The organism is Agrobacterium sp. 5Ca50, assembly GCF_055381905.1.
In genome coordinates this window covers 1-56,855 of record NZ_AP026440.1, presented here as the reverse complement: position 1 = coordinate 56,855, position 56,855 = coordinate 1, and the positions used below count along the sequence as shown (strand labels likewise).

The 56,855-nt window shown below is 53.1% G+C and carries 50 protein-coding genes and 5 pseudogenes; 30 read left to right on the top strand and 25 right to left on the bottom strand.

Features of this window, described 5'->3' with window-relative positions:
* Positions 1-311: 311 nt before the first annotated feature.
* Entirely contained in the window at positions 312-2,423 is a 2,112-nt protein-coding gene (gene katE, locus ACZ5FM_RS22395) for a catalase (RefSeq protein WP_312949417.1), read from the bottom strand.
* A gap of 165 nt (positions 2,424-2,588) precedes the next feature.
* Positions 2,589-3,089: a YciE/YciF ferroxidase family protein gene (locus ACZ5FM_RS22390; protein ID WP_312949419.1), complete on the bottom strand. Its 501-nt coding sequence runs from the start codon at positions 3,087-3,089 to the stop codon at positions 2,589-2,591.
* Between the two features lie 436 nt (positions 3,090-3,525).
* On the opposite strand from ACZ5FM_RS22390, the gene ku (ACZ5FM_RS22385) reads away from it, so the two are divergent.
* Genes ku (ACZ5FM_RS22385) through ACZ5FM_RS22375 form a run of 3 tightly spaced genes read left to right on the top strand, consistent with a single transcriptional unit; the run spans position 3,526 to position 5,502 of the window.
* The gene (gene ku / locus ACZ5FM_RS22385) at positions 3,526-4,425 is read left to right on the top strand and encodes a non-homologous end joining protein Ku (protein ID WP_464041295.1); all 900 of its coding nucleotides are present in this window, start codon (positions 3,526-3,528) and stop codon (positions 4,423-4,425) included.
* The gene (gene ku, locus ACZ5FM_RS22380; protein WP_464041539.1) at positions 4,425-5,237 is read left to right on the top strand and encodes a non-homologous end joining protein Ku; all 813 of its coding nucleotides are present in this window, start codon (positions 4,425-4,427) and stop codon (positions 5,235-5,237) included. Before ku (ACZ5FM_RS22385) ends, ku (ACZ5FM_RS22380) begins: the two co-directional genes overlap by 1 nt.
* A 1-nt stretch (position 5,238) precedes the next feature.
* Positions 5,239-5,502 carry a hypothetical protein gene (locus ACZ5FM_RS22375; RefSeq protein WP_464041294.1) on the top strand — a complete coding sequence of 88 codons (264 nt, stop codon included), beginning with the start codon at positions 5,239-5,241 and terminating at the stop codon, positions 5,500-5,502.
* Positions 5,503-5,564: 62 nt separating this feature from the next.
* Here ACZ5FM_RS22375 and ACZ5FM_RS22370 read toward each other — a convergent pair whose 3' ends face one another.
* Positions 5,565-6,077 carry a ferritin-like domain-containing protein gene (locus ACZ5FM_RS22370; RefSeq protein ID WP_312949045.1) on the bottom strand — a complete coding sequence of 171 codons (513 nt, stop codon included), beginning with the start codon at positions 6,075-6,077 and terminating at the stop codon, positions 5,565-5,567.
* Between the two features lie 410 nt (positions 6,078-6,487).
* Between ACZ5FM_RS22370 and ACZ5FM_RS22365 the strand changes: the two genes are divergently transcribed.
* From ACZ5FM_RS22365 to ACZ5FM_RS22340, 6 genes are all read left to right on the top strand, one after another.
* Positions 6,488-7,351 (top strand): SDR family oxidoreductase, encoded by an 864-nt coding sequence (locus tag ACZ5FM_RS22365; RefSeq protein ID WP_312949047.1) that lies wholly within the window; start codon positions 6,488-6,490, stop codon positions 7,349-7,351.
* A gap of 112 nt (positions 7,352-7,463) precedes the next feature.
* A complete protein-coding gene (nadE, locus tag ACZ5FM_RS22360) occupies positions 7,464-8,291 on the top strand; it encodes an ammonia-dependent NAD(+) synthetase (RefSeq protein ID WP_464041293.1) in 828 nt (275 codons plus the stop codon).
* A gap of 52 nt (positions 8,292-8,343) precedes the next feature.
* Entirely contained in the window at positions 8,344-8,937 is a 594-nt protein-coding gene (locus ACZ5FM_RS22355) for a cysteine hydrolase family protein (protein WP_312949051.1), read from the top strand.
* 101 nt (positions 8,938-9,038) lie between these two features.
* Positions 9,039-9,218, top strand: coding sequence for a hypothetical protein (locus ACZ5FM_RS22350; protein ID WP_250984805.1), 180 nt, complete (start codon positions 9,039-9,041; stop codon positions 9,216-9,218).
* Positions 9,215-10,012, top strand: a complete 798-nt coding sequence (gene xth, locus ACZ5FM_RS22345; protein ID WP_464041292.1) for an exodeoxyribonuclease III — start codon at positions 9,215-9,217, stop codon at positions 10,010-10,012. Before ACZ5FM_RS22350 ends, xth begins: the two co-directional genes overlap by 4 nt.
* Positions 10,009-10,218, top strand: a complete 210-nt coding sequence (locus ACZ5FM_RS22340; protein ID WP_312948306.1) for a hypothetical protein — start codon at positions 10,009-10,011, stop codon at positions 10,216-10,218. Before xth ends, ACZ5FM_RS22340 begins: the two co-directional genes overlap by 4 nt.
* 129 nt (positions 10,219-10,347) lie before the next feature.
* Here ACZ5FM_RS22340 and ACZ5FM_RS22335 read toward each other — a convergent pair whose 3' ends face one another.
* From ACZ5FM_RS22335 to ligD, 6 genes are all read right to left on the bottom strand, one after another.
* The gene (locus tag ACZ5FM_RS22335; RefSeq protein WP_464041291.1) at positions 10,348-10,707 is read right to left on the bottom strand and encodes a hypothetical protein; all 360 of its coding nucleotides are present in this window, start codon (positions 10,705-10,707) and stop codon (positions 10,348-10,350) included.
* Positions 10,708-10,713: 6 nt separating this feature from the next.
* Positions 10,714-11,223, bottom strand: a complete 510-nt coding sequence (locus ACZ5FM_RS22330) for a DUF4113 domain-containing protein (RefSeq protein ID WP_464041290.1) — start codon at positions 11,221-11,223, stop codon at positions 10,714-10,716.
* Entirely contained in the window at positions 11,220-11,990 is a 771-nt protein-coding gene (locus tag ACZ5FM_RS22325) for a Y-family DNA polymerase (RefSeq protein ID WP_464041289.1), read from the bottom strand. Before ACZ5FM_RS22325 ends, ACZ5FM_RS22330 begins: the two co-directional genes overlap by 4 nt.
* 1 nt (position 11,991) lies before the next feature.
* Positions 11,992-12,432 (bottom strand): LexA family protein, encoded by a 441-nt coding sequence (locus tag ACZ5FM_RS22320; protein ID WP_464041288.1) that lies wholly within the window; start codon positions 12,430-12,432, stop codon positions 11,992-11,994.
* A gap of 277 nt (positions 12,433-12,709) precedes the next feature.
* Entirely contained in the window at positions 12,710-13,813 is a 1,104-nt protein-coding gene (locus ACZ5FM_RS22315) for a DUF4037 domain-containing protein (RefSeq protein ID WP_464041287.1), read from the bottom strand.
* Between the two features lie 110 nt (positions 13,814-13,923).
* Positions 13,924-14,961, bottom strand: a complete 1,038-nt coding sequence (ligD, locus tag ACZ5FM_RS22310; protein WP_312949060.1) for a non-homologous end-joining DNA ligase — start codon at positions 14,959-14,961, stop codon at positions 13,924-13,926.
* Between the two features lie 151 nt (positions 14,962-15,112).
* Between ligD and ACZ5FM_RS22305 the strand changes: the two genes are divergently transcribed.
* On the top strand, positions 15,113-15,316 hold the full coding sequence (locus ACZ5FM_RS22305) for a cold-shock protein (protein WP_312949062.1): 204 nt from the start codon (positions 15,113-15,115) through the stop codon (positions 15,314-15,316).
* 127 nt (positions 15,317-15,443) lie between these two features.
* Here the strand turns inward: ACZ5FM_RS22305 and lpxK are convergent, their stop codons facing one another.
* Positions 15,444-16,481 (bottom strand): tetraacyldisaccharide 4'-kinase, encoded by a 1,038-nt coding sequence (gene lpxK / locus ACZ5FM_RS22300; protein ID WP_464041286.1) that lies wholly within the window; start codon positions 16,479-16,481, stop codon positions 15,444-15,446.
* A 708-nt stretch (positions 16,482-17,189) separates the two neighbouring features.
* Here lpxK and ACZ5FM_RS22295 point away from each other — a divergent pair.
* Complete coding sequence (locus ACZ5FM_RS22295; RefSeq protein WP_312949066.1) at positions 17,190-17,663, top strand: DUF932 domain-containing protein; 474 nt, start codon at positions 17,190-17,192, stop codon at positions 17,661-17,663.
* Complete coding sequence (locus tag ACZ5FM_RS22290; RefSeq protein WP_312949067.1) at positions 17,660-18,037, top strand: DUF932 domain-containing protein; 378 nt, start codon at positions 17,660-17,662, stop codon at positions 18,035-18,037. The genes ACZ5FM_RS22295 and ACZ5FM_RS22290 overlap by 4 nt, the downstream gene beginning before the upstream one ends.
* 276 nt (positions 18,038-18,313) lie before the next feature.
* On the opposite strand, the gene ACZ5FM_RS22285 is transcribed toward ACZ5FM_RS22290, so the two are convergent.
* Entirely contained in the window at positions 18,314-19,483 is a 1,170-nt protein-coding gene (locus ACZ5FM_RS22285) for a zinc-dependent alcohol dehydrogenase (RefSeq protein WP_312949068.1), read from the bottom strand.
* A gap of 22 nt (positions 19,484-19,505) precedes the next feature.
* On the bottom strand, positions 19,506-21,296 hold the full coding sequence (locus ACZ5FM_RS22280; protein ID WP_312949069.1) for a YbhB/YbcL family Raf kinase inhibitor-like protein: 1,791 nt from the start codon (positions 21,294-21,296) through the stop codon (positions 19,506-19,508).
* Between the two features lie 507 nt (positions 21,297-21,803).
* On the opposite strand from ACZ5FM_RS22280, the gene ACZ5FM_RS22275 reads away from it, so the two are divergent.
* Together ACZ5FM_RS22275 and ACZ5FM_RS22270 are read left to right on the top strand one after the other, a co-directional pair.
* On the top strand, positions 21,804-22,460 hold the full coding sequence (locus tag ACZ5FM_RS22275) for a class I SAM-dependent methyltransferase (RefSeq protein ID WP_312949070.1): 657 nt from the start codon (positions 21,804-21,806) through the stop codon (positions 22,458-22,460).
* Between the two features lie 96 nt (positions 22,461-22,556).
* A complete protein-coding gene (locus ACZ5FM_RS22270) occupies positions 22,557-23,078 on the top strand; it encodes an RNA polymerase sigma factor (protein WP_312949071.1) in 522 nt (173 codons plus the stop codon).
* Positions 23,079-23,543: 465 nt separating this feature from the next.
* Here ACZ5FM_RS22270 and ACZ5FM_RS22265 read toward each other — a convergent pair whose 3' ends face one another.
* Complete coding sequence (locus ACZ5FM_RS22265) at positions 23,544-23,750, bottom strand: hypothetical protein (protein ID WP_312949073.1); 207 nt, start codon at positions 23,748-23,750, stop codon at positions 23,544-23,546.
* Positions 23,751-23,954: 204 nt separating this feature from the next.
* Here ACZ5FM_RS22265 and ACZ5FM_RS22260 point away from each other — a divergent pair, with 204 nt between their 5' ends.
* Positions 23,955-24,647, top strand: a complete 693-nt coding sequence (locus ACZ5FM_RS22260) for a DUF1173 family protein (protein ID WP_464041538.1) — start codon at positions 23,955-23,957, stop codon at positions 24,645-24,647.
* A gap of 664 nt (positions 24,648-25,311) precedes the next feature.
* Here the strand turns inward: ACZ5FM_RS22260 and ACZ5FM_RS22255 are convergent.
* The 3 genes and pseudogenes from ACZ5FM_RS22255 to ACZ5FM_RS22245 all read right to left on the bottom strand — a co-directional run.
* On the bottom strand, positions 25,312-25,617 hold the full coding sequence (locus ACZ5FM_RS22255; protein WP_312949074.1) for a hypothetical protein: 306 nt from the start codon (positions 25,615-25,617) through the stop codon (positions 25,312-25,314).
* A 1,020-nt stretch (positions 25,618-26,637) separates the two neighbouring features.
* Positions 26,638-27,021 (bottom strand): annotated as a pseudogene (locus ACZ5FM_RS22250) (S24 family peptidase); the annotation flags it as partial.
* A 62-nt stretch (positions 27,022-27,083) separates the two neighbouring features.
* A pseudogene (locus tag ACZ5FM_RS22245) lies at positions 27,084-27,288 on the bottom strand (helix-turn-helix domain-containing protein); the annotation flags it as partial.
* 41 nt (positions 27,289-27,329) lie between these two features.
* Here ACZ5FM_RS22245 and ACZ5FM_RS22240 point away from each other — a divergent pair.
* Positions 27,330-27,692 (top strand): hypothetical protein, encoded by a 363-nt coding sequence (locus ACZ5FM_RS22240; protein WP_464041285.1) that lies wholly within the window; start codon positions 27,330-27,332, stop codon positions 27,690-27,692.
* 197 nt (positions 27,693-27,889) lie between these two features.
* Here ACZ5FM_RS22240 and ACZ5FM_RS22235 read toward each other — a convergent pair whose 3' ends face one another.
* The gene (locus ACZ5FM_RS22235; RefSeq protein ID WP_312949076.1) at positions 27,890-28,201 is read right to left on the bottom strand and encodes a hypothetical protein; all 312 of its coding nucleotides are present in this window, start codon (positions 28,199-28,201) and stop codon (positions 27,890-27,892) included.
* A gap of 721 nt (positions 28,202-28,922) precedes the next feature.
* On the opposite strand from ACZ5FM_RS22235, the gene ACZ5FM_RS22230 reads away from it, so the two are divergent.
* The 4 genes from ACZ5FM_RS22230 (at position 28,923) to ACZ5FM_RS22215 (ending at position 31,292) form a co-directional block, all read left to right on the top strand.
* Positions 28,923-29,126 carry a CsbD family protein gene (locus ACZ5FM_RS22230; protein WP_312949077.1) on the top strand — a complete coding sequence of 68 codons (204 nt, stop codon included), beginning with the start codon at positions 28,923-28,925 and terminating at the stop codon, positions 29,124-29,126.
* A 101-nt stretch (positions 29,127-29,227) separates the two neighbouring features.
* Positions 29,228-29,695, top strand: coding sequence for a DUF3597 domain-containing protein (locus ACZ5FM_RS22225; protein ID WP_312949078.1), 468 nt, complete (start codon positions 29,228-29,230; stop codon positions 29,693-29,695).
* Positions 29,696-29,926: 231 nt separating this feature from the next.
* On the top strand, positions 29,927-30,181 hold the full coding sequence (locus ACZ5FM_RS22220) for a hypothetical protein (RefSeq protein WP_464041284.1): 255 nt from the start codon (positions 29,927-29,929) through the stop codon (positions 30,179-30,181).
* Positions 30,182-30,764: 583 nt separating this feature from the next.
* Positions 30,765-31,292, top strand: a complete 528-nt coding sequence (locus ACZ5FM_RS22215; RefSeq protein WP_312949079.1) for a DUF932 domain-containing protein — start codon at positions 30,765-30,767, stop codon at positions 31,290-31,292.
* Here ACZ5FM_RS22215 and ACZ5FM_RS22210 read toward each other — a convergent pair.
* Complete coding sequence (locus ACZ5FM_RS22210; protein ID WP_312949081.1) at positions 31,219-31,704, bottom strand: ABZJ_00895 family protein; 486 nt, start codon at positions 31,702-31,704, stop codon at positions 31,219-31,221. The genes ACZ5FM_RS22215 and ACZ5FM_RS22210 overlap by 74 nt on opposite strands.
* A 465-nt stretch (positions 31,705-32,169) precedes the next feature.
* Between ACZ5FM_RS22210 and ACZ5FM_RS22205 the strand changes: the two genes are divergently transcribed.
* A complete protein-coding gene (locus ACZ5FM_RS22205; RefSeq protein WP_312949083.1) occupies positions 32,170-33,243 on the top strand; it encodes a catalase family protein in 1,074 nt (357 codons plus the stop codon).
* 309 nt (positions 33,244-33,552) lie between these two features.
* Here ACZ5FM_RS22205 and ACZ5FM_RS22200 read toward each other — a convergent pair.
* Positions 33,553-33,813, bottom strand: a pseudogene (locus tag ACZ5FM_RS22200) (DUF982 domain-containing protein).
* A gap of 199 nt (positions 33,814-34,012) precedes the next feature.
* Between ACZ5FM_RS22200 and ACZ5FM_RS22195 the strand changes: the two are divergent.
* The 5 genes from ACZ5FM_RS22195 to ACZ5FM_RS22175 all read left to right on the top strand — a co-directional run bounded on the left by ACZ5FM_RS22195 (position 34,013) and on the right by ACZ5FM_RS22175 (position 39,180).
* Positions 34,013-34,615: an HD domain-containing protein gene (locus ACZ5FM_RS22195; RefSeq protein ID WP_464041283.1), complete on the top strand. Its 603-nt coding sequence runs from the start codon at positions 34,013-34,015 to the stop codon at positions 34,613-34,615.
* Complete coding sequence (locus tag ACZ5FM_RS22190) at positions 34,612-35,310, top strand: glutathione S-transferase (RefSeq protein ID WP_464041282.1); 699 nt, start codon at positions 34,612-34,614, stop codon at positions 35,308-35,310. The genes ACZ5FM_RS22195 and ACZ5FM_RS22190 overlap by 4 nt, the downstream gene beginning before the upstream one ends.
* A 100-nt stretch (positions 35,311-35,410) precedes the next feature.
* Positions 35,411-36,130, top strand: coding sequence for an exonuclease domain-containing protein (locus tag ACZ5FM_RS22185; RefSeq protein WP_312949089.1), 720 nt, complete (start codon positions 35,411-35,413; stop codon positions 36,128-36,130).
* Between the two features lie 25 nt (positions 36,131-36,155).
* Positions 36,156-36,506, top strand: coding sequence for a hypothetical protein (locus tag ACZ5FM_RS22180; protein WP_464041281.1), 351 nt, complete (start codon positions 36,156-36,158; stop codon positions 36,504-36,506).
* A gap of 175 nt (positions 36,507-36,681) precedes the next feature.
* Positions 36,682-39,180: a membrane-bound PQQ-dependent dehydrogenase, glucose/quinate/shikimate family gene (locus tag ACZ5FM_RS22175; protein ID WP_312949093.1), complete on the top strand. Its 2,499-nt coding sequence runs from the start codon at positions 36,682-36,684 to the stop codon at positions 39,178-39,180.
* Between the two features lie 170 nt (positions 39,181-39,350).
* Here the strand turns inward: ACZ5FM_RS22175 and ACZ5FM_RS22170 are convergent.
* A pseudogene (locus ACZ5FM_RS22170) lies at positions 39,351-41,278 on the bottom strand (response regulator); the annotation flags it as partial.
* Between ACZ5FM_RS22170 and ACZ5FM_RS22165 the strand changes: the two are divergent.
* Positions 41,273-42,856: a S8 family peptidase gene (locus tag ACZ5FM_RS22165; protein ID WP_312949095.1), complete on the top strand. Its 1,584-nt coding sequence runs from the start codon at positions 41,273-41,275 to the stop codon at positions 42,854-42,856. The pseudogene ACZ5FM_RS22170 and the gene ACZ5FM_RS22165 sit on opposite strands and share 6 nt — an antisense overlap.
* A 123-nt stretch (positions 42,857-42,979) precedes the next feature.
* On the opposite strand, the gene ACZ5FM_RS22160 is transcribed toward ACZ5FM_RS22165, so the two are convergent.
* Positions 42,980-44,119, bottom strand: coding sequence for an RHE_PE00001 family protein (locus ACZ5FM_RS22160; RefSeq protein ID WP_312949097.1), 1,140 nt, complete (start codon positions 44,117-44,119; stop codon positions 42,980-42,982).
* Positions 44,120-45,463: 1,344 nt separating this feature from the next.
* Between ACZ5FM_RS22160 and ACZ5FM_RS22155 the strand changes: the two genes are divergently transcribed.
* From ACZ5FM_RS22155 to ACZ5FM_RS22145, 3 genes and pseudogenes are all read left to right on the top strand, one after another.
* On the top strand, positions 45,464-46,336 hold the full coding sequence (locus ACZ5FM_RS22155; protein WP_312949430.1) for a D-alanyl-D-alanine carboxypeptidase family protein: 873 nt from the start codon (positions 45,464-45,466) through the stop codon (positions 46,334-46,336).
* Positions 46,337-46,788: 452 nt separating this feature from the next.
* Positions 46,789-47,931 (top strand): site-specific integrase, encoded by a 1,143-nt coding sequence (locus ACZ5FM_RS22150; RefSeq protein WP_464041280.1) that lies wholly within the window; start codon positions 46,789-46,791, stop codon positions 47,929-47,931.
* Positions 47,932-48,374: 443 nt separating this feature from the next.
* Positions 48,375-48,925: pseudogene (locus ACZ5FM_RS22145) on the top strand (NADPH-dependent FMN reductase).
* A 143-nt stretch (positions 48,926-49,068) separates the two neighbouring features.
* Here the strand turns inward: ACZ5FM_RS22145 and ACZ5FM_RS22140 are convergent.
* From ACZ5FM_RS22140 to repA, 4 genes are all read right to left on the bottom strand, one after another.
* The gene (locus tag ACZ5FM_RS22140; RefSeq protein ID WP_464041279.1) at positions 49,069-51,921 is read right to left on the bottom strand and encodes a M16 family metallopeptidase; all 2,853 of its coding nucleotides are present in this window, start codon (positions 51,919-51,921) and stop codon (positions 49,069-49,071) included.
* Between the two features lie 1,120 nt (positions 51,922-53,041).
* The gene (gene repC, locus ACZ5FM_RS22135) at positions 53,042-54,310 is read right to left on the bottom strand and encodes a plasmid replication protein RepC (RefSeq protein ID WP_312949101.1); all 1,269 of its coding nucleotides are present in this window, start codon (positions 54,308-54,310) and stop codon (positions 53,042-53,044) included.
* Positions 54,311-54,542: 232 nt separating this feature from the next.
* Complete coding sequence (gene repB, locus ACZ5FM_RS22130) at positions 54,543-55,589, bottom strand: plasmid partitioning protein RepB (RefSeq protein ID WP_192490683.1); 1,047 nt, start codon at positions 55,587-55,589, stop codon at positions 54,543-54,545.
* Positions 55,589-56,800 carry a plasmid partitioning protein RepA gene (gene repA, locus ACZ5FM_RS22125; RefSeq protein ID WP_250983855.1) on the bottom strand — a complete coding sequence of 404 codons (1,212 nt, stop codon included), beginning with the start codon at positions 56,798-56,800 and terminating at the stop codon, positions 55,589-55,591. Before repA ends, repB begins: the two co-directional genes overlap by 1 nt.
* Positions 56,801-56,855: the final 55 nt, after the last annotated feature.

Sequence of the window (56,855 nt, the reverse complement as noted above, 5' to 3'; positions counted from 1 at the left end):
TAAAACTATGGATGTTGCAGCCATCAGCAAGGGCCTTTCAAGGGCTGCTGTGCTAAGCAGTATGGTTTGCCAACAGACACAATCAAGGATTGGGAGCAGAAACGCTGGAAACCGGATCGAACGGCAATCCTACTGCTTAAAATGATCGAGCAAGCGCCGGGCATGGTTGCGCGAGCTCTCCCAAAATGACCATGTTTCGCTTCGTGTACAGGTGGCATTCTATATGTGTCTTCTTCTTGGGACACCTTGGATAATTGTTTGCCGAAATTTCACGATGCTTGATTGGGCGCGGATAACCGCGCCCATCTAGGCTACTTGATTGGCAGAGATGCCTTACCAAGCTTTACTGACGGCTCACGGCCCCAGACACGAAGTTTGCCAAGTTCCGAAACGAAAGCCGACAGGCCCCCTTCTCCGGGCAAAGCCAGAACGCCTTCATCGAGATCACCTGCAATTCCCGCTTTTTCAAGCAGTGGCAGAGCTGTTTGATCATAACCGATGAACTTGCAGTGCTGAAAAGCGTCGGACACAAAGTCTCTGGCAGTCGCCTCTTTCACCAGATCGTCAATCGCATCGGTCGACGTGAGAATGGCCACGGCATCAAACAGAACCGACGGCCCGCCGTCAATCATGTGGTGTGCTTCGACCCGCGAACCATCGGACGCCGTCACGCCACCGACCTTCGGAGCGATCAGCTCAAAAACGGCTTTCTCTTTAGTGATTGCCGTAGTCAGGCCTTTCAAAAGCTTGGCATCGACACCATCAGTAACCAGAATTCCAAGTTTGCGCCCTTCGAAACGCTTGGGACCGCGTTCCACGATGCTAAGCGCTGGCGATGGCTCGAGGTCCTGGCGCGTCGGAATGGCCGCATCCGCGGGCTGGGGCATGGATTTGAAGCCGAGCTTTTGCGCAACGGTCGTTGCCAGTGTCTCATCGATGTTCAGCAGATGCGATACCATGCGTTCGCGAATGACTGGCGCTTCTACCTTGCTGAGCTCAAAGGTTAGCGCCATGGCGATGTGGCGCTGCTCGGGCGCGGTCTGGCTAATATAGAACTGGCGAGCCTGGCTGTAATGATCGGCAAAACTCTCCGGACGAAGCCGCACTTTCGCCCCCTGCTCTTCTGATGGAAAATGCCTGTAGCCTTTCACCGGCGATTCTCGGGGGCCTTCGTTACGCGAATTTGGCTGATAGTTCGTTCGGCCAACCGGATTGCGCATAGCCATGTGGCCATCCTGCTGAAAATTGTGGAAGGGACACTTAGGCGCATTGATGGGTAGATGCGTGAAATTCGGTCCACCAAGTCGCTTCAATTGCGTATCTAGATAGGAGAAATTGCGACCCTGCAGCAGCGGATCGTTGCTGAAATCGATGCCCGGCGGCACGTTCTGGGTCATGAACGCAACCTGCTCGGTTTCGGCAAAAAAGTTGTCCGGCATTCGATCAAGGACCAGTCGTCCGATCGGCTGAACCGGCAAGATTTCTTCGGGAATGATCTTCGTCGGGTCGAGGATGTCGAAGTCGAAGCTGTCAGCGAATTCCTGGTCAAACAGCTGAACGCACAGTTCCCACTCAGGGAAATTGCCGGACTGGATCGCTTGCCAAAGGTCGCGACGGTGGAAGTCTGGATCAGCGCCATTGATTTTGACTGCTTCATTCCAGGCGACCGACTGCAGCCCGAGCTTTGGTTTCCAGTGAAACTTGACGAAAGTGGACTCGTCCTTCGCATTGACAAACCGGAAGGTGTGTACGCCGAACCCTTCCATGAAGCGGAAGGAGCGTGGAATAGTACGGTCCGACATGATCCACATGACCATGTGCATGCTTTCAGGCGTCAGCGAAATAAAGTCCCAAAAATTGTCATGGGCAGTCTGCGCTTGCGGGAACGCACGGTCTGGCTCCTGTTTTGCGGCGTGTACGACATCTGGAAACTTTATCGGGTCTTGAATGAAGAATACCGGAATATTGTTGCCCACTAAGTCCCAGTTACCTTCCTGCGTGTAGAGCTTGACGGCGAAGCCGCGCACATCACGCGCAAGGTCAGCAGAGCCTTTGTTTCCCGCCACAGTCGAAAACCGCACAAACGCTGGCGTCCTTTCCCCTGGCCGCTGAAAAAGATCGGCTCTTGTGTAGGCCGCAAGTGACTCATAAGTTTCGAAGAAGCCATGCGCCCCATAGCCTCGCGCGTGCACGACCCGCTCCGGGATACGCTCATGATCGAAGTGGAAGATTTTCTCACGGAAGTGAAAGTCGTCAATAAGTGCAGGGCCTCGGGCACCGACGCGCAGCGTGTTTTGGTCGTCTGCAACTGGTCCGCCCTGAGCGGTCGTCAACACGTCGTGCCCGTCCTCAGCGAACTGGTGGAGTTCGCCACCTTCTCCACGATGGAGCTGCTGGTCATGGATTGTTACAATATTGGCCATCGGTTGGTTTGGGGTGGACGAGTTTTTAGACGCTGACTTTTTGGTTGAAGGAGCTGTGTTTTTGGACGGTGCGGATTTCTTGGTCATCGGTCTCTCCTCATGAGGGTTGATGCGCACAGAGAAAAGGCCGCCCAGCGGGCGGCCTTTTAGGAGACTGTAGATTGATTAGGCAACTTTCTTGCCCTTGGCATTTGCAGACGCTTGAGCGAGCTGAGTTAGCTTCTTATCGGTAGCTTCTTCTTCTGCGAGATTTGCCTGAAGAAGTGGGATTGCGTCCTTGAGGCCGAGTTGCTTAGCCCAAGCGATCAGCGTGCCGTAGCGAGCAATCTCATAGTGCTCAACAGCCTGTGCCGAGGAAATCAAGCCCGCATCGAGAGCCACGGAACCCTTGTATTCCTCCATGATCTCTTCTCCCTCAGCGATAATCCCCTGAATCGCCTCGCAAGTCTTTCCACGGGCAGCTTTGCCAAGAAGTTCGAATACCTCCTCAAGGCGTTCGATTTGGCCCTGCGTTTCATCGCGGTGCTGCAAGAAACCCGCTTTGCCTTCTTCTGACTGTGCGGCGCGAGCCATTTTCGGCAAGGCTTTGAGAACCTGCTTTTCGGCAAAGTAGATGTCCTTGAGCGTATCAAGGAAAAGATCGTCCAATGTTTTCTCGGCCATTATATTCTTCCTTTGTAGGGGAAACATTTAGCCTTTAGATAACTTCGAGTTCACAAAAATGTTCCCAATGCTGTCTCCTGTCACCGCCGCGATGGAGGACGAAGCAGCCTGTATCGCTCAAGGCTAGGTCGTGGAGACACTAAAATAGCAATAACGTCAGTCGCGGGCGTAAAAGGGCTGTTCTCGGGCAAGTCTCGCCATTTGCGTTTTTGTCAGCAATGAGGAGAATGATCTGCCTATTTCCTTCACCAATAGAAGTCTCATCCGCATCTCGAAGCGCCCATGGCTGGTGTCCTGCTGCCGTCCCCCTAATGAGTGGGACGAGCTTCCACGGTCGGCCGAGATGCTTGGAAGGAGGTAGAACCGTTTCGTTCTCCATCGGAACGAATCGGATGCGTAACTGTTGATTCGCTTTCAAGCGTCAGTCGGAGTATCTCGTATGGCAGCGCATCGAGCACAGTGGAAAGGCCTCTTGAAGGTTGGTGAAGTGAGTTGTGGGATCGCGCTCTACACAGCGGCGTCCACCTCAGATCGCATCAGTTTCAACACCATCAACAAAGCCACCGGACATCGCGTCAATCGCGTTTTCATAGACAGCAGCACCGAAGAGGTTGTTCCTCGCGAACAGCAGACGAAAGGCTTTGAGGTCGATAATGGTCACTACGTCATCATTGACCCAGATGAGATCGCAGCTGCTATTCCTGATAGCAACAAGACCCTGGAAATCGAAGCGTTTATAACCTGCTCTGATGTGGATGACGTATACTTTGACAAGCCGTATTATCTGACACCGGATAAGACCGGGTCCGATGCATTCACCGCGCTGCGCGACGCAATGGAGAAATCAAAGGTGGCTGCTATAGCACGGGCGGTCCTCTTCCGTCGCATGCGGACGGTTCTTATTCGTCCTCACGGCAAGGGCCTGATCGCGACCACATTGAACTATGACTACGAGGTTCGGTCGTCGAAAAAAGCATTCGAGGAAATGCCGAAGATTAAGCTTGAGGCCGAAATGCTTGATCTCGCCCGACATATCATCTCAACCAAGAAAGGCACGTTCGATCCGGCGACATTCGATGATCGCTACGAAGCTGCCCTCACTGAACTCGTCAAAGCGAAGGTCTCCGGTACGGCGCTTCCCAAGCGAAGGGCCGTCGAGGTTTCAAAACCGAATGACCTGCTGGAAGCGCTTCGTCAAAGTGCTGGCATGTCGAAAGGTGGTGAAGCGAAACCGAAACGCGCCGCGGCCAACGCCAACAGGACAACGACCAGAAAACCCGCCGCCCGAGGGGCTGCTAAAAGCTCGTCATCGTCCTCAGCACCAAGAAAGGCTGGTTGATCATGCCTAGACCTTATTGGCGCGGTTATCTTAAACTCAGCCTTGTGACCTGCCCTGTTACGATGTCACCGGCTACATCGGAGAGTGACAAGGTTCGCTTTCACACTTTAAACTCTCAAACCGGCAACCGTGTCGTTTCCCAGTACATCGACTCCGTGACGGGCACGCCGGTAAAAGAAGGCGACGATGTTCGCGGTTACGCGCGGGGAGAAGACGACTACGTCATCCTTACGGACGATGATCTCGATGCTGTCGAGCTCGACACGGTGAAAACCATCGACGTTGAGAAGTTCGTACCAGCCGATAGTATCGAATGGGTTTATCTCGAAAAACCGCATTATCTGATGCCGGAAAGCGAGGTTGGCAACGAGGCATTCGCCGTGATCCGCGATGCCATGAAATCTGACAAAGTCGTTGGAGTTTCGAAACTCGTCATGGGCCGCCGTGAGCGTGCGGTTGTGCTGGAACCCCGCGATGATGGCATCGTCTTGTGGACCCTGCGTTTCGGTGACGAGGTCAGGCCAGAGAAAGAATACTTCGAGAATATCGAGGACGATTCTGACCCTGAACTGGTCCCCCTGATGCAGAAACTCATCAAGCAAAAAACCGAGAAATGGTCGCCTGAGATGGTGAGCGACCCTGTTCAGGAAACGCTGCTGCAACTGATTGCGAAGAAAAAGAAATCACTGAAACCCAAAAGCAATAGTCGCAAAGGAAATGCACCAGCGGAACCTAACAACGTCGTCAACATTATGGATGCACTGAAGAAGTCGTTGGCCAAAGAGCTCAACGGCGGAAGAAAGGCTGGCTGATATGCATTTGACTGAAACACACATTGAACACTCAAATGATGGCTGGAAGATCGAATTCATTGGTGATGATGGCGATGAAGTGATCGTCAAAGTCGCTGGCGACAACGATCTCAACGAGATCGATGTCGTCGAGCGGGCTCGCGCTGTGATGGTGCAATTAACTGCATTTGGTACTCGCGGCGGTGGAGAAAGCGTCAATTCTTATGATGCTCTCAGTAACGGTAATTTTGATGATGACGACAGTGCCGTAGAGACGCACCACTAACTGGCGCACCTCTCCTGCATACCAAATTCGGCTGACTTTCTTTGGGTATGTTGCAGTTGCGCTTAAACTTTCGCCGACTGGCCAGATTCCTTCAGTTTGGCGAATTTGATCGTCGTTGCCCGAAGATTGTCTTGTAGCCAACTGGCCATAGCGAGCTCCTCATCCAAGTTTGTCTGAAGAGGTTGAATCAAGCCCTCGTATCCGCCAAGTTCTGCTATCGTGATAAGAGATTTGTATGCAGCGATTTCTAAGTTCTCAAAGGCGAAATTAGCCATACTGTTTTTGAGGATTTCGTCAGCGGCCGCCGCGTGGCTGAGTGCCGCCATCGAGCCTGTCACCCAGAGGGTGAAGTCTTTCAATGAGGAGGGTTCTTCCGCAAGGGATGTGAGGATTAGCTCAAGCCGTTCGATCTGACCTTCTGTCTCGATAATATGGGTTTCCAGCTTCTCCGCGATTTCCGGATAGTTCTCGATCCTTTTCACTTGCGGCCTCATGATGGAAAGGGCCTGCTTTTCCATCGCGTGGGCATTCTTTAGACCGGCGATAAAAATGTGACGTGTTTCGTTCTCTGACATGCGTTTCCTCTACTCTCTGTCCCTTCGAACCCAGAGGACGTACGAAAGTTCCTTTGAGGACACAGCTGTTGTGTTGTTTGACGGTTCGTTCAGTCCACCGCTTGGACAAACAAGGTTCTTGGAACACATTTAACGTGGGAAGGTTAGGGACTATGCGAAGCCTAGAGATGGCTTGCACCCGTTGGAATTTTGGCGCGTCTCTCCGGAGGCGCGTTTTTTTAGGGAGATCTGGTGAACTCATTTCAGATGACAGGCCTGACTGGAATTAGGGCGTCGCGTCTTCCACCTCTCTGGTGGAACGCCAAAGCACTGCCGTGCCATGTTTATCGGGTGTCTCTACAAGCGATACTTTGGAACCCCACGAGCTCTTATTAGGTTGACAGCACTGATCCCAAAAAAGGAGAGCAGTGATGCAAAACGAGCGATACCCTACCCCGCCATATCCAAAACAGCAGCAGCAGCCACCGGGCAAGACTGCCAAGATGGAACCTGTCCCTGACCATGGTGAAAATTCCTACAAAGGCAACTGCAAGCTGACGGGCAAAGTCGCGCTCATTACCGGCGCGGACTCCGGGATTGGGAAAGCCGTCGCCATTGCCTTTGCCCGAGAGGGGGCTGACATCGTCATTTCCTATCTCAATGAGGATGACGACGCCGGCGACACGGCGAAGTGGATCGAGGAAGCGGGACGCAAAGCTGTTATCGTTCGCGGTGACATTAAATCCGAGGAGCATTGCAACGATATCGTGAAGCGCGCCGTCGACGAACTGGGCGGCATCGACATCCTTGTCAATAATGCCGCGTTCCAGCGCACCTATTCCGATATTGCTGACATTACCGCTGAAGAATGGGACGAAACATTCCGTACGAACATCTACGCGCCGTTCTTTCTATCCAAGGCAGCCGCTCCCCATATGAAGCCTGGCAGCTCAATTATCAACACAACCTCAATCCAGTCGCGGCAGCCTTCGCCTCAGCTTCTGGCATATGCGTCCACCAAAGGCGCTATTTCTAACTTCACCGCGGGTCTGGCTGAGATGCTTGCAGAAAAAGGCATTCGCGTGAACGCGGTGGCACCTGGTCCAATTTGGACCCCGCTTATACCTTCCACAATGTCGGCCGAGAAGGCTGCCAAGTTTGGACAGAATACTCTGATAGGCCGCGCCGGGCAGCCAGCAGAGTTGGCAGGGGCTTACGTTCTACTCGCGTCTGATCTCGGAAGTTACATGACGGGAGCCGTCATTCCAGTGACAGGTGGCGAGATCATGATCTGAATCAACAGAGGCTAAGTCCTGAGTGCGAAGAACTTAAATGGCTGAGCGCGGTTCTGGTTGAAGAGGCCCGGGCTATCCATGTTCGGCACGCAACACCGCAAGGAAGACGCGCATGATGGAAGAGCAACAGCACATAATCCAAGAGCTAGGAGTTGCAAGGACGTTTGACGTCTCGGTCGAAATAGAGAAACGGCTGGAATTTTTGTCTGGCTACCTTCGCTCTTCCGGTTCGAGGACGTTGGTCTTGGGCATTAGCGGCGGTGTCGATTCCTTGACGGCAGGGCTTCTTGCGCAACGTGCGGTCCGGGCACTTCGCGGTACAGGTTACGAAGCCCATTTCATAGCGGTAAGGCTTCCTTACGGTGAGCAGGCAGATGAATATGATGCCCAGAACTGTTTATCGCCGATTGCTCCTGACCGAACTGTGACTATCGATGTAAAACCAGCTTCAGACGCGATGATGGACGCGATCAAATCAGAAGCGAAGGACATTGTCTCGGGTACGCGCCATCATTTTCATCTGGGGAACATTAAAGCCAGACAGCGAATGATCGCGCAGTACGCGATTGCGGGCGCAAGTAGGGGGCTCGTCATTGGGACAGACCACGCCGCTGAGGCTCTGATGGGGTTTTATACCAAGTTTGGCGATGGTGCGGCGGACATACTTCCGCTTGCTGGTTTGAACAAACGGCGAGTGCGTAGCATCGCTTGCCACTTAGGCGCTCCCGATGAACTTGTGTTCAAAATTCCGACTGCAGATCTGGAAACCGATGCCCCCCTCAAGCCGGATGAGGACGTCTATGGCGTCACCTACGACCAGATTGACGACTTCCTTGAGGGACAAGAAATTACACCACTCGCGCTTCAGAAAATCATCGCCGCATATCGCACGTCCGGTCATAAGCGTGCCCTGCCTGTAGCGCCTTGTCCCGTCGATTGAAGGGATCGCCTGAGGAGCGACATGGCGGCAGCGAATGAGATTGGGAGGATCAATGAACAACTGGGTCCACTTGTGCATCGACATGCAACGTATGTTCGCAGAGGATACACCGTGGCATGTTCCTTGGATGGCTCGCGTGTCTGAAGAGATTCTCGAGCTGGCAGAACGTTTTCCCGAAAGAACCGTATTCACGCGGTTCATTACGCCCGAGCGAGCAGAAGAGATGCCCGGCATGTGGAAATTCTACTACGAAAAGTGGGAAGAGATGACGCGCGCTATTCTAGGAACTCAACTACTGGACATTGTGCCGGATCTCGCGCACCTCGTGCCCCCTGCCCGTATCTTCGACAAAATAACCTATTCTCCGTGGACGAGTGGACAACTACATATAGCGCTAGCGAAAGACGGCGTGGATACGTTGGTCATTACTGGAGGCGAGACTGACGTGTGCGTCCTAGCAGCTGCGATCGGAGGCATCGAACTTGGTTACAAGGTCATTATCCTCAAAGATGCGGTCTGTAGTGGAGCGGACTCAACACACGACGCTGCACTTGCGTTGCTCGGTGGACGGTTCTCGGCTCAGGTGGAGATCGTAAAAACTGCAGAGTTCATCGCGCGCGCCTACCGTGAGAGCGCGATTGAGTAATTGTCGTGTTACGCTTCCAATTGACTGACGCCATCAACCGTTGATGCATCTTTTTCATGAGGTTGCGAGTTAGTGAGTTATCGCTAACGAAGGAGAATACCATGAGCAAGCGCGAACTGATTGATACGGGAACTGACAAGCGGTACGTCCGCCGAGATGAGGACGGCCGCTTCAAAGAATCCGTTGATGTGGGCAGGTCTCTCTCAGCAGACAAGCGGCATGACGCCAAACACGATGCAAAACCGGGGGAAGGAGACAAGGGCGACCGCAAGTCGAAGTGATAGTCGCGACCTATAATGTCAATGGCGTAAACGGCCGCCTTGAGGTTTTGCTGAAATGGCTCGAAGAGGCGCAGCCGGACATTGCCATACTTCAGGAACTGAAAGCACCTGACATCCGGTTTCCCGAAGACGCAATCGGAAAGGCTGGGTACGGCGCGGTTTGGCATGGTCAGAAATCGTGGAACGGTGTCGCGATACTCGCTAGAGGACAGATGCCATTACTCACCCGTAAGGGGCTACCTGGGGAACCAGAGGATGAACAGAGCCGCTACATTGAGGCTATAGTAGATGGCATCGTAATCGGCGGTCTCTATCTTCCGAACGGTAATCCATATCCTGGCCCGAAGTTCGAATACAAACTCCGCTGGTTTCAACGTTTGCGGGATTATGCTGCGGGGCTTCTCGAACTCGAGGTACCCGTCATTCTCGCCGGCGACTACAACGTCATGCCAACCGAGCTCGACGTATATAAGCCAGAAAGATGGAAGAACGATGCACTCTTCCGCATTGAGGTCAGAGATGCATTTCGCGAGCTGATTGCTCAAGGATGGACGGATGCCATCCGTGAACTTCACCCCGATGAGACAATTTACACTTTCTGGGATTACTTCCGGAATGCCTATGCAAGAAATGCTGGGCTCCGTCTGGATCATTTCCTTCTCAGCCCCGATCTTGCCGAACGGTTAGTGGAGGCGGAAGTGGACAAGCATGTCCGCGGGTGGGACCACACGAGTGATCATGCTCCTGTCAGAATTGAACTTGCAGAAAAGCCCATCAAAAGGAGAAAGAGATGACAGCGCAATGGCGAGATGAACTCCGGCTCAAACTCGAAGATTTGGTCGACAGGTTCGTTACGGAAGGTGTCGACCAAAAGGAAGTTCTCGTGGCGGTCAGCGAAGAGATAGGAAATCTGCATAAAGCCTACCAGCAAGATCCAGATCCCGCTGACGACGATAGCATGGTCGATGAACCAGCCAACGACTGGCCCGCTGCGACCTAACTATCTTTTACGTCAACGAGGCATTTTACCAATGAGCCATTCGCTGTTGCCTCTCACGCCACATTCGCATCGTAGCTTCGGCAGCAACATCGTGATGACGCACTGTTTTCCATGTTTTCGGGCCATTTCTCAGCGGTTGACAGGCGCAACCCGGTCGCAGCTCTTGCAGTGGATCGCGAGAGTTTTCCACTCTGGCAATGAGGCGAATGTGTACTCCGGATCATCGAGAATGTCGGGGTATTGGTCTTTTCGGCTCTTGTCCTTTGGCTGCTTCACTGGCTCCGGTGGATCAGGCGCAAGTTCGCATGTCATTCGGCTCCGTCCATTCATGTGCGTCAGGTATTTGCCGGGACGTTCACGGATCGCGGCTTTGTAGGCAGCGATCGAGACTGCAAAGCTTGATGATGATGAAATAACTTCGATGATCGAGCCGCCCGCGTCGGGCGGATCGTCCCATACTTCAACGCGGAAAGTGTGGCTCGTTTCCATGACCGACTAAGCCCGCACGACCGGCAGATCAGCGAGCCGCGTCGTATATCTGGGCGACCGCATACTTGCCTTTGTTTCAAAAGATCGTCTGAAGCCTTCACTCGCGAGGATTAGTGTCTTCTTGCCCCTCTTGTCGTTTACGGCATCCAGTGCGGCCGACAATTTCATGGACTTGGCTTGCTCATGTGCAAACAGGTCTACCGGGGCCAGCTCCTCTGGCACCAGGTCATCGAGCATCACGCCAGCCTTCGTATACGCAAACCCGTTATTCTCTTTATTTCCCTTCCATGCCTTATCGGTGCACCGAAGGGCTGTCTGCACCAGCGCCATGGTCGTATTTGACGGCGGGGATAACCTGGCGGTTCTGGACGAGCTGTCCCGAGCGGATCCGTTGTGCGGGTTCGTGTGAAAGAAAACCGTCATATGAGCAGCAACGAGGCCATGACTACGCAGCTTTTCGGCCGCCCTCGTCGCATGTGCTGTGATAGCCTGCTGAAGGACAGCCAGAGATGTCATCGGAGATCCTGCAGACGGGTCACAGCCATCCCCTTGCGGGTCGGCTCGACGTCCTGAAGCTCCATGCAAGGTATTCCGCGAAGTTCTGCGACAGTGCGCTCAAGCACAAGGGTTCCGATCTGCCGCGCAAGAGGCAGCGGCATATCGCGGAGTTGGGCGACAGTGTTAATCCCCAAGCCGCGGAGTTTTTCAGTCGTTCTTGATCCTACTCCCCATACTTCCGAGACATCGGTGCGAGCCATGCAGTAGCCGGCGATCTGTTCGTCCATCAAGTCAGCAATGCCATTAAAGACCGGGTTTTTCTTGGCGATGAAGTTCGCAAATTTTGCCATCGTCTTACTCGGACCAATACCGACACAGGTTGGAATGCCAGTGTTTTGCCGCACAGTCCCCCGCATTTCAGCCGCATGGTCGATCATCCGACCACCGAAGCCGGACATGTCCACAAAGGTTTCGTCGATGCTGTAGATTTCGGTGCGTGGCCTGAAGTCGGAAATGGTAGCTGCTACGCGCCGGGATATATCGCCGTACAGGGTATAATTGCTCGAAAACAGGCGGATGCCATGCTCTTTCGTCTTCTGTTTAAAGAGATGAGCAGGCTCCCCCATTTTTATACCAAGGGCTTTTGCCTCGTCGCTGCGCGCGACAGCGCATCCATCGTTGTTTGACAAAACGACGACTGGGACGCCACGAAGTCTGGGATCAAACAGCCTTTCGCAGCTGACATAGAAATTATTGCAGTCGATCAGTGCTATGGGGGTTGCCATCTCATTCGACCGGATAGCGGCGAGCGATGCCTGCCACAACGCCCCAGCTTTCCGTTGTTTCGAGAACAGGGAGCGGAGGGTAATGGTCGTCAGACCTTGCTTCGAGCCACATTCGGCCGTCGCGCCTGTTCAACACCTTCAGGAGCATATCGCCATTGTGGAGGGCGAGAACTGTGCGGCCGGACTGAACCTTACCCGCCCTGTCTATCGCTACAAAATCGCCATCGAGGATTCCGGCACGACAGAAGGAGTTTCCTGAAACTTTGTACCAGAATGTGGAAGTCTCCCGCCGAACGATCCAAGCGATTAGATCGATAAGGTCTTCGAGATCGTCACCTGCAGGAGATGGAAATCCTGCCGATATCATCAGTCCAGCGGTCCTCACCTCACGGACAATGTAGTCCACGGAAACAGGTTCAACGGTGGTAATGGCATGGAGCATGGAATGTCGGCTTCTCAGTGGCAGGTAATTCCGTTCTCATTATGTTCTCGTTCATGAGCGAGTCAAGATGGAAACGATTGTGAAAGATTGTCGTTGGCGTTTGCGCCAGTTGGGGTCGGTTCGGCTGATGGCGAAATGACACTCTAACGAGCGAAGTCAGCCTTCGGCCCCAAGCGGACACCGCCCGTCGTCCCAATCAGCCTCGAAATCGCTCTATTCCTTGCGGCGGAATTTGATACCATCAAAGAGATCAGACGTGCTGAAGATCCCACGTCGGTCAGCTTTTGTTATCGGAGCCCATGTCGAGCAAAGCAGTTGTCGCCGCCCTTGTGTAATCGGGAGCTACAAGAACATAGTTGCTGTTTATAAACTGGTCCGCCGCCCCACATTCCGGGAGCGACCGAACATCGTCATCCGCAATCGCGGATCGGAGCGCGTCAATGATTTTGAGTGAATCAATGAAACGATATGGTCGACCGTGAAGCGTCCCGGCGATTGGAGTGATAGCACCGGGGATGTCACGCCTAACCTGTAGGTTGGCCATAAAGTTACATGCCTCCAAGAGTGCGTCCTCACGGTCTTGCCAAATTCTTGCAGATAGCACCCGCTCGAGCAGTGGCGTCAGGTCGGTGGCGCAGTCCAAACGGGCGAAGGCAGTACCGATCCACTTTGGATAGGGCGCATACCGGCGCTCAATCAGCATACCAAGCCGCATGATGTTTTCGGCCATACGGCTTGCAATTATACGGGAGCCGATCTCATCGCCCACATCCCCGGTTCGGCCTACATACCCCCGTTCTTCGGCAATACGACCCCACTGAGCCGCAAGCTTGTAAAGCCACACGTCGCGTGGAAAGTAGGCCATACGATCTCTTAGGGCAGTGAGTTCGCCCAAGTCGTCTCGAAATACGCTCCCGGCCGTCACCAGCAAGAAGAATTGCTCGGGGTAACATAGCCAGTCACGCAGGGTAAGGCCCACAATAAACTCGCGCCTCAAGAACTGCTTGCACCAAGCAGATAGCGTATAAATCTCGACACCGTGGTCTGAGCCTAACAAACCAAGTTCAGGACAAGCCTTAGGCGGGCGAACATTCCGGGAAAAGCGAACAGGCCAGCCTTCAAAGGTTGAGGGCAGGCCCTCGTCAAAACGGTGCATGACAGCTTCGGCCATCGAAGGAAAGCTATCTTCTGCCAGAAAGATCTGAACACACGGCCCGTAATCATGATCCGCTGACAGCTTCGTATCATAGCCAAGAACCTCTGAACCCCATCCAATCCTGCATGCGCAGTACGGAAGATCGGGGAATTGCTCTTTGAATAGGGGTGCAACGAGGCTCTCGTAGAAGCGTTGTGAAAGACCGATACCAATTCCTTGTGCCATTGTGGCTTTCTAAACAAAAATGCCTCGAAGGCGAGATTGAGATTATAGCGAAAGATTCCAGCCGCGCGATCCCCGGTTCGCCATCGCCTCATGCGGCAACAACGATGCTATCAATCTTCGATGCGGTATACTTCAGCGTTATCCTGCAGCTCGCGCAAACCCTTGTAGCTGGAATGTCGCAGTTTCACGTCGCTGGTCCAACCTCGATACTCAATTTCCGCGATCAGTGTTGGCTCAATCCACACGACATCACGTTTGCCAGTGTATCGAACGGGCGGCGTTTTCTTTTTCCAGATGAGTTTGTTCATCTGTGACAGTAGTTTTGCTATTTCATACTGCTTGAAGCCTGTGCCAACTGATCCAACATAAACGACCTGGCCGTTGTGGTAAGCGCCGAGCAAGAGAGAACTGAAGCCGACGGTTGATCGCTCATATCCGAGGATAAAGAAGCTCTCGGACGCAACACATTTGATTTTGATCCAGTCGTCATTCCGGCCGGAGCGATATGGCCTATCAAGGCGCTTTGCGATGATGCCTTCAAGCCCATGTATGCATGCGGCTTCCAACATCTCAGCACCCGTAGCATCAAACGTTTCCGAAAACTGGAGCGGGTTTTCAGTGCTACCAATCAGATCGGCAAGAAGATGCCGGCGAACACGCAACTCGGTTTCTCGAAGGTTATGGCCGTCCAGATAAAGCAGGTCAAAGGCGACAAACTGTGCCGGTGAAGTCTTTTTGCCCGACCGCCCTCCGAGCGAAGTCTGCAACAGGTTAAAGTCTGATCGACCCTGCTCATCGTACATGACAGCTTCGCCGTCCAATATCGCGGTTGCTACGTCTAGTTCTTTAGCACCACGCTCGATTTCTGGAAAACGCTTCGTCCAGTCATGACCACTTTTAGTAAGAATACGCACGCCAGATAATTCGATGTGCACCGCCAAGCGATACCCATCCCATTTTATCTCGTAGCTCCAATCATCACCTTCGGGCGGCTTTGATTTCAAGGTAGCCAGACACGGTTCAATACGTCCTGGCATTGGATCCAAGGGAAGGTTCGGTTGCTCCGGATTCCTTCGACGCCGAGGCCTTGACCGAACAGGAGGTTCGGTTTCTCGCAACAAAGGTTTTGAGCGTGGCTTCTTTGTCATGAGGACAAGTGAGCCCGAAGATTGTTAAAATATCAATATGGCTAGATTTGAAGAGATTTTCTCTGTGGCCAGTTGCCTGATTACGGTCTAACCTTACGATACATATTCTTACGACTTGCGGCCTAGAGGCTGCGTATTTGAGGAAAATTTGATGGCAACTGGTACAGTTAAGTTCTTTAATCAGGACAAAGGTTTCGGCTTCATAACTCCGGATAATGGCGCCGGAGATGTGTTTGTTCATGTATCAGCGGTTCAAAGCGTTCAATCACTTCGGGAAGGCCAGAAAGTGAACTTCGAAATTGGCCAGGACCGCAAAACTGGTAAGTCAAAAGCGGAAAATGTCGTACCTGAATAACTCCACTCTATTAGCTGCTTGCAGAACGTAGACCGAGGTTGCATCGCATGCGGCGTCTTTTTAGCGCCACATGCGATAGTTGTTGTATCAAGAATAACGCCCTGCCAACGTAAAAATAGTACTCAGCCTATTTCGCAGGCGTACCGCAGAGGCGACGTGTGCGGCAGTTCTCGATGGCTGCGTCGATTATCTCAGAAGGTGTGTTTGGATCATCGAACACCATTTCGATTTCGATGACGTAACTACGCCGCCGCAACTCTTCGGCTCTGCCTGGAGCGCCTTTTAGGCGTGCAACATCTTTCGCAGTGGTAACCAAAGAATGTTGTCGCTTTGCTGCCGTGTCTAGCAGGTCAGCAACCTCGTCGTCTTCAAACGTGTGGTGGTCACTGAACGATCGCCGCTCCATGATATTCGCACCCAGGCTTTCGACGGTTCTGTAAAATTTGTCTGGATCAGCAATTCCGGCGTAGGCTATTACCGGCGTACCGGTAAGCCGACCCGGTAAGGTTGGCTGAATTCCGGCGACGTAAATTGTCTTACCTGCCCGAGCAGCTGTTCGAACAAGTTCATCAGCTGCCGCGCCATCGCCCACTTTAAGAATAGCGGAAAGTTGGCGCATCTGTTCGGAGATTGGCGCACGCACCGGACCTGCCGGAATTGTGAAACCGTTACCAATTCCACGAACGCTATCAATGACGACAAGTGTATAGTCGACCATCAGGCGCGCGCTTTGAAACCCGTCATCCATGATGATGAGGTCAGCACCGGCCTCAACGAGGCGGTGCGCACCGTCGATACGTCGTCTTGAAACGACTGTCATGGCATAGCGGTCTAGTAGAAGCAGTTCGTCCCCAACATCTTTCGCACGATGATGCGGCTCCACCAGAGTAGTAACATCCAACGTGCCGCCATAACCCCGGCTGAGGAAGCCCGGGCGCAACCCCTTTGCAATTGCAGCTTGAGCTATCGCAATAGCTGTTGGCGTTTTACCGGCTCCCCCGACTGTGAAGTTACCGACGCAGATTACCGGAACATCTACGGATGGACGATACTCACGCCTCATCCTTTTACCAGCAATCCAGCCGTAAACCGATGACAGCGGTTTTAGCACATATGCTTGCCACCCCGGTTTTCTCCACCAGAAGGGCGGCGCGTTCGAAATCATGTTTTTGCTCCTGCTGGGATTTCTACTAACCGAAAACACCCATTTCCAACAGCGTTAAGCGATCTCTGATCTGAAATTCTAACTGCGCGGCTCAACTTCATTCCTTGCATTCATGAGCTCCCGTTTCGTTGGATAGGGTTCCCTGCCCTGCGCTTTGGCTATGCGCCTCCAGTAAACGCCCCCATGCCTGGGATTCGAAGAGTTTCAACGATGGAGAGGTGGGCCATATCGCCCACGGTGTAATAACCAAGGGCGTGGAGTTCCCACAGCAGCCCCGGTCGCAGGTTAAGATCTTCGAGCTTTGTATCCATTCAGCAAACACACTACTTCCCGTCCCCACGAACAACTATCAAATGTAGTAGTTACGAATACTGCAGTCAGCCGACACGGCTGAAGACGAATTGAGCGCGCCCGCACGCGATAAATCGCGGGTGCGGCGCACATCTCCTGTTTGTCTGGTTTCCCCCCTGCAATCGGATCGTTCCGGCGATCAAGGGGCAAGCGCGCTGCGCGCTGTCACTCCGTCAAAAAAAACGGCTTTCACCCTTCGGCCGAACCTTCCGTTTTTTGTTGCCTCCATGACCCCTTGACGCCGGACCAATCCGCCAGTGGGCTGGCTTCGCCCTCCCCCCTTTGCCCGGGAATACATACGTATTCCCAATCAAATTTGAGAGGGAGCGCCAACGGGGAAAATAGGAGTTCCGAGATATGTCCATCTATACAAACACAGCTCGTTTTGACACTGGCCGCGAAATGACTGAAATCGAAATGCGCAAGTTGGCACCATCGATTTTTGCCACCAGCGCGCACGAAAGCCGTTCTGAGCGCTTCATGCCAATTCCAACAATCGAAGTTTTGCGCGGCCTGAAAGACGAGGGTTTTGTCCCTGTTGGTGTAAAGCAGTCCGCCAGCCGCACGCCGGGCAAGGCTGACTTTACCAAGCACCTTATCCGCATGCGTCGTGTAGATGATGGCAAGGTCTACAATGTTGGCGATACCGTTTGCGAAATCCTTCTGAAGAATGCCAACGATGGAACGTCCGCTTATGAGTTGTTGGCAGGCCTTTTCCGTATTCGTTGCCTGAATAGTCTTGTGACACAGACCGGCACGATTGATGCTATCAAGGTTCGTCACTCTGGCAACGTCCGAGATAAGGTCATTGAAGGAACGTATAAAGTTTGAATGAAGCAGAGCGCACGCTAGTTGCTCCACAGGATTGGTCGACACATATTCTGAACCGTGATGAGCAGCTTGCGTTGGCTGAGGCTGCACACGTGCTGCGTTTTGGCGATGCTGATGGAAATGTTGACACGCCAATCCAACCGCAAAAGATGCTTGGAATTCGCCGCACCGATGACAAATCAAATGACCTCTGGACCACATGGAACGTCGTGCAGGAAAACACCATCAAAGGTGGTTTGCGTGGTCAAGGCCGTGACGATCTGGGAAGGCCGCGCCGTGTTAAATCCCGCGCCGTCAACGGCATCGATCAGGGCATTAAACTAAACAAAGCCCTTTGGGTTCTGGGGGAAAAGATGGCTCAAATGAAGGCCTGACTTCGATAGTCAATTCTTGCTACCCACCATGAGAACGAGGTGCCCGTTGAGGCGGGCTCTCTGGAAAGATTTCGTCTGTTGCCACGTCCGCAGCTGGTCGTTCGCCAACACGAAGTCGACAGAGCCGTCAGAGGCAAAGCCTCGATCAGACGATCGACACATTCGATCACTGACAGCTCCATTTGAACGGATCGGACCAAAAACGCCAGCTCCTATATGTGCTAGCTATGCCCAAGATTTCGCCTCAACAGTCGTTATCGTCAGGTATCCTACTCCTCACGGCTTGAGCACGACTTTGACGCAGCCGTCCTTCTTTTCGAGGAAGGTCTTGTAGAGTTCCGGGCCATCCTCGAGACCGCCTGTGTGCGTAATGATGAAGGACGGATCGATTTCTCCGTTCTGGATGCGCTCCATCAGGATCGGCAGATAATGCTGGACCGGGGTCTGGGCCATTTTGAATGTCAGGCCGCGATTGATTGCGGAGCCCATGGGAATCTTGTCTAGAAACCCACCGTATACGCCGACGATAGAAACCGTTCCGAAATTCCGGCAGCAATGGATCGCTTGGCGAAGCACATGCGGCCGATCAGTGCCCATGAAGGTCGCAACCTTTATCCGGTCGATACGGGCATCCCAGCTCGCGGCCGGATCTGACTCAGTGCCGACGGCATCGATGCACGCATCCGCTCCGCGACCGTTGGTCAGTTCCATGATCCGCTCATAGATATCCTTATCCAGGTAGTCGAGCGTAATGGCGCCCGATTGCTGGGCTAGCGCCAGTCTCTCAGGCACGCTGTCAATAGCGATGACGCGTTCGGCCCCAAGGATGAAAGCAGATTTGATCGCCATCTGGCCGACCGGACCACATCCCCAAATGGCGATCGTATCGCCTGGCTGGATGTTGCAGAAGTCGGCTGCCATGTAGCCCGTGGGAAAGATATCGGACAAGAAAAGAACCTGATCGTCTGTCAGGCCGTCCGGCACCTTGATGGGACCCACATCGGCAAACGGCACTCGCAAGTATTCTGCCTGCCCGCCGCTGTATCCGCCAAGAAGATGGGTGTAGCCGAACAGTCCAGCAGGCGAATTTCCCCACATCTTCGTGACTTTTTCAGGCTTTGGATTCGATCTTTCGCAGCCGGAAAAGAACCCCCTCTGGCAGAAGAAACACTGCCCGCACGCAATCGTGAAAGGCACGACGACACGATCGCCCACCTTCAGTTTCTTGTTGTCCCTCCCGACCTCAACCACCTCGCCCATCGTCTCATGGCCCATGATGTCGCCGCAGTGCATTTCCGGCATAATGCCGTTGTAGAGATGCAGATCTGACCCGCAGATTGCGCAGGCCGTCACCTTGATGATCGCATCGTGGCCGTCCTCAATTTGCGGATCAGGAACGCTGTCACACCGGATGTCATGCTTGCCGTGCCAGGTTAATGCTTTCATCTTCGTTCCTCTTTTTTTGGTCTTATTTGCGTTCAAAAGTGCCAACGATCTGGCCCACGCCGAGAACGTGGCCCTCCATCCTTGTCAGCACAGCGTCGCGCTTGGCTCCGGGCTCAAGATCGAGAGTTTCGATATCCAGCGCAAAGATCTGGAAATGGTAATGATGGGCGGGATCGCCGACTGGTGGCTTCGGGCCTGTGTACCCAATCGACCCCATGCTATTGGCGCCCTGTTTCATCTCCTTCGGATCCTGAAGGATTGGTGTTCCAGGAATACCTTCACGCAGCTTTGTGGTTACAACCGGAATGTCATAAGCCAGCCAATGTGTGAAGGGTTTCGGCTTTGCGGCGTCCGGGTCATCGACGATCAGCACGAAGGATTTTGTACCTTGCGGCACTGTGTTCCATTCGATTGGTGGAGAGGCGTTGTCTCCATCAGCCACATATTGAACCGGGATTGGCCCATCTTTTTCGAAGGCAGCCTTGACCGAGATCGGCTGGCCGTTCTTGGTATTGATGAGGTCGATAGCAATCGGTGAGGCTGGCATGTCTTTCACGACATTGGGAGTTGCCGCGGTCTCAGCGACGCGTTTGGCGTCGCCGTTGGCATAGGAAACCTTGTAAACAACCCCATTGCTGTCGTCGGAGACAAACAGCGACCCGTCCTTTGAAACAGCAATGCCAGCTAAACGCCCAAGGTATCCAAACTTGCCATTCTCCTGCTGAAGAAGAAAACCTTCGAGGAATTTCTCGAACTTCACTGGCCTCCCGTTTTCAAAATCGACACGCACCACTTCGTAGCCGCTCGGCGGACGACGGTTCCATGACCCACGCATGGCAATAAATGCGTCACCTTTGTAATCTGCAGGGAACGCGTTTCCGTCATAAAAAGCCATCTGCATTGGCGCGCTGTGGGCGGTATATCCCAGGAGAGGTTCTGTCGACTGCTTTGCCCACTGATCGAGCGTGATGCCTTCAGGCGGATTAATATGTGGGTTGATCCCGCTCATGCCATACACATAGGGCCAGCCATATTTTTTGCCCTGTTCGATGCGGTTTAGTTCTTCGATCTGCACCTCGTCGCCCAGCCAGTCGATCCCGTGGTCCATGCCAAAGAGTTCGCCGGTCATCGGCTCCCAGTCGAAACCGATCGTGTTGCGCAGGCCCGATACAAATATTGTACGCGTTTTTCCATCCTTCGATGCTCGCAGGATCGTCGCGTTCTCTGGATTGTCTTCCTGACACTCATTGCACGTGCTGCCGACAGAAATGTAGAGCATACCGTCCGGACCGATATCGATCGTCCGATTGGCATGTTGGCCAGCATCCGGCAGATCGTCTATGATGCGGTTCAGCGGCCCGAACGTGCCATCGGGTTTGACATCGGCACTGTAGACATCGTGGATCGTCACAAGGAAGACCTTGTCGCCGTCAAACGCGATGCCATGCATGTTCGGGCGGCTTGCCACCGTAACAACGCCATCGGCTTTGCCGTCAGCGTTGTCGTCTTTCAGCATGATCACGTCCCCGACTGTTCTGCGGGTTGCGTAGAGGTTTCCGTCCCGTGAAACCGCGAGCATGCGCGGATTGATCAGGTCTCGGGCAAAAACATCGACATTGAACCCGGCAGGCGCTTTTATAAGGTCCGTAAACTTGGCATCGTCCGTGACCGCCAGTTTTTCGGGTTCGAGGATCGAGCCTTGAATCGTTACGTCTGATGCTTCTCCGACAGTACCTTTGATCTCGGAAAAAGCCGCAGACGGCAGGGCAAGGGTAGTCGCGGATAGGGCAAGTATAGACAGGTAATTTGACACGGGGACCTCCTGAGATCAGATGACAAGGTCGGGCTTCGGGACAGGCACTGCTTCGAGCTTGTTCGGAACTGCCAGCATATTGACTGATGGTTCACCATCTCCTGAATGGAGGTTACGAGCTCGGCGTCGAACAACGAAAGTGCGGCCAGCCCTCACGGCTTTAGATACGGTTCGTTTTCGGACCTCGTTATTCAAGCCACTCGAACCCCAATTGTCGTGGAAAGTTCCTGAGCGCATTGCAACTTTTTCGGCGTCGAACAGTTCGCGTATATCGCGAAAGTAATCTCACGAAAAAAGTTATGTCTGGTATTCGCGTGCCCTCTGTCCGGCTTGGAATCCGACCCAATTTGGGCCAGCTTGCTTGATTGGTTTCAACTCACCCAAGCCTCAGATAGCTCATCAACGAGGCCTGAGGGCAAGCGCAGTTCTCTTGGAACTCCATAGGCGTTGCGCGGTTTCGACCATGTCAGACGCTTTCAGCAATGATAATGATCGAAGGGAACAAAGATGAACATGCATGCCGTAGAGCAGGAAAACCCTAACAGCGAAAAACAGAAAAAGGCTTATCGTTTTTGGGCACCAATATATGACGAAGTCTATGGTTTTTTTCTCAAATCAGCACAGCATGAACTCGCCAACCGCGTCGGCGCGACGGCGGGAAGCATTTTGGAAATAGGCATCGGGACTGGACTGGTTTTGCCGCTATATCCCAAGGAATGCCAAGTTACTGGCATAGACATTTCAGATGAAATGCTGTCGCGGGCTAGAAAGAAAGTCTTCGACGATGGCTACAACAACGTCACAGGGCTGTACACTATGGACGCGTGCAACATGACGTTTGATGACGAAACGTTTGATACGATTTCACTTCCCTTTGTCATAACGCTCATTCCTGACACCGAAAGCCTGCTGGATGAATGCGCGCGTGTCCTGAAGCCGAAGGGGCAAATCGTCATCGTTAGCAAGATCAGCAAGACTGACGGCGCAATAGGCCGTTTGCAACGGGCATTTTCGCCCATCGCGCAAAGTTGCGGGCTGAGCTCATCCTTCAATTCAGCTTCCGTTGAGGCTTGGCTTGCGCAGAACCCTGCCTTTAAACTTCTGGAAAACAGGGCCTTACCACCTGTCGGTTTTTTCCGGCTGATGCATTTATGCCGATCCTGATCGGCTAAATTTCCAGACGCAAAACAGCAAACATCGTACGTTGGCGTACAGCAACGAAGCGCACGTTCAGGCATTCCTTCCCTAGAGGACGCCAAGATGAATAATTCAAGAGTAATCGGCGCAGCGGTAAGTTCGAACGAAAACGACATTACGATACTTAAGGACCAAATCGCAGCATACACCCCTGTACTTATGTTGTTTGCTCGTCGTTTTTTAAGAAAGGACGAGGACGCTGAAGATTTGGTACAAGAAGCAATATTCCGGGCCCTCCGATCCGTTCATCAGTTTAAACCCGGCACGTCGCTCAAATCATGGCTTTTCACCATTGTACGAAATACCTTCTGCTCTCGCTACAAGGTGACAAAGCGGGAATGCGTTGGTCTGCCAGATGTTGTCCAGCTCAGGATGACAATCCCTGCAGAACAGGAATGGAAGCTGGCGCATGATGAAGTCATGCTTGCCATCCGAGGATTGGATCCCGGACAGCAGCAAGCGCTAATGCTTGTTGCGGAAGGGACTAGTTATGCTGACGCAGCCAGAATGTGCAACTGTAAGGTAGGGACAATAAAAAGCCGCGTCAACAGAGCTCGAGAGAGCTTAAAACGCAACCTGTCCTAACAACCTCCACATATTCTTTGTTTAGTGTTTCAGTCCTGCACCTTGGTTTACTAGCGCGGCTACAATAGCCTCGATGTCCTCTGTTTGCCCCGAGAGTACGAATGGCTTCTACCGCCCGCGCCAAGTTCTCAGTAACAAAAAATAGGTAAGGCACAGCCTTTACGTCAAGCTTCCGCGTCAAGCTGAGGATCACGTCAGCATCATATCGCACGTCTATAATTGCTGATGTAAATTTGAAAATCGTATCATCTTGAACAGTGCTTGCGGCATACGGTCCCTCGAGGCAAACGTTTGCGTCGGTCCACGCCACCTCAACATCCCTCGGAATATTTTCGGCTGTACTGATGACGGCTATAAATAAGCGCTTGTCAGTTGGCATGCTCAGCTCCTTCGCCATGGTGAGTAGAGATGAGTTTGCCGCAGTGAGAACGAGCAGGTATGGATCAAGTCTTTGAATAGCAGATGTTAGTCGTCGTCCGACGTCTGCTTCATAGCGTCTGTTACTTTTAATTTGCGTGGGTCTTGGAGGTTCTCCCCCATCGCATCCCGATCACGGTTTGGATCATCCTTAGCTGGTAAATAACCGGAGGGCCTTGTTTCAGGTGGCCCTTCCCATCTTGGCAACTGTTCCGTTGTGCCTGGCTTTCCGTCTGTCGACTTACCAGAAGTCATGGCGCTCTCCCGTAGTAACACTTAGCTGGTCTCCTAACCGCGACCTGTCTTGTTTGTTCCAGCTTTTCGTCAAAGGTCGAAGGTCGATAGAAATTCTTGATCTGTATCACGATGGATAGCGATTAGTGTCCTCGTTCAATCGGCGCACTACTGTTCTGCCACTCCCTGTCCTAGGTTCTCTGTGTCGCTGATGAACCGCGGCACATACTGAGGCGCAAGCGCAAAAACGCCTACACTAAAACCAAACTTTCGGCTGCTCGCCAAGACGGCGAAAGTTCCAGTTCCATCGTGAAGGCTCAGGCGTCTAAGCTGTCTTTGAGCGGGCTTTTGCATTTTCTCTGGCATGAATCGGCGCTCGATCACTGGAACCCTCACAGTGCACAAAAGCGAACCTGGCACCACGTCCGGCTCAGACTATTGGATGCATTGGCGTCCAAACACGCTAGGAGCATGGCGCTGATTGATCGTTTGTATGTGCCGGAAGCCTTCTTCAAGGATAGAGCCGAAGAGTTGGAGAAACGTCGTCGGCAAATGGTGGCGCGTTTTACGCCGGCTACCGCTGCGAAACGCGAAGTCTTGATTTACATTGGCGAGGTCAAGGAGTTCGAGGCGGCGCGGTTCGACTCAAAGATCATCGTCAAACATGCCCCGCGGTTTCAAGTGTTTCTGGAAGACAAGGCGATGAAGTCCATCGCCCGAAAATACGAAACTTTGCTGGCGCTGTGGAAGTCTGATGAAAAGTTCAAGCTGGTGATGATTTCGACCGTGACGTTGAACAGCGCCGGTTCCGCCAACCTTGAAGAGGTTGGTTTTATGCTCACAAACGAAAACTGGATTCCGGTTGATACCGTGAGTGAGGTGGATTTGGTGTCCGCGCTGACCCGCCAAGGTCGCTAATGCCCGACGATATTTCAGCATAAGAATGTAACCCGTCTAACGTGAGACAACCTTGAGGACAGCAATATTGCTGATTGACGGTACGCTGTAAGTTTGGCGTCTGCCAAGACACTATTGCTTAGCTTTGGGGCTCAAGGATCGATTGAATACGATTAGATGTGGGACAAACTCAACAACGTGCTGCTTCCATGCACGATCATAGTGATGGTTCTCTTGTCGGTCCACAAACAGCACATGTGGCTTGGCTCCGTCCGCTCCCATTATTCCCATCGGTGTCCACCCTTTCAATCGGTGGACACCCTTTCACCACTCCTTTGAGCCAGTGAAGGTGCGCGGAAATGAGCGCTTACACATTTTTCGTGTCAGATTGGGATTGATAGGTGAATTTGGCGGCGCCGCTGCGCGACCAGGCTCTATTCCGCTACGCTCCACGGAACCCCTCACGGGTTTCCGCCCATGCGGGTCACGATCCTTCGCCCTTCGGGCAGAGCTTCACAGGTCTCGAAACAACCGATCAGCGTTTGTTTCGCCACTGCGATAGCGTTGCAATATGATACCGCATTTGGGCAGAAAGTCTTCCGGATTTCGACTGTTTTTCTCGCACCACAACATGAGCAGGTCGGTAAGGAGTTCAAGTGCGTCTACGTCGATTGGTTCAGCTAAGTCATCCAGCCTTGGTTTCATTAGTCTCGCCCTCACGCACGCTTTTTACGTTCATTTCGCAAGAATGCGCGGCTAGGTTTTCACATCTTGCTTGAATCTCTTGTTGAGCCACTTCGTCCAACCAAGCAATTATGGCGTCTTCAATCTGCCCGGTTTGCACTGCATGCGCCTGGCTCACAATCAAGATGGTTCGCTCGATAATTCTTGCTTTTAGTGTTGGAGACGATGTGTATGCGCTCACCGTTTTCTCAAGAATATCCACGACATCAAAAGATTGGTACCTGCGCTGAAAAGGGTTCGAGGCCATGTAGCTCTCCCTGTCTGCAGGCAAGAGCACGTATGAACCCTTAGTCACCAGCGCCTACGTTTCGGTTGCTGACAATGGAGAGATGCTACACGCTTGAAGCGTATGAGTCGATTTTATTCTGAAATGCTGCTGTTAGAGCAAATTCGCGAAAAGAAAGTCTGGCCGACGTTCACCCGCCTCAAAGCGCGACACTATAACCGGTCTATGAATGAGAAGGTCATTGATAGATTTACCATGGAGGTGACTCCATTCAAGCATCAAGTCAGCGAGAACAAGTAACGGTGTTGTGCCAGTCGCTTGTGGCGAACTGTTTGGTGGTGGTTTCATGAACTTCTCGGAGGGGCGGTGCGCAGTACAACTATTGCGCTTTCATACCCGAAACCAGAATAATTGCGTAAGGTTCCGGCTGCGTCCGTTACTGTACAAAAAGCCAGTGGCCTAAAGCACAGCAGTATTGGGTAGGGGTAATTTTAAGCTGCGTAGCTTCGGAGCGCCAAAAGCGCTTAATGCGTGCGTCGCGGTGGGCAAGTCAGTTCCACATCGCTGACCTCAAACGTCCTGTTGGGATGTTCCGGATTCAGGGTGAGCAACTTAATTGACCGAGGGCTTTGGTGAGCGAAACTTTGTTATCGAAAAAGACGATCATGGTAATACGTCTGATCGCTGTCCAAGGAACGAGTCGCCTTCTGAAACTCCTCAAGTGCGACTTTGTGCACTATCTCGAACAATACTCTTTCTATATCGTCTTGCAGCATGAGGTCGGGCTTTTCGAGCGCGAGCGATAGGCTCCGCTCAGTGATGACTTTTTTTACGGTTTCAGATGCCGAGTAGAAGGATGCCCGATCAAAAAGAACCCGCCGAATGTCAGAAAATAGAATGCCGTCACTGGAATCTATGCGCATCATAGCTCTCCCTAAATGGCAAGAGCTCGCAGCAGCCCTAGCGGCTCGCGCCTACAGGTTAAATTGATGACGATGGGGATAAGATATCCCATATTAGTCCGATAGTCGAATCGTGGTGTTACTGACTGGCCCAAATAATGCGAGCGATCCATTCCACGTCGCTGACCTCAAACGTCCTGTTAGGGTGTTCCGGATTGAGGGACAGCAACTCGATTGACCGCTGGCTTTGGCGAGCGAGAACCTTAGCCATAACTTCGCCATCGCGGCTTTTAAGAACTACCTTATCGCCACGCCTCACCTGAGTGCCTGGCTCAACAATCAGTCTGTCACCGTCTCGATAGAGCGGCATCATGCTTTCGCCCTGCACCTCAAGCGCATAGACGCCGTGTTCTGCCGGCGGCGCAGGAAAAGCCATAGCGTCCCATTCCTGCCCTGCAGGAAAGCCGCCTTCGTCAAAGTAGCCGCCAGATCCGGCTTGGGCGAACCCAAGCAACGGAATTTCTCTGCGATCATCGCACTTTTCGGCATTGTCGTTATTGCTGTCAGTAATAACGCTTAGAAGATCATCGACACTGGCGCCTGTGCATTCCAGCACCTTCGCCAAGGATTCCGTCGAGGGCCAACGCTCTCGCCCGCCTTTGAACCGTTTGGATCTATTGAATGATGTTTTATCAAGGCCTGCACGCGACGCCAGCCTGGAAGGGGTCAACTGATGACGTTCAGCGAGAGCGTCAATGGCGGCGCCCCAGATCGCGGAGTGTGAAAGCATTTTTATGCCGCCCTTTTCGTGAGATTGCGTGGACACGCCCTTTGCCTACCCTCGACGAGAAAGGACTAAAGTCCTTTTTTGTTCCGAAGCAACTTATGTTGTCCTTGCAACGTTCTAAAGATACGAGCCAAGCCCTATCAGTGTTGGCGGGAGGACCGAAATTGAGGTTGACCATGCCACGCTATAGTACCCTGTACCCCGATCGAGATCTGGATTGTCAGCAGGCACTTGAAGATCCGTTGCACACCCTGTTGTCTCTCGCTGAAGAAGCGGGTTGGTCAAGATCAGAGAGTATGGAAGCCCTGCGGGAATTGATAGCTGCGCATCTGGCTATGGAGCAGGAAAATATGAAAGCGGATCTGGAGATCGCCCAAGCGCAAGCTGACATTTCGACAAAGCACTAAAAAGCTGCAAGGTACGCCACGATCCGGGCGTAGTCGGTCCCGCCCGATGCCATATCAGAGCATCAAAAAGAAACCCTCCGTATGGAGGGCTGTGAGTTTTCGATACTGTTAGCATCGAGGAGAGTAACGCAATGGGAGTGCGTCAAAGCAACGAACGACAAACCATGACAAGTGTTCCGTTCTTCTCAAAAAGAAACCTAGAGGCCGGTCACCTCGTCTTTTGCTATGACAATCTTGAGCGTACGCAGCATGTCTGCTGCTTCCAACATCGCCCCTTTTACCTTGCTGTCGTCTGCGTGACCTCTCGAAATCAGTTCTGCAGTTATCTGCAGGTCTATGAGCGGATCACGAAGCGTTGCGCTTGGCTGCAACCCAATCTCTTCGCGCAGGTCCTTGATCGTTGCCACTGCGCGCTCAAGCATCCGGCGTTTTTCAAAGTCGCCAAGCCTATTAATCTGGTTCGCGTCTCTGATCAGTTCAGAAATGAAGGCAGAGATAGAATTGCTCATTTTCTCCCCCCCAGAGTTCGTCAATGATAAGGAAAAACGCTGCAATGGCAATATGGGCGATTGCCCTGCACTTTGGCAGAAGGATATCGCTTGGCTCTCGTCTTCTAGGCGCGGCACGCCGTCGAGCTGTTGTTGGATTCCACTAAAGCGGTTAATCCAAGCGGATGGTTAGGCGTTCTGCGCGATATCCCAAACCTGCCAGTCATCGCCTCAGATAAAATGCAGTATTGGCTTCATTCTGAGCAGCTCGTCGGTCACGGTCGTCGTCGCCGCTACCCGGGACAACGCCAGCTGATGGAGCATCGACCAGCCTCCAGTTCCATTTGGCTATTTGATTGCCGCACAGCCCTTCTGGCCAAACTTCCGCGGCTTCTGAGCCATCGTGGTAACCGATCCAGCGATCGGTTTCGGGTGGCAATAGCCAACGTAGTCTCGATCCGTGCATGTCATTCCTAGCAATTATTCAAAATTTCAAAGTGATATAACTCAATAAGGTTCTGGTGCACGTCAAGTACAAGTATTCAACCGCGTTCAATAACACTGGCCTTTTAACACATGGGACGAAAAGCAAGCAGATCAAGGTTGACCTGTAATCCGCTCGAAAAGTTTGTCGTCCTGGGATGAGACACAAGACCCGTCTGTTGCTTAGATCTCGTACAGGGGAACCAACCAAAGCCTTCAACGTTGCTAGTGGCAACCCAATTCTGGAGGAGGCATGCAAATGGACTGGAATCGCGTCGAAGGGAACTGGAAGCAGATGAAGGGTAAGATCAAAGAGCAGTGGGGAAAGCTCACAGACGACGATCTGGACGTCATCGATGGAAAGCGTGATCAGCTCGAGGGAAAAATTCAAGAGCGTTATGGTTACGAAAAGGATCAGACGAAAAAGGATGTCGATGACTGGTACGGTCGTCAGACTTGGTAAGTAAACCCCAATAATTCGAAACCGCTGGTCAGAGATGATCGGCGGTTTTTGCTTTGAACGGCAACCCGCGCCTCACGGCCAAAAATTACAGGGAGCAAAACATGAGCATCTTCGGCAAAATCAAGGACGCTATTTTCGGTCACTCAGCACATGCAGAGAGCGCACCCGCGTCGCCAAGTGCGGCGCCATCATCTGTTTCCGAGCCAGCCGCGACGACGGCATCCCCAGTTGGAAGCACCGGTCAGGCGGTCGCGGTCCCGTCGACATCGGGCGCGTCGACACCTGCGACATCGGCTCTCTCTTCATGGCAGACTGTAGACGTTGCTGCGCAACTTGATGCGGCGGTGGTCAACAGCGGCCAGAACCTTGACTGGAGACACTCCATTGTCGATCTGATGAAAGCTCTCGGCATGGACGCTAGTTTGTCCGAACGTAAGGAATTGGCCGAAGAGTTGGGCTACACCCGTGAGCTCAATGGTTCTACGGAAATGAATACCTGGCTTCATAAAGCGCTTCTTAGAAAGCTGTCTGAAAATGGCGGCAAGGTAGCAGCTGAATTCTTCGACTAAAAGCCATAGCCAGAGCTGTGGGCGCAATATGCGCACAGTCTAAAGTAATATGAGCCCGACTGAATAAAGCACGTGGCTTCGTGTGGCACGCCTTTTACTGCGGGTGGCATTGTAAAGAAGCTAATACAAGCGCACTGTACTGTTGCTTTGCGAAAGCGCGCAGAAAAGAACCTGTTCATAGGCCGCGCTGTGGACAGGTTCCCCTTCATGCGGTTGCCGGGGAGATAAGCAATGAAAATAATGGTGGAAGACGATATCCCAACATTCGTTGAGGCGGTCATTGCGACGGGATGTGATATAACCGCTATCGGGGATCATTTGTACACTATAGGCGATGCAGACTTGCCAGAGCCAGAACGCTTTAAGATGCAACTAGAACTTGAGGACATCGGCGTGAGATTTGGGGAAAGGGATCACCTTAAAGCCGAAATTATCACATATCTGCATTCGATAGGTCGAAGCTACAATCTCGTCACGATACATTAGAATTAACACTATGTTCTTCGCTGGTCAAAACCGGAACGCCCCGATCCGGCCGTAGTCGGTCCCGCCCCCCGCTGCGCGGCCACTATGTTGGGGCTCCTGCGGCGACGCTTTTCCGACCCTGGCGTGTCGAGAATTCCCGAAATCCCGCCTGAAGACCGGCCGCTTTGCTGATTTCTCCGATACTCATCATTGTACTTCTTGGATCTCGCCAAGCGTTTGATCCAAGGATTGTCATTGCATGACATAGAATGGTCAGCCGACACGGCTGAAGACGAATAGAGCGCGCCCGCACGCGATAAATCGCGGGTGCGGCGCACATTCTCCTGTTTGTCTGGTTTCCCCCTGCAATCGGATCGTTCCGGCGATCGAGGGGCAAGCGCGCTGCGCGCTTGTCATTCCAGCAAAAAAAGGCTTTCACCCTTCGGCCGAACCTTCCGTTTTTTGTTGCCTCCATGACCCCTGTGACGCCAGACCAATCCGCCAGTGGGCTGGCTTCACCCTCCCCCCTTTGCCCGGGAATACATACGTATTCCCAATCAAATTTGAGAGGGAGCGCCAACGGGGAAAATAGGAGTTCCGAGATATGTCCATCTACACAAACACAGCTCGTTTTGACACTAGCCGCGAACTGACTGAAATGGAAATGCGCAAGTTGGCGCCATCCATTTTTGCTACCAGCGCGCACGAAAGCCGTTCCGAACGCTTCATGCCAATTCCGACTATCGAAGTTTTACGCGGTCTTAAAGACGAGGGTTTTGTGCCTGTGGGTGTCAAGCAGTCGGCCAGCCGCACGCCGGGCAAGGCAGACTTTACGAAGCACCTTACCGGCCATGCTCGTGCGTTAAGAACACCATGCTCGAACAGAATTGCTACTACCGCATCAACCAGTGTCACACAAACGAAGACAAGCCCGATTTTACCGACCATGCCTTTCCAGAGAACTCGGTACCTCCACACGCGGACAATTATCATCAACACGACAACCGTCATGAAGGTGGCTATCACCGAAATCGCAGGTACATTTGGGTTCAACGGTTTTACGCCTGATTATCGATGTAATTTGAATTCGATCTGGCTGCCAGTTTTATCCCCAGCACAAGTCCAAGTCTGATGACCACGAGATTGAGCAAGCTGTAGACAACTGCCAGCAAGACCAGCATTAGAGCTGTCGAACCAGATGTAGGAGTTAAATCGACTTCGTCTGTTTCACTGAAGAGATTGAGAATACCGCACATTACCGCTGCGGTGAGCGCTACGGGAACAATCGCGCAAACAGCTGCCATCTTCCATACGCGTCGCGAAGTAGGCTGAGTTAGTTCTTTTGAGCGCCAGAATTGCCCAACATAATATCCGGCGAAAAAAACCACCAAAATGGCAGTTAAGATCCCTGGAAACCTAAACGCGAACATATGCAGAAGCACGAATGTCATGGTGATAAAAAACAGATACCCGCCAATGAATGTCGCTGCATAGACAAGCGCAAGCTGCCGTGCTCCGACCATATGTGTCGCCGTCCGGGTCATTGGTAATGTTCTTTCCGTATGAACAGTGCGAGACGCAGAAACGCCGAAGCTCCACAATAAGTGGTCTTCAAATACAACCAGTGCGGTATCAGGTGATAGTGTAGCTGTCTATATTGCCTAGCAAACTCGCGTTTAGGTTGGTTTATAATCTCTCACGGCAATATTCTAGAAATACTACTGGTGAGACGAAGTTACTCTCTGGGGAATGCCTGCACTCATAAGCGCCAAGACACGCCCGTTTGTTCCCCGCAAAACACAGTCGTATCCATGGTGAGCGTCGGCATGTCAACAGATCAGCGGTCGGGTTCGTTTGAATCCTGTTTCCTACTAGTTTGCCTTTAGCGCGGGCTTTACGGATTCGTGCGGCAGACCGTTTTCTGAACGCTTTGCAACAAAGCGAGGAACAAAGCGGCAAATCCGTAGTTCGAGACCGAATACCAATGTCTCTACATAAGGTTTCATCCAATGACACTTGCTCCACCTGTTTTGTTTTCTCCTGAACTCGAAGTCCTCAGACCAAATGAAAGCGAAACAGTCGACGGACTGAATGATGCTTTTGATGCAATCATGAATAAAACAGCAAATGACTATGGTCACGCGGTCCGGTCTGTTCACGCCAAGTCTCACGGCATCTTGAGCGCGAAGATGTCTATTCATGCGGACCTGAGCCCTGAGCTGGCGCAAGGTTTATTTTCCCAACCTGGCATCTACGACGTTCACATGCGGCTTTCTACGAATGCCGGCGATATCCTTCCCGACACGATTGCTTTGCCCCGCGGGCTAGCCATGAAGGTTGTGGCTGTTCCTGGCGAGCGACTGCCTGAAGCGGATGGTGCAACCCAAGACTTCATCATGGTCAATGGGCCGGTCTTTCAAGCTCCAAATGCAGAGAAGTTTCTCGGTAATCTCAAACTGTTAGTGAAGACGACCGACAGGCTGGAAGGTACAAAGGAAGTTGTGTCCAGCGTTTTGCAAACAGTGAACAAGGGAATGGAAGCGCTAGGACTTTCGAGCCCTGCGATACAGTCCCTGGGAGGAGCACCTAACGTTGATCCACTCGGCGAGACCTATTTCAGTGTGACACCTTTCAGATATGGTAATTTCGTTGCAAAGTTCCGATTAAAGCCCATTTCAGCAAGCTTAGTGGAGTTGTCCGGCCGGGAGGTCGACACCAATATCAGCGACGATGCGATCAGAAATACCGTTCAAGCCGAAATGCTGGATACGCGCGCGCAATGGGAATTCCAGGTCCAGCTCTGTCGCGATATCAAGAAGCAACCGATTGAAAATCCGACTGTGGAATGGAACGAAGCGGATGCGCCTTTTGCAACTGTGGCCACTGTAACGGCCGACCCTCAGGACAGTTGGAGTGCCGAGAAAGTTCAGAAGGTCGACGAGATGATGCGCTTTAGCGTATGGACTGGACTTGCCGCTCACCAACCACTGGGTAATATTAACCGTGCCCGCAAAGCGACTTATCAGCATTCTGCAGAGTTTCGCCAAGCGTTTAATCGCTGTCCGATCCGCGAACCACTTTGAACCGGAACGCCGGCTTGGATTGTTTTCTACATACTGGTTGGGAACCACGAAGCCGTCTCATCCGTTCAGGTTGTGAAAGTGAGTTGTGTTAACCGGACGTGACAGGTTTGGGATGATCGCGAGGTTGCGGCTTCCCGCGATGGCCAGCGACGGCAGAGGAGCGGTCTACCTGTCCGGCTCGCACTCAATACAATTGAAACGCTCAAATGTTTTAAGAGGCCGATGAAAATTCCGCCCTGGATTTTGCGGCTAACGGGCGCTTACGTAGACATCGTACGTGGGGGCCGCGTCGACGGCCCCTTTTCTATTTTAAGCAACATTGAGTTGCGGGATAAACAGCACATCAGCCTCTCGCGCGGCCGCCATGAATTTTTCGCGTGCCGTCTCGGTTGAAGTACGGCCATCAAGCGCTGCTCAGCAACCTGTGCGAGCCTCAGGATAAGCCAAACCACTCATGTTGGGCCATTCGTCCATAAGCAATATCAAAGCCGCGAACGGCCCATGAACCGTTTGTCTACCGCTATGCGGCATATGAACGTCAACGGGAGTATCCCACGACAATACTGGCATTCTTGTTCCTCCATTTTGCGTCCCCCGTAACAATGGAGACCGCGCAAAGTTCCGCTGTGAGGGTCGAATTCTTGCCTGATGATCACAATGGTACGGTAGTGCACAGATCGTCTGCCCTGATCGCGTGGCCAAATTCCCGGAACAGATCAATCAACTACCCATTATCCTCTACATGCGACATGACACTGGAGGTGCACCAATGGGACAGAAGATGGATTTCTTTGTGGGAAGAGCCAAGCAATTGCTGGCAGAGGTTACCGGTGACGAGAAGATGTACAACGAAGGTCAATTTCAAAGCAGCGACAACATGAACGAGGACGTCGTTGCTGTTGCGTCAGCCGGCACAACCTCTCCATCGGCTCACGCAACTGCTGAAGTGGGTCCTCACATGCTGTTGCAGCGTGCCCAGGAGATTGCGCAGCGCGCTCACTCCGGTCAGTTCGATAAAACCGGGAGACCGTATTTCGAGCATTGTCAGAGAGTGGCAGAAGCGGTCGACAGCAATCGCGAGAAGGTTGTCGCCTACCTCCATGATGTCGTCGAGAAAGGAACAGGCTGGACGTTACAGAAGCTTCGCAATGAAGGTTTTGATGATCGGATCGTTGAAGCAGTCGACGCCATGACACTGAAACCCGGCGAAAATGACGAGTTGTTGGTAAGACGGGCTTTAACGTTGGAATTATCTCGTCGCGTCAAAATTGCAGATCTTCGTGACAATCTTTCGCAGGCCAATCTGGTGGGTCTTGACCCTTCGAAATATATCCGCGGCCTCAAAATAGCCGAGCATGGAGGCGCGGCATGACCGATTTTGACCTCTATTACTGGCCGGTTCCTTTTCGGGGCCAGTTCATCAGGGCCATCCTTGCACATGGCGGACGTTCTTGGGGTGAGCACGATGGCGCCTCAATAGAAGAGATCATAAACCGCGATGTCGACATGCAGCCAATCTCGTTCATGGGACCGCCGGTGCTTATCGACCGCGAGCGGCAATTCGCATTATCCCAAATTCCTGCAATCGCAATGTATCTTGGCGAACGCCTTGATCTCATTCCGACCACTTCGAAAGGTCGATCCCTGACGAACAAAGTCGACAACGATGCCAATGATGTCCTTGATGAACTCACTCTCAGCGGCGGTCGAGACATGTGGACCGCTCAAAAATGGGATAGTTTTGTGCCCCGTTTGCAGAAATGGATCCGCATTTTCGAGAATACTGGGACACGGAACGGCCTGACGGCAGATTCGAATTTCATGCTTGATGCAGAAAAACTTGGTGTTGCGGATATCGTTACCACCATTCTTTGGGTGACGGTCGCAGATCGTTTGCCGGCTATGAGGCAGATCATTGTTGATACATCCCCGACGCTATGGGGTCTTTGTGAACGAGTGGCAGCGACGGACGCCATCGCTGCCCTAAACCGCAGAAGTTTCCAGGACTATGGAAATGCCTACTGCGGAGGAGAGATCGAAAAATCTCTTCGCGCGGTTTTGGTGTAGTTACATCAGTGATAAATCTCATCGTCAGCGACGAGGTTGGAACGACCCCCTTATAGAACTGAATTTTCCTGGAAGAAATCTGCAGAAGATGTAGGGCATTATGACCACACTCCGCATTCGTGTCATCGATCTTGAGACAGCCGGCAACGGACCAAACGATGTCTGCGAGATTGGCTGGCAGGATGTTGTTTTGGATAATAGGTTGGGCTGGACAGTCAATGACGAGCGTGGAGCACGCTTCGTTAATCCCGGTCGTCCGGTTTCGCCCGATACAATGGCCATCCACCATATCCTGGATGCGCAGGTTGCCGGTGCTCCCTATTGGAAAGAAATTGCACAGCATGTTTTGCGACCGAGTGGTGAGCTTTACGCTTTTGCCGCCCACCGGGCAGCTTTTGAGCAGCGCTATTGCTCATCGCGCTTGACCGGCGGTTTGCCATGGATCTGCACGTGGAAATGTGCACTGCGCGTTTGGCCTGAACTCCCCCGTTTTTCCAATCAAATGCTACGCTACCTTCGTATGCCGCAAGGCCTCGTCCATGAAATCGGCCTACCGGCACACCGAGCCATGCCCGACGCCTATGTTACAGCACATCATCTTCGAGATTTGCTCAACGCCGCATCACTCGAGGAGCTTATCGCCTGGAGTGCCGAGCCTGGTCTTTTACCCGCGTTCCGGCAGGTTCCGATAGAGGTAAAACCTGGGACCGCATCAGCGCTGAAGCGCTTGGCGAATTTCTCAAGGATAGGGATATCGACGTCCGCTTCAGCGCGCAGATCGAATTGGCCAAGCGTGGAGAACTCGACGAACCGACTATAGTGGAACCGGTTCAGCGGACACTGTTATGAGCCCATCCTCTACCCGGACACAATATCCCGATACGCCCGACGGAAAATACTTTGTCGTACGCGGTCGCTTGTGGCGTAAGAGTAATCCTGCGCTGGATCAAGCAACCAGGGAAAAGCTGGTGAAGGAACTGATGTCTGCACGGCGTGCTGTTCGACATGCGCAGAACGACGCGGAGAATATCACAGATGCCCGGCGCAGGCTAAACGACACCAAGGTCGCCCTGGGAGAACGTGGCCCGGTCTGGTGGTCGGATGGCGAGCCAGATTTAAACCGTCATCTGGTGAAAAACTCACCCTACGCAAGTTGGTTTGCTGAGCTGGATAAAACCAGACACGATGAGAACTAGTCTGACGAGCCATCAGACAATTGAAGGATGAAATGCCCCTTTTTTTATGATCAGATTATGGTCGTATCGGGTATTGGGCGCCCCAACATTTACACTGAAGTTTTTCAAACCCATTTTGTTCGGAACAATGTAGCCCAAGCAACGTTCGCCAAAGTGATACAACTGGAGGTGGATGATGTCTGGAGTGGCAGGGAAAATTGAACACGAGCGCAATGGATCATGGTGGCCAATCGCTGTCGCAATTGTCCTGATACTCTTTGGTTTGCCGATCCTTGCGGGAGGAATATGGCTTATTACGCTTGGCGGATCCTGGTACTACTTACCTGCCGGACTTGGATTGCTTGTTACCGCGTATTTTCTCATTCGCCGCGACAAAGCAGCGTTTTGGGTCTATCTCGTTACTTTTTCCGCTACGGTTGTGTGGGCTCTCTGGGAAGCGGGTCTTAACGGATGGGCACAGGTTCCAAGGCTTGTGGCCCCAACCGTCGTCCTTCTCTTGGTAATGTCAGCATTTCCGATGTTACGTGGCCCCACAAAACTGAGGACGGCCCTTCTGTCTGTGGGTGTTGGTTTTTTCCTGCTCGGTGGCGCGGTTCTCATGAAAGAAGCCGGTGCACCACCGTCACTTGCTCAAGACGTTTCTCCTCCCCAGCAACAGCGCCAATCGTCCACCCCGCAGGGCGCGCAGGATGTGCTGGCACCCCCTGCGGATTCGGCTCGGCCGTCGACAATAGAGGCGAACTATGAGGTGCTTGAAGCCGGAGCTGATTGGCCAGCCTATGGAGGAACCCATGAAGCAAAGCGGTATTCACCGCTTGATCAGATAACGCCGGAGAATGTCGATAAGCTGGAAAAAATATGGGAATTTCGCACAGGCGATCTTCCACAAGGAAGCGAAGCTTTCGGAAATCAGAACACGCCGGTTAAAGTTGGTAATCGACTGTTCGTCTGCTCGGCGCTAAACAAGGTAACAGCACTTGATGCTGCAACAGGAACGCAGTTCTGGAGTTACGATCCCGAGGTATCCACGGATGCCATTGGCTATAACGCGACCTGCCGTGGACTTACTTATTTCAAAAACCCAGCAGCTGAGACCGACGCCCTATGTGCTGCTCGCATCGTTGTTCAAACTCTGGATGCACGCCTGATTTCTCTCGATACCGAAACCGGCCAGCTTTGCTCCGACTTTGGCAAGGAGGGTATCGTCAACCTGATGGACGGCATTGGCGATTCAGCGCCAGGCTTTTACTCTCCGACGTCGCCCCCTACGCTTGTCCGCAATATTCTGGTTGTTGGAAGTCAGGTCAGTGATGGTCAAACACGCGAAGCGCCCTCTGGTGTCATCCGTGGCTACAATGCAGTGACCGGCGAACTGGCTTGGGCCTGGGACATGGGACGGCCTGACCAGTCCGGTGCTCCGCCTGAAGGAGAAATCTACACGCCGGGCACGCCCAACATGTGGACGATAGCATCTGGCGACGACAAGCTCGGATTGGTGTATCTTCCAATGGGCAACTCTGCCGTCGACTATTGGGGTGGGGATCGTTCCAAGGAAGAAAATACCTATTCCACCGCGATTGTAGCTTTGAACGTCGAGACGGGTAAGGTCGCGTGGCATTATCAAACGGTGCACTACGACGTATGGGATTATGACTTAGGCGGACAGGGGAGCCTCGTAGATTTCCCAACACCCAACGGCCCGGTACCGGCCATTATCATGCCTTCGAAACAAGCGCAGTTCTATGTCCTCGACCGGGAGACCGGTGAACCGCTAGTCAACATCGAGGAGCGACCGGCACCCACCGGCGGCGTAGAGCCGGACCGTTTGTCGCCCACGCAACCCTTTGTCACCGACTTTCCCAACCTCCTGAAACCACGCCTGACAGAAGCCGACATGTGGGGTGCAACACCGCTCGATCAGCTTTGGTGCCGGATACAGTTCCGCCAAGCTGCCTATGACGGTGTATACACCCCACCAACAGTCGACAGACCCTGGATTCAGTTTCCCGGTTATAACGGCGGCTCGGACTGGGGCGGAGTTGCCGTTGATCCGGTCAAAAACATCATGATCGCCAATTATAACAATATGCCCAATCACAATCAGCTCGTTCCGCGAGAAGAAGTGGATGCCATGGGCGTGTTGCCGATTACAGATCCAAACTACAACCCAGACGCAGGTTCAGGCTCGCACGGCAGTATCAACCCGCAGGCACTTACCCCGTATGGAATTCGCGTGAACGCAGGCTGGCGAGTACCGCTGACTGGTCTGCTTTGCAAACAGCCACCCTACGGCGGTTTGATAGCCATTGACCTCAACACGCGAAAGGTTTTGTGGGATCGTCCATTTGGATCCGCGCGTAAGAATGGACCGTTCGGAATTCCTTCCATGCTGCCAGTTGATATCGGAACACCGAACAATGGCGGTGGTGTCGTCACCGCTTCAGGCTTGTTCTTCATTGCCGCTGCGACCGACGACATATTGCGTGCCGTCGATATCCGTACGGGCAAGGAAGTCTGGCAGGAGAAACTGCCGGCCGGTGGCCAGGCAACGCCGATGGTCTATGAAGCCAACGGTCGACAAATCGTGGTGATCAACGCTGGTGGCCACGACTTCATGGAAACACCGATCGGTGATTACTTTATTGCCTACGCCTTGCCTGCAACAACCAACTGAGTAAGGTTTACTGCCCTCCGCCTCCCTCGGAGGGCAGTAAACTCTGAAGGCCGTCTGCTGTTGTCGTTACTCATTATTGCATGATGAGCTTAGATCACCTGACCACGGGGCGTTGCATTGTGAATGCGTCCAGACATGTGGTTGCCCGGCTGGAGCCAGTATGTCAGCTTTTAGCTGACAGCATCCAAGGCCTCTGCAAACTCTTCCATTCCGTGGGGTTTAGGAAGAAGTGCCGTTCTTTTTCCATCATCCCAGCTTGGTGTGTGGTTCATCCCGGTGGAAAAGACGATTCCAATATCAGGCCAGCGCTCACGCACCATGCGGGAGAATTCCTCTCCCGATATACCCGGCAATCCTAGATCCGTTACAACAATGTCGATGTGGTCTTTTTCCAGTATATCCAGTGCCTCTTCAGCGGAGCCGGCTTCGAAAACCTCGCAGCCGAGATCAGAAAGCATATCTGCATCCGACATGCGGATGAGCGCCTCGTCTTCGACAAGCAGAACTCGCCGTTGCTCTTTTCCGGGCATGGGTTCAAGGTCTGGTGCGTCGGTTTCCGCCCGTGAGATCGCTACCGCAATCTGACGTTCATTGTTAAGGACGTGGCGGATTTTTCGTGCCAACGCCTCGCGGGTGTAGGGTTTGGACAGCAACTGAACGCCGGCGTCCAACCGTCCACCGTGCACAATAGAGTTCTCGGTGTAGCCCGAAGTGAAAAGGACGGCGATTTGCGGGAACCGTTCTTTTGCTTTGCGAGCTAACTCCGCACTTTTAAGTGCTCCCGGCATGACGACATCGGTGAACAGCATATCAATGGGAATACCGCTCTCAAGGATCGTCAGGGCGGAAGTGGCATCAGGCGCTTTCAATACCCGGTACCCGAGTTCCTGCAGCATTTCGACGACGGTTGCGCGCACACCCTCGTCATCCTCCGCCACCAGAATGGTTTCTGCCCACCTTCCACCGGCCCCTCAAGCGGAGCGGTCTCCAAATCTTCCTGTTGCGTCGAGCGCGGCAGGTACATCTTGAGCGTCGTTCCGTGGCCGACCTCGCTGTAGATTTTGACGTGGCCGCCTGTCTGCTTGACAAAGCCGTACACCATCGAGAGGCCCAGGCCGGTGCCTTTACCCTCAGGCTTTGTCGAAAAGAAAGGTTCAAATACTTTTTCGATGACGTCGGCCGCCATGCCGGTCCCCGTATCACTTACCGACAAAACTACATATTGACCGGTTTGCACGTCGTCATGAAGGCGCGAATAGGCATCGTCAATGTACGCATTGCCCACTTCGATCGTGAGTTTGCCAAACCCGTCCATCGCATCTCGTGCATTGATAGCAAGGTTAAGGATCGCATTCTCGATCTGCATAGGATCCACCAAGGTGTTCCAGAGCCCTGCCGACACGATAGTCTCGACCTCCACACCCTCACCTATCGTCCTTCGCAGCATTTCATCCATGCTACGAACGAGGCGTCAGATATTGAGAACGCGCGGATCAAGAGCTTGCCTTCTACCAAAGGCGAGCAATTGAGCGGCAAGTTTGGATCCCTTGTCGACACCAGCAAGAGCATTGGAGATGCGCCGTTGCGCCTTTTCGTTTCCAGCAATATCTTTGGCGAGTAATTGAAGGTTTCCAGCAACGACCTGAAGCAGATTGTTGAAATCGTGCGCGACACCACCCGTGAGATTGCCTATCGCTTCCATCTTTTGGGCATGTTGTAGCGCCGCTTCCGTTTTCTTCAGAGCGACAGCGGCTTCTCTTTCTTCCGTTACATCACGGCCTGCCGCATGGATATATCCGTTCTCTGGAACCGCGGTCCAAGAAATCACACGATATTTTCCGTCTTTCCTGCGATAGCGGTTTTCGAACAAAAAGGTCGTAGCACCCTCACTGAGCTTTCCGACTTCAGCAATCGTGGCTTCTTTATCATCAGGATGAACAAGGTCTAGGAAACAGAGCCCAATCAAATCCTGATCATTCCAGCCAAAAACTCGCTGCCACGCGGGATTGGCAGCGGTGATGAACGCATTAAAATCCGCAACAAGAATGAGGTCGGTTGACAGGCGCCACATTCGATCACGATCGCACCAGCCTTGACGGCAGAAGATCGTCACGCCGCTGAACCTGCCTGGGGGCTCGACGATTTAAAAGGTCATGGGACACAGCTTGCCGGTTTGGCACTATTTGGAGATCTGACATCCCCCCTGCAGTCAACGTTGCCGGTCACCATCTCGCATCGCCTGGAGTCGGTGAAACTACTGCCAGACGCCGAGGCTAATCCTTATCACCTTCTCGGTGTCAAAACGCGCCTTGCGATTAATGGCGTCGAACAGATAGTTCGCAGGCGCACCTTCACAATGGCGGTAACAACAGATGAGGATACGCCTCATGATGGTGCGCCAACATCATGGTCGACCGAGATCGACCAACTTGCAGCCGGGGTATCGGGCAATCGTTCCGACCACCGACTGATTTTGGTATCAGCAGGCAATACCGACAATTTTACCTTCACCGCGGGACACTATCTTACCACTTGCGACCATGCCGATAATGAATTGGAGTCGCCCGCACAGGCTTGGAATGCGATAAGCGTGGGCGCCTTTACGGAAAAGACGATGCTGCCGCCTGCGGAACGCCTCACCATCGTTGCGCCCCATGGCGACCTCTCGCCCAGCTCCAGAACAGCATCTTGGTCTTCAACCTGGCCACTCAAACCCGACGTAGTTCTCGAAGGCGGTAATTGGGCTGCCGCCGCTACCCCTCCGCCTATGCGTCATGGCTGGCTTTCCCTGCTCACAACGCACCATGCCTATCCACAACGTTCGTTTAGTTTCACCTATGATACAAGCGCGGCGACGGCAGTCGCCGCAAAGCAGATCACTGAGCTTTGGTCTGATTACCCGCTGCTGTGGCCCGAAAGCATTCGCGCGCTCTACGTTGCATCCGCTCGTTGGACACCGCAGATGCGATCGCATCTTCCCACCAATCCTAACAAGGGACACTACGCTAGGCTCTTCCAACGCTATGGTTATGGCGTGCCAGATCTGGAACGCGCCCGCCGCAGTGCATCAAACGCCCTCACATTGATCGTTCAGGACGTTATCACGCCCTACGGTATATCTGCGGAAACGGGTGGGGATGTCCACAAGGAGATGCGCCTCTTCACCTTGCCATGGCCCGTTGAAGAACTGCGCAAGCTCGGTAATACGAATGTGACGCTCAGGGTCGCTCTGAGCTCTTTCGTAGCACCAAATCCTGCGGAGGCCTCCCGCGGCTCGCGATATCGATACGCCTCGCATAACCTGAGGTTCAAGTTGAACCGAGCCGGTGAAAATGCGCAGCAATTTATGGCCCGTATAAGCAAGGCTGCTGATCCTGCTGGTCCACAGGTCGAGGAAGACGATCTTTGGGAGTACGGTAGCGACCGGCGCGACGTTGGCTCCATCCATATCGATCAATTGACATGTAGGGCATCCGATCTTGCCCGTCGCAATCTCGTAGCAGTTCATCCCGTTGCCGGGTGGTGGAAGTCAAAAGCAATCCTGAAAAATGGCGAGCCTGAGGTACGTTTTGCACTTGTTCTTGAAATCGATACCCAAGGAATCGAAGCCGAGCTTTATGCCGAAGTGGCAATGAGCGTGGCCGCAATAAACGCGACTCAAGCGATTTCAACTTGATTTGTCTTAGGCTCTTCTTCGGACATCGGGCATAATCTCGCATCAGTCGTTCAGTGTTCGCCTGTGCATTTTCTACATTCACATTGTTCAAATTCATTCTGGCTGATCGCTTTGATTGTTCCGTCACACAATCCCCCACGCCCGAAACCTTCCCCTGCCCGTCATTTCGCGTAAGCCCAGTTCGGAGACGATGCGCCGTGCGGCCTGTGGCGTGACGTCGAGGGTTTTGGCAATCATGCCGGCGGAGACCAGCGGCTTTGCCATGACAAGTTCGATCAGTTCGGGCAGTTTGGACGAGGTGCGCCGCCCCAACAATTTGCGCTCCATCATCTGGCGGGCCAGTGCCAGCCGGTCATGTTCTTTTAAGCCAATCTCGGCTGTCGCGACGAACGCTTCGGCGATTGCCAGCAGCCGAACTTCGCGACTGCGATGGCGGCGGCGAGCAACGGGAATGGTTTTGAGGCCGGTATTGATGGCGGCGAGATGGTTTTGCGTGGTGATGCCGGCCTGGCGCAACAGCGAGGCCGACAGCAACCGCCCCAACCACGGCGCGTGCTGCAACACATCGAGACTGTTCCAGGCATCAAGAACAACGATTGCCTGCAGCATCGCCGGCAGATCTCTGGCCTGTCGCAGCACGGTGCGCCATTCATCCAGCCGCGCGTCCTCGTCCCAGTCGAGATCGTAAACCAGTGGGTCGGCCGGAGCCCGGCCTGGCTTCCTTGATTGCGCAATGGCGGCCTCGGATCGGGCGAGTAGCGCATCAATTTCAGCGAACTCATCCACCAGATCTGGATCATCGTCTTCAGACGCCCCCTGCCCTGCATCGTTCCGATCGTCATCCACGATCTCACCTGCCACGCCCGTTCCTGCTTTGCCCGACGATGCTACAGACCACGCCTGCTCGGTTCGGTCTTGGCGCAAACTTCTGATGCCGTCTGGGGACAACGCCCAGTCCGGCGGCTGCGCCACAATCCGTCGGCGGGTTTTTAAAACGTCGCGGGCGATGGTCAGTTCGTGGGTTGGCGCGCGGACATCGCGGGTCGCGTCGTGCAGCACCAGATCTTCGAGATGCACAAGTTCGCCATCGATCCATAGCGAAGCACAGGCGTCGCTGAAATTCTGGCGCTCACACCAGCCGGCTCCGACGGATGAGCGGGCAATGCGCTCATCGAGACGACAAAACGCTGCAGTGGCGTCGCTGAGCGGTTTCAGAAGGGTGTGGATGGGCAATTTGGCGAGATCGTAAACCATTGAAATCATGATAAATGATTTGTTAAACGAATACTATGTGTAATTTACTGTTCGCCAGTGGGTATGGTTGACAGTTGGTTTATCTACCATCGATAAGTAACGCTTATCGATGATAGATCATGTGGAGTCAGTGATTGCTGATTTCGACCATCTTCCCGGTCGCGATGGCTCTTGTTTATCGCCAATTTCCATCGCGAGATGAGGAGCGTGAGAGATTTGGCAAGAGCTGGCGACGTCGATTGCATCGCTGGGAGAATTGATGGGGACTATCTAGAAAACCAACTCTGCCAGCCGCCTTGTCGGGAAATCTAACGCGCCACGTGACCGGCTGCATGAAAGCATTTATGCCGCCTGTCCGCCGTTCGTCTTATCGCGTTGCTTGATCGACCATGCGTGCCCGAAGTGATCGAAGATCACGATCACCTTATGACCTTCAGCATCTATTTGCACTTCATCACGTTCGGTGGCGCCGGTGGCTTTGTGGCCGCGACCGCTGATGCGGCATTTTTACATCGAGCCGTATTACCGATACTTATAGATCCCGGCACTTTAGGGGGCCGCTGCGCCACTGCTCAGCCTCACGTCGCGGATTTGAACGGACCGCACTTACGGCCAGACCATGCAACATGATATCGACCGCAATCAACTCACCCTGATGAGGGTGCTCTCAAAATTTCGCGTGGAACGCAGTTTGTAAAATAGAGCAGCCTTTGCCGACTGCCGTGGTGCACGGAGATAGTCGAGCTCACTGTCGTCTTCACTTCCAGCAGTGCCCTGCAAGTATTCCAGTTCGGGAAACCGAGTTGCTGCGACATGATTTCCAGGCAGTCACTACGCGAAAGTCAATGTTGCGCCCAGCCAATGACGAGCGCAACGCCTTCACCATAGCATTCGAATTGGGTATGTCGATCGTCTGATCCCTCTTTGGGCGCTATCGATGTCAGTGCTCGACAACAACCCCGTCGGGTCAAACCATTTGGGGGTACGTTCGCCATTCCAGTTTGAGCGAGCGGCAGGCCGCCGCAGGCCACATCCACGATAGCATTGCAAATCAAGGTGGGGTCAACCAACACGACCGCAGCAAGCCTCGCAGCCTGGTCATGCCGTGCACAGGTTTAAACTGGCTCATTCTGCCCGCTCAATCGGCATTCTGCGGAGCGACACATAAACGAAATGACACACCGAAACCCATGTGGACACTCATTCGTTTCTGAGGACCGGCGGTCGACACCAACGACACAATCCAACTCGCCGAGAAGACAGTTCCCCCTAAATCACGTTTGATGACATTTATCGTCCTTCGTGTAGGCTCCCCAACAGACAGATTTTGCTCACAGCGCATGGTTGGAAGAGATGGAAAGTTCCGAACATCAGGACGTAATCGACAATGTCAGTCCATCGGCCATCAGCGCAATCTGCATTCGTTTAGCAGGCGGCCTCGAAAGTCCATTGACCACGCTGTTCGAAAAAAACGCTGACAGACCTGCGTCACCCGCGTCGATTACCAAGCTGCTCACGGCAGTGACCGCGCTGACTGTATGTCACGCAAAGGATATATCCTTGGCAAAGGAGTTATCAGTCCTGCCAGAGGATCTTGTAGAGGGATCCGGAAACAATCTCCGCGTAGATGATCGGTTAAGCGTTCGCCATGCTTTGATTAATCTCCTTCTGGCGTCGTCAAACGTTTCGGCCAATGTCATAGCCCGTTCGCTTGGCTCAATTCTTCTCAGTGACCGATCAATCGGACCTTCCGCGTTGGATGCCCAGAGCCGTTTCATTGATGAGATGAATTCAGTCGCGGCACGCCTGCAGATGCAGTCATCGCGCTTTCTGAATGCTCACGGTTTGGCGGTCAAAGGGCAACGTTCAACCGCTCGGGATTTGTCGCTGCTGGTTCTGGAGTGCCTTCGGCACAGCATGATTTGTGGCGTCTGGGATTTGGAAAAATACGGAATTCAAATAAATGGGCCAAACCCACGGCGGCTTATCGTACGATCAGTCTTTATAGGCTCAAGCCGCAGAGCACTCCCAGATTTTTCCATCCCTCAGTTCAGAGGTGGAAAGTCCGGATCCTTGTGGCCATCGGTGTTCAATCTTGCTGCTGTCTCGACACTCGAAAATGGCAATTCAATCATTTCCGTCACTCTGGGGTCCCCTACCCTTACCGATCGTCATCAGGATTACCTCCTTATGCTGGAGGTCGGAAATGATGAGCCTTCGCATTAGCAGCCCGATTACCACCAGATTTCCAGCCATCGGTGATCAATTCATGGGCTCCTAATTCTAGTTAGTCGATCAAGACTACCTATACGCCCAACAGAGATCATCAGCCGCATGCAAAAACCGTCAAATTCGACCGCACAGACGAAGAGACGGCTAGGATGAGGAATTGCTCGTCTCGAGCGCCAAAACGCGCGCAGGGCCATCCTGCGGCCGAAACTGAACGCCCTTAGCATGACGCTGAGATCACGAGATGTTCTCCACTGATGGTGAAATGTCTAAAAACACTCTGCCGCACCTGGTTGATTGAGCCTATTCGAGCTTCGTCTGAATAATGAGCCGGTGACAGACCTGGCGTCACATTCCGCGGGTGAGTTGATCTGTCATGGCAAATCATCGAAAATAACCGCCATCGCGGGTCTTGAAAGTACGAGCCTAACCCGGAGCAGGAGCCGTAGATGTCACGACCGGAAAAAACCGCTGTCCAGCTTCGAGCAGAAGAACTCGACACGATTGCAGCCGTTCTGCCAATCGAGCGTCGAGACGAACTCGCAGAGCTTCTAACGGATCAAGATGTCGAAACGTTGCGGCATCTCGTCAACCAAGGCATGGGAGACAATACGCTACGGGCGCTTACGTCTGATCTTGCTTATCTCGAAGCCTGGTCATTGGCTTCAACCGGCAGCCCCCTGCCCTGGCCAGCGCCAGAGGCATTGCTTCTCAAGTTTGTTGCTCACCATCTATGGGATCCGGAAAAGCGCATGGCCGATCCCGGCCATGGCATGCCGGAGCCGGTGTCCCAGAGTCTGCGCGACCAAGGGTTTCTGCGCGCGACGGGACCACACGCACCAGACACTGTACGTCGAAGACTGGCATCATGGTCGACGCTGACGAAGTGGCGTGGCCACAGCGGTGCCTTCGCCTCCCCTGCGCTTAAGTCAGCGATACGGTTGGCCGTTCGCGCGACACCACAGGTCCGTAAACGCAAAAGCGCCCAGGCTGTTACAGCTGATGTGCTGTCAAAACTGCTGGAGACGTGTGGCAGTGAAAGTCTGCGGGATCTGCGTGACCGGGCAATTCTGATGGTGGCCTTTGCATCAGGTGGTCGTCGTCGCAGCGAAGTTGCCACCCTGCGCTGCCAGCAATTGATCGCCGAGCCTCCTGTCACAGCGGAAGATGGCCGCTCGCTGCCCTCACTTGCCATTCATCTCGGCCGCACCAAGACCACATCAGGCGAAGAAGATGACGTTGTCTATCTCACCGGGCTGCCGGTGGAAGCATTAAATGCATGGCTGGCCGCTGCGAAAATTGAAAGTGGAAGTGTGTTCCGGTCGATTGGCAGGTGGGGAACGGTATCACGGCGCGCCCTTGATCCGCAGTCTATCAATGCCATCATCAAACAACGCGCCGTTATGGCCGGACTGGATCCTACAGAAATCTCAGCACATGGTCTGCGTTCCGGCTATCTGACGGAGGCTGCCAATAGAGGCATTCCCCTGCCCGAAGCCATGGAACAGTCCAAACATCGCTCTGTCCAGCAAGCTTCAAGTTACTACAACAATGCCACACGCAGAAGCGGTCGCGCAGCGCGGATCCTGTAACGCATTTATATTTCTCGCGTCACACTCCCAGACCGGGCGGGTATTCAATCGTGAAGGAAAAACTCAACCTCGCAATCGGCGCCTTCCGGAATCCATTACAGTTATGACGATTTTTTTCTGGCGGGGGAAATGGCTGCATGCGAACTGCGATAGAGCATTCAACGCAGGGCTCAGAGCCTCATGCGGATTGGGGGCACCAATCGGCGTTTGAACTTCAAGTCCGTCTGATATTTTTAAATAGAATGTTGGCATATGATCTCCCTGATTATAGGGTTGAATCCGTTTTTTCTTGCTTCGTTCGGCGCTGGTTTTCCATCTGAGCCAGCCGCTTGGCAGCTTTTTTTTGGCAAGATTGAAGACGCAAAGCTTCCCCGTTGTGCCACCGATCGAACAACTCCGAGCTATCAATTGCAACGGCCACTTCCCCACGCTCATTTGTGGCCATGAAAATACTCGCAATTTCCGGCAGCACCCGCCAACAGGCCACGAACACGGCTCTGTTAATGGCAATAAAAGCCGCCTCCCCCAATGACATTGCTATCACTGTTTTTGACGGAATCGGGAGTTTGCCGGTGTTCTCACCTGACCTTGAAGGTCCCAACCTTCCCGAAAGCGTTCAAGATTTCATGCGTTTGATCGCCCAAAATGACGGCCTGCTGATCTCCAGCCCGGAATATTTCCGAGGCATTCCAGGTGGGTTGAAGAACGCGATTGATTGGTTGGTGTCTGGCGATCAGATCATCGGCAAGCCGATTGCTCTCGTCCACGCGTCGCATCGTGGTGACGACATGCTGGTGGCTCTGCGCAAAGTGCGTCCACCATTAGCAGCAATTTCAATGAAGAGCTGTTCTTCCGACTGCCAGTGATGAAGGAAACGCCAGAAGCGATCCAGAAAATTTTGAAGGTTGCGGAAAACAGACGAAGAGTGGAAGCGTTTTTGAAGGACTTTGTGTCCTTCTGGCAAAATCAGCTGGGCTCGCAACAGCTACAATAGTGCTGTGAACTGCAGTGAGAAGCGCGTTCCGCCCAGAGAAATTTGGACCAAGGACCGGCTTGCGCGTTCACCCAAAACACCATTCCAGATGCTGCAGCCATAAAAAATGGCGGTCATTTCGACAGTGACCGCCATTCTCAACATCACCTTACGCCGGCAGGCAAAACTTCCCACTTCCACAAGTGTTCCGTTTGGAAATATTTCTGAGCAAATTCACGAACCTGATCCGCCGTTACCTTGCCATAGCCCTCCATGGTATAGCGGATAAGTTCCAACCGGCGTGGGTCCGTCTGCGCTTGCTGCAGATAAAGTGCCCAGAAGTCATTGGTCTGCTGCTGGTGTTTGAGCGTCTCAACTGCGGGCTCCCGCGCCCTTGCCAGTTCGTCGTCAGATACGGGATTGGTGCGCAGATCGGCAGCAACCTTGTCCAGCAGCGTGTAAAAACTCCCTATCTTTTCGGGCGTCGTCTCAAGAGAGATATAACCGAAGCCATAGCCCGGTAAATCTCGCGACAGTTCAGCACTGGCTTGCAAACCGTATGTCGCACCCTCTGCAATTCTGAACTGGTCAATCAACCGGTTTTGCAGAATTTGGGTTGAGATATCTGCGATGAAGGAACGCGGAACGTCCGAGAAAAGATCACCGATCGGGACACCAACACTGATCGCGGCCGTGTCATCTCTCCCTGTATGAGTGGAAATCAGCGGCTTATCGTTGGAATCGGGAAACTTCACGACCGTCTGATCGCTCTGCGGTGAGGTTTCTGCCCGCTGCGGAAGCGCACCGAATGTACCGGCTGTGAGGCGAATAGCGTCATCAACCGTCACATCACCGACGATGGTGATTTCAATCGGCCCCTTGGAAACCAACGGTTTGAACAACGCCTCGACATCGCCAAGCGTCGCGGACGACAGTTGTTCACGGCTCGGGAATGCCCAGCGCGGATCGTTGGAGTGTACCAAGCCGGCAAAATCCCGCCGCACAACGCTTCCAGCGGTGGCATCATATTGGTCCAGGCTGCTCAGATATGCCTGCTGCACTCGCTTGAAAACTTCGGGGCGGTAGGCTGGGCGAGATGTGTAGGCAGCCATCAATTGTAACTGAGTCTCCAGATCTTCCGTACGTGTGCGCCCATCGAACCGTACGGCACTATCGCCAACCGAAAAATCGATGCCAAAAATCTTTCCAGTCAACGCTTTTTGGATGTTTTCAAAATCCAGATCCTCCGTGCCAGACAGTATGACGGCCGGAGAAGCCCACAGGGGCGGGAAGGGGTCACGCGCGATTTGCGATCTGCCACCGCTGATATGTTCGCGCACCAGAACTTCATTGGCCCGCAGCTTTGTCGGCTTAACGGTCAGGCGCACACCATTGGCAAAACGCACCATGGTCAGCCCGAGATCTTCAACGGCCTCGCGCTCAACGACGGCCGACGATTCACCAAACGACGTGTAAGGCCAAACGACATCTTCTGCGCCAGCGAGTGCGGAAACGCTAATGGCGCGGGTTGTGCTATAGGCAGATCGTACGGCTTCTTCGCCACCTTCAGGGGCTTTTGCTGCCTGGAGCAAGACCTGCGGACCATTGCCGGTAAATGCAGCGCGCAGCGCAGCGTTGACTTCATCAACCGTAACGTCACTGGTTATAGTCTCAAAAAGCGAAAGGTCGTCCTTCGGTGATGTGAAAACCTGATCGGCATCAACACTACCAGCCAGCATGTTGGCGAGGGCAGTGGAATTTCGTGTCGCAGCACCTGCAGCGTCGGCTTGCAGGGCCGAGCGGAACTCGACAATCTCACGCTGCAGTTCAGCTTCTGTGACACCAAACTCCTGAATACGGCGTTGCTCCTGATCTATCGCAGAAAGCGCGGCCTGCCATTTGTCGGGTTCAGAACTGGCGGAAACCACCGCAAGTCGGGCAGATTTCAGCAGGCCTTGCGTACCGGCATTCGCGCTGATGAATGGCGCATCAGCTCTACTAGCCATGACACTCAGACGACGTTGCAAAACCAGAAAGCCAAGATCTTCGATAAGATCATCGCGGCGCTTGGCCACAGAATCTTTCGTCGTGTCGAATGGACGTGTCCAGGCAATCTGCACGCGCGTCATATTTCCCGGAAGCGCAACGACATTGACCGTTTCACCTTTGCTTTTCAAAGTACCAAGATCAGGTGCCGGTTGTTCTGGCCCACTGGCTTTCCAATCACTAAAACGCTCACGGATTTCGGCCTCCAGAGCTGCGGGATCAACATCGCCAACGACGATCAAGGTCGCGTTATCAGGACGATAATTGGCAGTATAATATTCTCGCAGCAAATCGACGGGCGCATTACGAATGATCTCGGTTTTGCCAATTGGCGAGCGCATCGTAACGCGCTGGCCTTCAAGCAAAGAATTGAGAACACTCACACCAGTCCGGTACTGCGGCGTATCGCGCAGCCTTTCTTCAGAAAGAATAACGCCACGTTCGCGGTCAAACGCCGCAGCATTCAGCTTCAACTCGCTCGCGGTTTCACGCATCAGTTTCAAACCGGTCGAAATCGTATCGGCGTCGACCTGCGGCAGATCGAGCGAATAGACGGTCTCGCTATAGGACGTGTGAGCATTGGTATCTGGCCCAAATGCCAGACCCTTGCGCTGGAGCATACGCACCATCTCGTCTTCGCCTACATTTGTTGAGCCTTTGAAGGCCATGTGCTCGAGAAAGTGGGCGAGGCCCTGCTGATTATCTTTTTCATCGAGCGAACCGGAACCGATACGAAAGCGGATCGCCGCCTGATTTGGCGGTGTGGTATTGCGCTTGATGGCAAATCGCATTCCGTTTGCAAGCACGCTAAACTGGACATCGGAATCTGCAGTCAGATCACTCTGAGCCTGCGGCCAAGACGTGGCGACATTTTCGGCCCGAACTGGCATCGGCAGGCCAATGCCCATGGAAATCGTCGCAAGCGCAAACAGCGTCTGGCGGGCGGAATTTGCTATATATTTTAAAAACATCAGTGTTCCGGCAGGTTGTAATTGATATGCGAGGGAATATCTCAAAGCGAGTGTTCCGCTTCAAGCACATATTCTGAGATAGCGAAGTGTTGAATATGAGGCTTCGGCGACTTCAGTCTCAGCATCGTGTTTCCGCTGAGCGTAAACATGCTTGGATTTGGAAAGGAAACTCGGCGCCTAACATATGCCCGAGAGAGATAGCGGGAAATTTCCGTACTGAATTGAGGGCGCAGGCGAGGGCAGGGGAGTAGGCATTCTCCAGCATCACGCCCTTATCAATACGGCTCGAGTATAAGCCGCCAGGTCGTCTTGCCGTCTACCAAGCCGACGCGGAATATTGCCGCAATTGTTGGAGATCACCACGTGGCCCTTATTCCAGCCAACGGTCTCATTGTCACGTGTCAAAGCATCCGCTGGACCGCAAGCAATGAGTGACGCTGGTACCAAAATTTCAAGGATCAAAAGCGACAAAGGGTTTTATCGACGGTCCTTTTAGCACTCTTCAGGTTTCCGTTCTGATGCTGCGGCATCAATGAGCTCGCTAGCTCATTTGCTCATCAAGTAGTGCAAAGGAGAAGGAGACGCTAAAGTAGGGTAGGGGACTGCAGTCATTCACCACGGTATATGAGAGCAATGCGCAGCGACAGCCCCAGGCAAAATATTTCCATTGTTCTCGTTTCGAGTGGCTGTCGGGCAAGTGCCCTCCATTTCAAACATGAGCGCGGTGAGGTCTCGGGTAAGTCGCATCCGAAAGGCACGCATGGGAAAAGTAACAGCTGTAACTTTTCCTCCGCTCACTCGCTGCCGGGTGAGGCATCCAGGGGCTGGCGCAAAACTTTGGCAGGGCACTAATTACACTCTGATCACCGCGACAAAGTTCTAAACGGCGTCCTCGTTCAGCCCTCTGTAATTTACACTGAGCTCAGCCGAGAATTGCGTCATTTCGAGATTGCTCAACATCCTCCCTTCAAGCATGCAATCGAGTTGAACGACATGTGACTCTTCTGCTGACCATCGATCCGAATGCTGCCCCAGTTCCTCCCGATATCAAGTTCAAACCTGAGCCGGGAAGGGGAGTGCAACATCGGTGTTTTTACACACCGCTCAAAAGTTACAGCTGTTACTTCTGAGTTTTGCCGTATCGGTTATCGGCCAGGCCAAACAGACTGCGTTCCAGATTCAGTTTCCCTTCAAGGGCACGATCGATCATCGCTCGGAAATAACCACCCGGTTTGCTGATTTGTTCGGGATCACGGATGGATTTTTCGAGCACTGTGGCGAGAATTGCCGCCGCAGCATAGGAGCCAACCTTCTGTTTGCCGTCCGCCCAACCTGCTTCTGACAGTCCAATCATTCGCCGCAACACCTCACCCGAACGAGAAAGTGTCGTCCAGGAGTCGAATTGAGTACCTATCATCGCCTGCGCTTCGGGGCAGGCGGCTTGGAGCAATCCCACAGATACGGAGCCAAGAATTTCACCTTGAACGGCATCAACATCCCGTTGGGCCACACCAAAAGTTTCTTGCTCAACTGCTGGATTTGCCGAAAGCTTTTTTTCAAAAGCTAGATCGGCCGCGTAGCGGTCGTTATGTAAATTATGATCGCGCTCGGTAGAGCGCGTCCTTTCATTCTTACTTTCAGGTTGAGATTCTAGGGTTGTATTAATAATAGCGGTGACGCTGATGTCACCCTCGGATGTCATATTAAAAGGAATATGCTCGGATGGGAGACTTTCTACTACCCTATCATGCAGCAACTGAGTCTCTCTTGCTCTTGCTACAATATCGACCTTCAGGAGGCTAATGGCCGCAAGCTCGGCACGAACATCAATTGTTTCGTCGGAAAATGCGACGCACATATCCTCAATGGCCCGCGAAAGCCTGGCGATGTCGCGCTTTGCCGCAAGCTCGATTGCCAGTCGATGTTGGTAATGGGTGACGGCCTGCGTCAGCTCTTCAACTCTTACACGCGCCGGCGTGAAGTCGATGCCAAATCCAGCGACAACCTCGCCTTGATCGTTGCGATAAACAAAACGGCGGCCTGTAGAACTGTCGCGGTAAGCTGCGATGCCTGCTTCGACCAACCGGCGAATGCATCTGATAACAGTGCGTTCCGAACGCATGGTGTATTCCGCCAGCTTTGCATTGGATATGGCGACAATCGGCCGACCTGAGCCCTTCCAGTCATCAGCACGCGACAGGCCAAGCAGGATATCCATCACATGATAGGTTGTTCCATCAATGCCAAGCACCGGCGCTGCCTTTTTCAAAAGCAGGGCGATTTCGGATTTTGTAGTGTCTGGAACGTTGTTTGCCATCGCCAATCGGGCGCTCGCAACGATCCCAGGAGTGACGCGTCTAAAGGACGCTACTGCAGAAGCTTCAGTCATAGCTTACCCGCTGCGATCGCAAGATCACATTCCCAATCGGTCGATTTTTAGGAAGCCATCGGAATTTAGACGCAAAAAAACGGTCTCTGACAGTTACAGAGACTTGATTAACGCGTTCGTCCGTCTTAGAATCAGATCGTTACAGCTAATGTTGACGGTGCTTCGTGTTCCGTTGGCCAATGGTTTAAGGGTCTATCGATTGCAGTCGATGGGCCCTTTTCCGTTCTGGCGACTAGCTCATCCCAGAATCCTTTCGTTGTTGGTCCTGAAATTCCGCAACAAGTTCGGGTAGCCGTTGCAGCAGCCAGTCCGAAAGCCCAGGAAGGCGATTGTCCGGAATTGAAATCCGTGTCGATGTATCTGTACGTTTCGCAGCGATGACGACGCCATTGGCCACCGTCACGTCGACTGCAACCGGTTCGCGCTTCGCTGATTGATCGAGAACATCAAGGATCAATGAAAAACGCTGATCGCTTCCAGTAGTAGCCCAGGATGGAGATGTGGTGAGTTCGGCAACCGCTGCGGCCTGCGCTCCATTCAGACGACGGTCCTTTATGAAAGAGCCCAGCTTTTCCCATTTCGGGCGTCCAATCGACGAGGCTGGCCCGATCAACCGGATAATGTTTTCCGGGATCAACGATGCGGTGTTTGTCAGGATCGAAATATAGGCAAGGTTTCTGCCCTCTTTCCGACCCAGAGCATCAGAGATAACTTCTCTGGAATATTTACGATCGCGAAGAGTAAGGGCAAACAGCGCCTGTTCGATAAACGAAAGGTTCAGACGCTCAGAGTTTTCGATGCCCTGAGAAACGACAAGTTCCTCATCACTCATATCGCGAACGATCGCCTTGACCGGCCGTTTTAGAATCTGGCAGGCACGAAGCCGTCTATGTCCGTAGGCGGCTTGATAATGACCTGGACGGTTTGCGAGCGGACGCACAAGAATAGGCAGCTTCTGACCCGCATCTCGGATGCCCTCGACGAAGGCCTGAAACGTTGCATCGCCTTCAATATCAAGGCGATCATTCACAAACGAACCCACAATGTGGTCCGGATCAAGCTCGACAATCGACTCCGCGGACAGCAGCTGATCGTGCAGGCGCTTATTCTCGTCCTCTATCGAAACGAAAGCACGGTCCATGGATTTGACGGCCGTTGAACCGACGCGTCGCTTTTCATGATCGACAACGGACACTGGCGTATGCTTTGCAAGCGCCGCCGTGTCGACATTGGCGAACAGGCTCTTCATGCGCTGATTTCGTTCTTTGGGATTTGCCATTATCTGCCCCACACGTCTTTGATGTGAAGGAAAATTTCACGGTTCACGGAATCCACGGACTCGATCGCACGATTGAGCGTGTCGCGCCCGACACTGCCTCGTGACAGTTCGTAGAGGCTCTTTTTTTCCAGACCCGCACTCGCAATGGCCGTGGTTTCCACAACAGCCGGCGCCAACACATCTTCCTTGAAAAGAGAGCGCAGCAAGGTGACAACATTCACCTGCGGCCCATCATTCGGGTTGTGACGGGTAATGACATAGCGAATGAAATCGTGACTAAGCGTACCGCCGCGATCTTCGATAACGCCCATCAGATCGCTCATCATCGCCAGAAACTGGTTCATACTCGCGACATCGATCATTGCCGGATGAATAGTGATCAACAGACCGGTTGCCGCGCACAATGCTCCAAGTGTCAGATAACCGAGTTGCGGCGGCGCATCGATCAGCACAACATCGTAATCTGCCTCAACTTCCGAAATGACGGATGACAAGCGGCGGAAGAAAATCTCGTCGCCACGACCATAACCTTCGGCAATCGCCTGAGGTGTCTCGTGCTCATATTCCATGAGTTCAAGATTGGCCGGAATGAGGTCGATCCCGTCGAAATAGGTCTTTCGGATCACCTCACGAACGGGTCTGCGCTTCTCATCATAACGAATAGCGGCGTAAACAGTCTCGTTTTCATCGACGTCAAATTCCGGCTGGTAGCCGAACATCGCTGACAAAGACGCCTGCGGATCAAGGTCAATCGCAAGAACGCGCAGGCCCTGGATTGCCAGATAGTGCGCCAAGTGAAGGGTTGTCGTGGTTTTTGCCGAACCGCCCTTGAAGTTCGCAACAGCAATAACCTGCAGCTTCTCTCCGTCACGACGGCGGGGCAGAAACTCCAACGCCTCGTTAGGACGCTTACGTGCCAAGTGTTCACGGATCTCGTTGACTTGGGCTAGCGTATAAATCCGCCGGCCATTGTCCTGCCGGTCCGGGATTGCGCCTTCGCCATCGAGCGACATTTGCCGCAAGGTCGATTCAGCGATGCCCAACAGGCTGGCAACTTCGCGAGAGGTAAATGTCTTGAGGCTCTTTTCAATCTCTGGCTCATACAGTCTTTCGCGGATAGACTGGAGCTGGGCAGACAACAGCTGAGCCTGTCGGCTAATCTTCATTGCCGACGATTCTTTTGGTTGAATTCGCTGTTGGTTCGTTGTCATTTCGCCTCACGACGGTTTTTTCGTGATTGTCAGTAATTTACCGTCGACCGACAGT

What these genes read in the sequence shown, in the direction of transcription:
- ACZ5FM_RS22230 (WP_312949077.1), top strand. Translation starts at nt 28,923, where the DNA reads ATGGACTGGAATCGCGTCGAAGGGAACTGGAAGCAGATGAAGGGTAAG.
- ACZ5FM_RS22205 (WP_312949083.1), top strand. Translation starts at nt 32,170, where the DNA reads ATGACACTTGCTCCACCTGTTTTGTTTTCTCCTGAACTCGAAGTCCTC.
- ACZ5FM_RS22320 (WP_464041288.1), bottom strand. Translation starts at nt 12,432, where the DNA reads ATGCTCCATGCCATTACCACCGTTGAACCTGTTTCCGTGGACTACATT.
- ACZ5FM_RS22175 (WP_312949093.1), top strand. Translation starts at nt 36,682, where the DNA reads ATGTCTGGAGTGGCAGGGAAAATTGAACACGAGCGCAATGGATCATGG.
- ACZ5FM_RS22330 (WP_464041290.1), bottom strand. Translation starts at nt 11,223, where the DNA reads ATGACATCTCTGGCTGTCCTTCAGCAGGCTATCACAGCACATGCGACG.
- ku (WP_464041295.1), top strand. Translation starts at nt 3,526, where the DNA reads ATGGCAGCGCATCGAGCACAGTGGAAAGGCCTCTTGAAGGTTGGTGAA.
- ACZ5FM_RS22270 (WP_312949071.1), top strand. Translation starts at nt 22,557, where the DNA reads ATGAATAATTCAAGAGTAATCGGCGCAGCGGTAAGTTCGAACGAAAAC.
- ACZ5FM_RS22140 (WP_464041279.1), bottom strand. Translation starts at nt 51,921, where the DNA reads ATGTTTTTAAAATATATAGCAAATTCCGCCCGCCAGACGCTGTTTGCG.
- ACZ5FM_RS22275 (WP_312949070.1), top strand. Translation starts at nt 21,804, where the DNA reads ATGAACATGCATGCCGTAGAGCAGGAAAACCCTAACAGCGAAAAACAG.
- ACZ5FM_RS22355 (WP_312949051.1), top strand. Translation starts at nt 8,344, where the DNA reads ATGAACAACTGGGTCCACTTGTGCATCGACATGCAACGTATGTTCGCA.
- ACZ5FM_RS22190 (WP_464041282.1), top strand. Translation starts at nt 34,612, where the DNA reads ATGACCGATTTTGACCTCTATTACTGGCCGGTTCCTTTTCGGGGCCAG.
- ACZ5FM_RS22195 (WP_464041283.1), top strand. Translation starts at nt 34,013, where the DNA reads ATGGGACAGAAGATGGATTTCTTTGTGGGAAGAGCCAAGCAATTGCTG.
- ACZ5FM_RS22220 (WP_464041284.1), top strand. Translation starts at nt 29,927, where the DNA reads ATGAAAATAATGGTGGAAGACGATATCCCAACATTCGTTGAGGCGGTC.
- ACZ5FM_RS22335 (WP_464041291.1), bottom strand. Translation starts at nt 10,707, where the DNA reads ATGGAAACGAGCCACACTTTCCGCGTTGAAGTATGGGACGATCCGCCC.
- ACZ5FM_RS22185 (WP_312949089.1), top strand. Translation starts at nt 35,411, where the DNA reads ATGACCACACTCCGCATTCGTGTCATCGATCTTGAGACAGCCGGCAAC.
- ACZ5FM_RS22305 (WP_312949062.1), top strand. Translation starts at nt 15,113, where the DNA reads ATGGCAACTGGTACAGTTAAGTTCTTTAATCAGGACAAAGGTTTCGGC.
- repB (WP_192490683.1), bottom strand. Translation starts at nt 55,589, where the DNA reads ATGGCAAATCCCAAAGAACGAAATCAGCGCATGAAGAGCCTGTTCGCC.
- ACZ5FM_RS22265 (WP_312949073.1), bottom strand. Translation starts at nt 23,750, where the DNA reads ATGACTTCTGGTAAGTCGACAGACGGAAAGCCAGGCACAACGGAACAG.
- ACZ5FM_RS22180 (WP_464041281.1), top strand. Translation starts at nt 36,156, where the DNA reads ATGAGCCCATCCTCTACCCGGACACAATATCCCGATACGCCCGACGGA.
- ACZ5FM_RS22325 (WP_464041289.1), bottom strand. Translation starts at nt 11,990, where the DNA reads ATGGCAACCCCCATAGCACTGATCGACTGCAATAATTTCTATGTCAGC.
- ACZ5FM_RS22225 (WP_312949078.1), top strand. Translation starts at nt 29,228, where the DNA reads ATGAGCATCTTCGGCAAAATCAAGGACGCTATTTTCGGTCACTCAGCA.
- ACZ5FM_RS22235 (WP_312949076.1), bottom strand. Translation starts at nt 28,201, where the DNA reads ATGAGCAATTCTATCTCTGCCTTCATTTCTGAACTGATCAGAGACGCG.
- lpxK (WP_464041286.1), bottom strand. Translation starts at nt 16,481, where the DNA reads ATGATTTCGAACGCGCCGCCCTTCTGGTGGAGAAAACCGGGGTGGCAA.
- ACZ5FM_RS22375 (WP_464041294.1), top strand. Translation starts at nt 5,239, where the DNA reads ATGCATTTGACTGAAACACACATTGAACACTCAAATGATGGCTGGAAG.
- ACZ5FM_RS22370 (WP_312949045.1), bottom strand. Translation starts at nt 6,077, where the DNA reads ATGTCAGAGAACGAAACACGTCACATTTTTATCGCCGGTCTAAAGAAT.
- ACZ5FM_RS22285 (WP_312949068.1), bottom strand. Translation starts at nt 19,483, where the DNA reads ATGAAAGCATTAACCTGGCACGGCAAGCATGACATCCGGTGTGACAGC.
- repC (WP_312949101.1), bottom strand. Translation starts at nt 54,310, where the DNA reads ATGACTGAAGCTTCTGCAGTAGCGTCCTTTAGACGCGTCACTCCTGGG.
- ACZ5FM_RS22365 (WP_312949047.1), top strand. Translation starts at nt 6,488, where the DNA reads ATGCAAAACGAGCGATACCCTACCCCGCCATATCCAAAACAGCAGCAG.
- ACZ5FM_RS22295 (WP_312949066.1), top strand. Translation starts at nt 17,190, where the DNA reads ATGTCCATCTATACAAACACAGCTCGTTTTGACACTGGCCGCGAAATG.
- ACZ5FM_RS22210 (WP_312949081.1), bottom strand. Translation starts at nt 31,704, where the DNA reads ATGACCCGGACGGCGACACATATGGTCGGAGCACGGCAGCTTGCGCTT.
- ACZ5FM_RS22160 (WP_312949097.1), bottom strand. Translation starts at nt 44,119, where the DNA reads ATGATTTCAATGGTTTACGATCTCGCCAAATTGCCCATCCACACCCTT.
- ACZ5FM_RS22155 (WP_312949430.1), top strand. Translation starts at nt 45,464, where the DNA reads ATGGAAAGTTCCGAACATCAGGACGTAATCGACAATGTCAGTCCATCG.
- nadE (WP_464041293.1), top strand. Translation starts at nt 7,464, where the DNA reads ATGATGGAAGAGCAACAGCACATAATCCAAGAGCTAGGAGTTGCAAGG.
- katE (WP_312949417.1), bottom strand. Translation starts at nt 2,423, where the DNA reads ATGGCCAATATTGTAACAATCCATGACCAGCAGCTCCATCGTGGAGAA.
- ACZ5FM_RS22150 (WP_464041280.1), top strand. Translation starts at nt 46,789, where the DNA reads ATGTCACGACCGGAAAAAACCGCTGTCCAGCTTCGAGCAGAAGAACTC.
- ACZ5FM_RS22350 (WP_250984805.1), top strand. Translation starts at nt 9,039, where the DNA reads ATGAGCAAGCGCGAACTGATTGATACGGGAACTGACAAGCGGTACGTC.
- repA (WP_250983855.1), bottom strand. Translation starts at nt 56,800, where the DNA reads ATGACAACGAACCAACAGCGAATTCAACCAAAAGAATCGTCGGCAATG.
- ACZ5FM_RS22340 (WP_312948306.1), top strand. Translation starts at nt 10,009, where the DNA reads ATGACAGCGCAATGGCGAGATGAACTCCGGCTCAAACTCGAAGATTTG.
- ACZ5FM_RS22215 (WP_312949079.1), top strand. Translation starts at nt 30,765, where the DNA reads ATGTCCATCTACACAAACACAGCTCGTTTTGACACTAGCCGCGAACTG.
- ligD (WP_312949060.1), bottom strand. Translation starts at nt 14,961, where the DNA reads ATGACAAAGAAGCCACGCTCAAAACCTTTGTTGCGAGAAACCGAACCT.
- ACZ5FM_RS22315 (WP_464041287.1), bottom strand. Translation starts at nt 13,813, where the DNA reads ATGGCACAAGGAATTGGTATCGGTCTTTCACAACGCTTCTACGAGAGC.
- ACZ5FM_RS22255 (WP_312949074.1), bottom strand. Translation starts at nt 25,617, where the DNA reads ATGGCCTCGAACCCTTTTCAGCGCAGGTACCAATCTTTTGATGTCGTG.